This window comes from Enterobacter sp. C6 (genome assembly GCF_008122455.1).
In the GTDB taxonomy this organism is placed as follows: Bacteria; Pseudomonadota; Gammaproteobacteria; order Enterobacterales; family Enterobacteriaceae; genus Enterobacter; species Enterobacter pseudoroggenkampii.
Map to the genome: position 1 here is coordinate 1 of NZ_QPFW01000248.1, position 56,254 is coordinate 56,254.

The window sequence follows — 56,254 nt, forward strand, 5'->3', positions numbered from 1 at the left end:
CGTGGTGACGCCATCGCAGGCATTCTGATCATGGTGATTAACGTGGTCGGCGGCCTGCTGGTGGGGGTACTGCAGCACGGGATGGACATGGGCCACGCGGCGGAAAGCTATACGCTGCTGACCATTGGTGACGGTCTGGTCGCGCAGATCCCGGCGCTGGTTATCTCCACGGCGGCGGGTGTCATCGTGACCCGCGTGAGTACCGATCAGGACGTTGGCGAGCAGATGGTGGGTCAGTTGTTCAGTAACCCGCGCGTCATGCTGCTTGCCGCGGCGGTTCTCGGGTTGCTCGGTCTGGTGCCGGGGATGCCAAACCTCGTCTTCCTGCTGTTTACGGCAGGTCTGCTGGGGCTAGCCTGGTGGATGCGCGGCCGTGAAACCAAACCGGCTGCAGAACCTGTTCCGGTAAAAATGCCGGAGAATACCCAGGCCGTCGAAGCGACATGGAACGACGTTCAGCTGGAAGATTCCCTGGGAATGGAGGTCGGGTATCGCCTGATCCCGATGGTCGATTTCCAGCAGGACGGCGAGCTGCTTGGCCGTATCCGCAGCATCCGTAAAAAATTCGCGCAGGATATGGGCTTCCTGCCGCCGGTTGTTCACATCCGCGACAATATGGACCTGCCGCCCGCGCGCTATCGCATTCTGATGAAAGGCGTTGAAATTGGCAGCGGTGATGCCTATCCGGGCCGCTGGCTGGCGATTAACCCCGGCACCGCCGCAGGCACGCTGCCGGGCGAGCAAACCATCGACCCGGCCTTTGGTCTGGCCGCTATCTGGATTGAAAGTGCCCTGAAAGAGCAGGCGCAGATCCAGGGGTATACGGTTGTTGAAGCCAGTACCGTGGTGGCGACCCACCTTAATCACCTGATTGGGCAATTCTCGGCAGAGCTGTTTGGCCGTCAGGAAGCGCAGCAGCTGCTGGACCGCGTCACGCAGGAGATGCCGAAGCTGACGGAAGATCTGGTCCCGGGCGTGGTGACGCTGACCACGCTGCACAAGGTGCTGCAAAACCTGCTCGAAGAAAAGGTACCGATCCGCGATATGCGCACTATTCTGGAAACGCTGGCAGAGCATGCGCCAATCCAGAGCGATCCGCACGAGCTGACGGCGGTGGTGCGCGTGGCGCTGGGGCGTGCAATCACCCAGCAGTGGTTCCCGGGAACTGGAGAAGTGCAGGTTATTGGCCTCGATACGCCGCTTGAACGCCTGCTGCTTCAGGCCCTGCAGGGCGGGGGCGGGCTGGAGCCGGGCCTGGCGGACCGTCTGCTGGCGCAAACCCAGGAGGCGCTGGCGCGTCAGGAGATGCTGGGCGCGCCGCCGGTGCTGCTGGTGAACCATGCGCTGCGTCCGCTGCTGTCGCGCTTCCTGCGTCGCAGCCTGAATCAGCTGGTCGTACTCTCGAATCTGGAGCTGTCGGACAACCGTCATATCCGCATGACCGCGACGATTGGAGGAAAATAATGCGTAAATGGCTTTGGATTTTACTCTTCCCGCTGGTGGCACAGGCTGGCGGGGAGGGAACCTGGCAGGCAAGCAGCATGGGGGTGACCCTCAGCAACCGGGGCGTCGCCATGTCCTCTAATCCGCTTTCGCCTTCTGAAGGCGTTTCCGGTCAGATGGGCCTTGTGGTCTGGAACTACCGGCTGATTGGCCCTACGCCAGCCGGACTGCGGGTGCGTCTTTGTTCTCAGACGCGCTGCACGGAAATCGACGGCGAAAATGGTACGACGCAGGCGTTCAACGGCGTACCGGCCATTGAGCCTTTGCGTTTCATCTGGGAAGTGCCGGGCGGGGGACGTTTGATCCCGGCGCTGAAGGTGCAGAGTAATTCTGTCATCGTGAACTACCGTTGACGGTTGCGTGAGCAGGACTGCAAAAAATAAAACCCGGCGCTTGCCGGGTTTTTTGTATTACATACGTTCTACGGTTTCGATACCCAGGGTATCCAGACCCAGCTTCAGGGTCTTCGCCGTGAGCTGCGCCAGCTTCAGGCGGCTGTTGCGGACCGATTCGTTTTCCGCAGACAGAATAGGGCAGTGCTCGTAGAAGCCGGAGAACAGACCCGCCAGATCGTACAGGTAAGCACACATCACGTGCGGCGTGCCGTCACGCGCGACCACCGTCAGCGTCTCCTCGAACTGCAGCAGACGTGCCGCCAGCTGCGCTTCACGATCCTCCGTGATGGTCACGGCAGCATTTGCCAGCACGCTTTCGTCGATATTAGCTTTACGGAATACCGACAGCACGCGGGTGTAAGCGTACTGCATGTATGGCGCCGTGTTGCCTTCAAACGCCAGCATGTTATCCCAGTCGAAGATATAGTCGGTGGTACGGTTCTTGGAAAGATCCGCGTATTTCACCGCACCGATACCCACGGCGTTGGCCAGTTTTTCCAGTTCGTCAGCAGGCATGTCCGGGTTCTTCTCGGCCACCAGACGGCGGGCGCGTTCCAGCGCTTCATCCAGCAGGTCAGAAAGCTTCACGGTACCGCCCGCACGGGTTTTGAACGGCTTGCCGTCTTTACCCAGCATCATGCCGAACATGTGGTGTTCCAGCGGAACGCAATCCGGCACGTAACCGGCTTTACGCACGATGGTCCACGCCTGCATCAGGTGCTGGTGCTGACGGGAGTCGATGTAGTACAGCACGCGGTCGGCATGCAGCGTTTCGTAACGGTATTTTGCGCAGGCGATGTCGGTAGTGGTGTAGAGGTAGCCGCCATCCTTTTTCTGGATGATCACGCCCATCGGTTCACCTTCCTTGTTTTTATACTCATCAAGGAACACAACCGTTGCGCCTTCGCTCTCAACCGCCAGATTTTTCGCTTTCAGGTCCGCCACAATGCCGGGCAGCATTGGGTTATACAGGCTTTCACCCATCACGTCGTCACGGGTCAGGGTGACGTTCAGGCGGTTATAGGTAAGCTGGTTCTGAGACATGGTGATGTCAACCAGCTTGCGCCACATCTCGAGGAAGTATTGATCGCCGCCCTGCAGTTTTACCACGTAGCTGCGCGCGCGCTCGGCAAAGGCTTCGTCTTCGTCGTAGTGTTTTTTGGCTTCGCGATAGAACCCTTCCAGGTCCGCCAGCGCCATTTCACCCGCGTTTTCCTGCTGCTGTTTTTCCAGGTAAGCAATCAGCATGCCGAACTGGGTACCCCAGTCGCCCACGTGGTTCGCGCGGATCACCTTGTGACCGAGGAACTCGAGCGTGCGCACTGCGGCATCACCGATGATGGTGGAGCGCAGGTGGCCAACGTGCATCTCTTTCGCCACGTTCGGCGCAGAATAGTCGATCACGACGGTCTGCGCTTCCGGCTGGGACACACCCAGACGATCGGATTTCAGCGCCGCGTCAACGTGGCGGGCCAGGAACGCAGGTTCCAGGAAGATATTGATAAAGCCCGGGCCGGCAATTTCGGTTTTGCTGGCAATGCCGGAAAGATCCAGATGCGTCAGTACCTGCTCAGCGAGTTGTCGCGGCGGCATGCCCAGTTTTTTAGCCACTGCCATCACGCCATTAGCCTGATAGTCGCCAAACTGTACTTTTGCTGACTGACGAACCTGCGGTTCGCAATCCGCAGGCGCACCTGCGGCAATCAGTGCCTGACTGACTTTTTCGGAGAGAAGAGCCTGAATATTCACCTGGATACCTTACGTTTTTGATGCGGGCTTACAACCGCCCGCGCCAGTTAAAGAATTTAGGGCGGGAGTATACTGCAAATGCCTTCTGTCGTCAGCATCGCGGGGCCTGAAGATTGCTCAGAATCCAGGCAGTGAAGGTGTGCATAAACATGCAGTCATAAAAAGCCGGATTCAGCGGTTGGTCAAAACAGGGCAACAGAGTAAATTAGCGGCTTTGCGACACGAAAAGAGAGTGAATTATGGCGAACTGGCAATCCATTGACGAACTGCATGATATTTCCGCAGATTTACCGCGCTTCACCCAGGCGTTCACAGAACTTGCCACCCGTCTGGGTCTGGATATCGCACCGCTTGAGGCCGATCACATCTCTTTGCGCTGTCATCAGAATGCCACCGCAGAGCGCTGGCGTCGCGGTTTCGAACAGTGCGGCGTGTTGCTCTCCGAGAACATCATCAATGGTCGCCCCATTTGCCTGTTTAAACTGCATGAACCGGTGAACGTGGCGCACTGGCAATTCACCGTGATTGAACTGCCGTGGCCGGGTGAGAAGCGTTATCCGCACGAAGGCTGGGAGCATATCGAAATTGTCCTGCCGGGTGAGCCGGAGACGTTGAACGCGCGCGCGCTGGCCCTGCTTTCTGACGACGGCTTAAGCAAGCCGGGGATTTTTGTGAAGACCAGTTCTCCCAAAGGCGAGCGCGAGCGGTTACCTAACCCGACGCTGGCCGTCACGGACGGACAGGTCACGGTGAAGTTTCATCCGTGGACCATTGAGCAGATCGTTGCCAGCGAAGCGTAAGAGATGTGAGTTCACGCCGCGACTGAAAATGGACGGCGTGGCATGATGATTCGTTTAGTGGGATTTCAGGAGGATTAAATGGCGCTGCTGGAGATTTGTTGTTACAGCGTGGAGTGTGCTGTGACCGCACAAAAACACGGGGCTGACCGTATTGAACTGTGCGCGGCACCCAAAGAGGGCGGGCTGACGCCGTCCTTCGGCGTGTTAAAGTCTGCCCGTCAGGCCGTCACCATTCCCGTTCACCCGATTATTCGCCCACGCGGCGGTGATTTTTGTTACACGGCGGGCGAGTTCAGTGCCATGCTTGAAGACATCGCCCTCGTGCGCGACCTGGGGTTCCCCGGGCTGGTCACCGGTCTGCTGGATGAAGACGGCAATATCGATCTCCCGCGCATGCGTCAGGTGATGAGCGCCGCACAGGGGCTGGCCGTCACTTTTCATCGTGCATTTGATATGTGTAAAGATCCGCTTCAGGCCTTTGAAACGCTTGGAGAACTTGGCGTGGCGCGCATTCTGACATCGGGTCAACAGGCGTCAGCTGAAAAAGGACTGCAATTAATTACGGAACTAAAAGCACATTCCGGTGTTCCAATAATAATGGCGGGTGCGGGAGTCCGCGCCAGCAATCTGGAACGGTTTTTAAACGCTGGGGTAGAAGAGCTGCACAGCTCCGCGGGTAAATGGATACCTTCGCCCATGCGTTATCGCAATACAGGGTTGTCAATGTCGACGGATGCTGAAGCAGATGAGTATTCACGCTACGGCGTAGAGGGAGAGTCGGTTGCGGAAATGAAGTCGCTGATTGAGCGCCATCACGTGTAGCAACGTACCGATTTTTACCGCGCATCATGTCGCCCAATATGATGCTTGCTTGTACCAGGCCCCTGCAATTTCAACAGGGGCCTTTTTTTCTCCTGCGCCAGGTGGCGCTTCGCTTACCGGACCTGGAAAATCGGGAGTAGGCCGGGTAAGGCGCAGCCGCCACCTGGCTAACAGGCTACGGCTTGGTCGCAATCAACACCGCACGCATCGGGGCCGGATAGCCTTCGATGGTTTTGCTGTGGTCGGCCGGGTCGAGGAACTGCTCCAGCGATTCGGTAATCATCCAGTCGGTGCGGCGCTGCTCTTCGAGAGAGGTCACGCTGACATCGGCAATCCGCACATCCACAAACCCGCACTTCTCCAGCCAGTTCTTCAGCGCCAGCGCGGAAGGGATGAAGTAAACGTTGCGCATCTGCGCGTAGCGATCGCCCGGCACCAGAACAGCATGTTCATCCCCTTCGATCACCAGCGTTTCCAGCACCAGCTCGCCGCCGCTGACCAACTGATCCTTCAGTTGCCACAGGTGCTCCAGCGGAGAACGACGGTGATACAGCACGCCCATGGAGAACACGGTATCAAACGCTTTCAGGGCAGGGAGCTGTTCAATGCCCAGCGGCAGCAGGTGCGCGCGCTGGTCGTTACCCAGCAGCTTACGTACCGCTTCAAACTGGCACAGGAACAGCTGCATCGGGTCAATACCGACCGCCAGGTGCGCGCCCGCGCCAATCATGCGCCACATGTGGTAACCGCTGCCGCAGCCCACGTCCAGAATGGTACGTCCGGTCAGGTCGGAAAGGTGCGGCAGAACGCGATCCCATTTCCAGTCCGAGCGCCATTCGGTATTGATGTTCACCCCGTACAGCGAGAACGGGCCTTTGCGCCACGGCATCAGATTGCGCATCAGCGTTTCGATGCGGTTGATCTGCCCGGCCGGAAGCGGCTCTTCGCTTTCGGCGGTTACGCTGTGCAGAAGATCCAGACGATGCGGGGTCAGCTCGGGCAGAAACTCCACCGCGTTTGACCACTGCTTTAACAGGCCGTGCTGCTGATCGCGCTGCCAGGCGGCAATCTGCGCGGGCAAGGTTTCCAGCCAGTGGGAGAGCTGGTTTTTGGCAATCAGCTGATAGAAGTTACTGAATTCGATCATGCCGGTTTCCCCGCTTTCAGCGCCACCAGCGAACCAAAGTTAAAGCACTGGAACCACAGTTCGCTGTGCTCAAACCCGGCTTTGCTCAGACGCGCTTTGTGGGTTTCTACGGAATCCGTCAGCATCACGTTTTCGAGCATGCTGCGCTTCTGGCTGATCTCCAGCTCGCTGTAGCCGTTCGCCCGTTTGAAATCGTGGTGCATGTTGAACAGCAGCTCGCCAACCTCGGCATCTTCGAAGCTGAATTTCTCCGAGAGCACCAGCGCGCCGCCAGGATTCAGCCCCTGATAAATTTTGTCCAGCAGCAGCTGGCGGTCTTCCGGCACCAGGAACTGAAGGGTGAAATTCAGCACCACCATCGAGGCGTTATTGATCTCAATCTCGCGGATATCACCTTCCACCACGTCCACCGGAACAGGGGCTTTGTACGCGTCAATATGGCGACGGCAGCGCTCAACCATGGCCGGGGAGTTATCGACGGCAATGATTCGGCAGCCTTCCTGGTGAATATTACGACGAACCGACAGCGTTGCCGCGCCGAGCGAGCAGCCCAGGTCATAGACCTGCGTGCCGGGTTGAACGAAGCGCTCAGCCAGCATGCCGATCATAGAGATAATATTGGAATAACCGGGAACAGAGCGCTGGATCATATCCGGGAAGACTTCAGCTACCCGTTCATCGAAGGTCCAGTCGCCCAGGCTGGCGATAGGCGCGGAAAAAAGCGTGTCGCGATCTGACATAACGTAAAAATCCGGGAAAAATAAAGTGGCGTATTGTGCGCTAATGGAGGGAGAAAACCAACTCCCACGGCATATACCACAGGTTAGCCAGCACCATCAGCAAAAGCGAACACCAGGTCGCACTCATGCCGGAGCGACGCCAGCGGATTAAGCGGTGGTGAAAGCCGTAATAATGCATCAGGCGGCCAGCAATAAGAAGCAGGCCACAGATATGCACCATCCAGGTTTCTGCGCCATTCATCTCCATAAAAAGCAGCAGGATTAAGGCTGCGGGAATGTATTCGACCGCGTTGCCATGAATGCGAATAGCGCTTTGTAGCTCTGAAAATCCGCCGTCACCGTAAGAGACACGGTACAGCGTTCTGAGGCGCACAACATCAAATGAAAACTTAATCAGCAGTAATGCACCTAACACCGCATACAGCGCGCTGACCATACAAACTCCCTGTTTTTGGCAGATGGCACTTCACTATGATAGGGGGGGATATCAGAAAAGAGAAGATTGTTGTGGGATGGAAGGGGCGCTGCCCACGGACGGCACCGCAGTCTGCAAGGCCTGCCACAGAGCATCGACCAGTTCGGGGGCCTGGGCAATATCCGGCGTGTGCAAAAAGAGATACGGCGTGGTGGTGTGTTCCCACGAGGCCAGTTTTTCCAGCCAGACGGCGAACAGCTTCTGGTTTTGCTGCATGTTATCGCTGCCGATAAACCTGACCATCGGGTTCTGCGCAGTCACGATGGCGTGGACCGGCACTTTCGGTTTTTTTCGCTGCGCCTCAATGATGGCCTCACTGTGCGGTATTGCGCTGTGCACCGGACGGCTGTCGAGGATCACCCGGTTGACGGAACGCTCAAGAAGGCCGCGGTTGAGCGCTTTTTCTGCTTCGCCCTTCGCAAAGAAATCCTGGTGTCGGACCTCCACCCCGTAGGTAAACTCCCGGGGCAGGGCGTCCAGAAACGTCCACAGTGCGGGCAGGTCGCGAGGGCCAAAGACTGCGGGAAGCTGCAGCCAGTACTGGCCGATGCGGTTTGCCAGAGGCGCCATCCGGGCAAAGAATTCGTCGGTCAACTCACCGCAGTTTCGCAGCGCGGCCTGGTGAGAAATGGTCGCCGGAAACTTAAAACAGAAACGGAAATCGTCGGTTGTTTGCTCCCGCCAGCGTGCGACAATCTCAGCTTTGGGGAGCGCATACAGGGTGGTGTTGCCCTCGACGCAGTTGAAGTGTCGGGCATACTCTTCAAGGCTGGTGATGCCAAGGCGCACCCATTTCGGGTGCGACCACTGGGGCAGGCCCACATACATCATAGTGCGCGAAGGATCTCATCCGTGCTGCGCACGCGGCCGATGCGCGGGAAGATATGGGTCATGCTGCCCTGATGCTGTTCCGCGGAGGCCGCGCTGCAGGCATCTTCGGCGATCACCAGATTAAAGCCCAGTTCCCAGGCGTTGCGGGCGGTTGACTCCACGCCGATATTGGTGGAAATGCCGCACAGGATGAGGGTGTCAATGCCGCGACGGCGGAGCTGCAGCTCGAGATCGGTACCGTAGAAGGCACCCCACTGGCGTTTGGTCACTTCAATATCGCTGTCGCGTTTGCCGAGTGAGACCGGGTACGTCCACCAGTTTTCCGGCAGGGCTCGGGCGGGTGCCTGCGCATCCACGGGCTGTTTTAACGCTTCGGCGTAATCCGCGGACCAGCCGACGCGCACCATGACCACCTGCGCACCGCTGGCACGGCATTTCTCCGCCAGGCGAGCGGCGCGGCTGACCACATCGTCTGCGGTATGCGGGCCACCGGCAAAGGGCAAAATGCCTTCCTGTAAATCAATCACTACAAGCGCGGTTTTTTTGGCATCAAGGGTTAACATTGTTACTCCCGTTAAATTAATCACTTCTGGACACCATACGACGTGATGGCCTGTTATTGGTCGCATAATTTTGTTAATTTTTGTGAGAATGCGCAATAAGAGTGCAGCAAACGACCGCCTGGCCGTGGTTCGCTCTTATCGTCCGGCGGAATTTCCAGTATAATAGCCGCCTTTTTTCATCCAGTTGTGACATACAGAAAGCTGCGACATAGTAGCCTGCATACCAGGCGACATTTAGCCTGCGGCTAATTAAGGGATATCTCATGCGTACAGAATATTGCGGGCAGCTGCGTCAGTCCCACGTCGGACAGCAGGTCACCCTGTGTGGTTGGGTCAATCGTCGTCGTGATCTTGGTAGCCTTATCTTCATCGATATGCGCGACCGCGAAGGTATCGTTCAGGTGTTCTTCGACCCGGATCGCGCAGATGCGTTGAAGCTGGCCTCTGAGCTGCGTAATGAGTTCTGCATTCAGGTTACTGGCACCGTGCGTGCGCGTGACGAGAAAAACGTCAACGCCGACATGGCGACGGGCGCCATCGAAGTGCTGGCGTCCGATCTGACGATCATCAACCGTGCTGAAGCGCTGCCGCTGGACTCCAACCACGTCAACACTGAAGAAGCGCGTCTGAAATACCGCTACCTGGATCTGCGTCGCCCGGAAATGGCTCAGCGCCTGAAAACCCGTGCAAAAATCACCAGCCTGGTGCGTCGCTTTATGGATGATCACGGTTTCCTCGATATCGAAACCCCGATGCTGACCAAAGCCACGCCGGAAGGCGCGCGCGACTACCTGGTCCCATCCCGCGTTCATAAAGGTAAATTCTACGCGCTGCCGCAGTCTCCGCAGCTGTTCAAACAGCTGCTGATGATGTCCGGCTTCGATCGCTACTATCAGATCGTTAAATGCTTCCGCGACGAAGACCTGCGCGCTGACCGCCAGCCAGAATTTACCCAGATCGACGTGGAAACCTCCTTCATGACCGCCGAGCAGGTGCGTGAAGTGATGGAAGCCCTGGTGCGTAGCCTGTGGAACGACGTAAAAGGCGTTGAACTGGGCGATTTCCCAATTATGACCTTCGCTGAAGCCGAGCGTCGCTACGGCTCCGACAAACCAGACCTGCGTAACCCGATGGAGCTGGTGGACGTTGCAGACCTGGTGAAAGGCGTTGAGTTTGCCGTCTTCGCTGGCCCGGCTAACGATCCTAAAGGCCGCGTGGCGGCCCTGCGCGTGCCGGGCGGTGCAGCACTGAGCCGCAAGCAGATCGACGACTACGGCAACTTCATCAAGATCTACGGCGCGAAAGGTCTGGCCTATATTAAGGTGACCGAGCGTGCGAAAGGTCTGGAAGGTATCACCAGCCCGGTAGCGAAATTCCTGAACGCGGACATCGTGGAAGCGATCCTTGCGCGCACCGGCGCGCAGGACGGCGACATGATCTTCTTCGGCGCAGACAACAAGAAAGTCGTGGCGGATGCGATGGGCGCGCTGCGTCTGAAGCTCGGCAAAGACCTGAGCCTGACCGACGAAAACAAATGGGCGCCGCTGTGGGTTATCGACTTCCCAATGTTTGAAGACGACGGTGAAGGCGGCCTGACGGCGATGCACCACCCGTTCACCTCGCCAAAAGACATGACGGCAGCAGAGCTGAAAGCGGCGCCGGAAGACGCGGTCGCGAACGCTTATGACATGGTTATCAATGGCTACGAAGTGGGCGGCGGTTCCGTGCGTATTCACAGCGGTGAAATGCAGCAGACCGTGTTCAGCATCCTGGGCATCAACGAGCAGGAGCAGCGCGAGAAGTTTGGCTTCCTGCTGGACGCGCTGAAATACGGTACGCCTCCGCACGCGGGTCTGGCCTTCGGTCTTGACCGACTGACCATGCTGCTGACCGGCACCGATAACATTCGTGATGTTATTGCCTTCCCGAAAACCACTGCCGCAGCGTGTCTGATGACCGAAGCGCCAAGCTTTGCTAACCCAGCCTCTCTGGCTGAGCTGGGCATTGAAGTGGTGAAGAAGGAAGAGAAAAACTGATATGGAATATAAGCTTCCCGTTTCGGTTCTGGTGGTCATTTATGCAGAAGACACGAAGCGGGTGCTGATGTTGCAGCGGCGCGATGACCCTGATTTCTGGCAGTCGGTAACCGGCAGTCTGGAAGAGGGAGAAACCGCGCCGCAGGCCGCCGTGCGTGAAGTAAAGGAAGAGGTCGCCATTGACGTTGCCCGCGAGCAACTGACCCTGAAGGACTGTCAGCGCACGGTGGAGTTTGAAATTTTTAGCCATTTACGTCATCGCTACGCGCCGGGTACCAGGCGCAACACGGAGTCGTGGTTCTGTCTCGCGCTCCCCCATGAACGGGAGATCGTGTTTACCGAACACCTGACCTACCGCTGGGTGAATGCGGCGGAGGCCGCCGCACTGACCAAGTCGTGGAGCAACCGGCAGGCGATTGAAGAATTTGTAATTAACGCTGCCTGAAAAGGCGCGCTCTTTGAGGATATTTTTATGGCAGGTCATAGTAAGTGGGCCAACACCAAACACCGCAAAGCGGCACAGGATGCCAAGCGCGGTAAGATCTTTACCAAAATCATTCGCGAGCTGGTGACGGCAGCGCGTCTGGGCGGCGGTGACCCGGCTTCTAACCCGCGTCTGCGCGCGGCGGTTGATAAAGCGCTGTCCAACAACATGACGCGTGACACCCTGAACCGTGCTATCGCACGTGGTGTGGGCGGCGATGAAGACGCGAACATGGAAACCATCATCTATGAAGGTTACGGCCCTGGCGGTACGGCGGTGATGGTTGAGTGCCTGTCCGACAACCGTAACCGTACCGTTGCGGAAGTGCGCCACGCGTTCACCAAAACCGGTGGCAACCTGGGCACTGACGGTTCCGTTGCTTACCTGTTCAGCAAAAAAGGCGTCATCTCCTTCGAGAAAGGCGATGAAGATGCGATCATGGAAGCGGCGCTCGAAGCCGGTGCAGAAGACGTGGTGACCTTCGATGACGGTGCTATCGACGTTTACACCGCATGGGAAGAGATGGGTGCCGTGCGCGACGCGCTGGAAGCGGCTGGCCTGAAAGCGGACAACGCTGAAGTGTCCATGATCCCGTCCACCAAAGCGGACATGGATGCGGAAACCGCACCAAAACTGCTGCGTCTGATCGACATGCTCGAAGACTGCGACGACGTGCAGGAAGTGTACCACAACGGTGAAATCTCTGATGAGGTTGCAGCGACTCTCTAATGAGAGCGTGTAAATCCGTTACAGGAGACGCGTGATGTCGATTATTCTCGGGATTGACCCAGGCTCACGCGTCACCGGTTATGGCGTTATCCGTCAGGTGGGACGCCAGTTAACCTACCTCGGCAGCGGCTGTATTCGCACCAAAGTGGACGATCTGCCGTCGCGCCTGAAGCTCATTTATGCGGGCGTATCGGAGATCATCACCCAGTTTCAGCCGGACTATTTCGCTATCGAGCAGGTCTTTATGGCGAAAAACGCCGATTCGGCGCTAAAGCTCGGTCAGGCGCGCGGAGTGGCCATTGTGGCTGCGGTCAACCAGGATTTGCCGGTATTTGAATACGCGGCACGTCAGGTCAAGCAGACGGTGGTGGGCATTGGTAGCGCGGAGAAAAGTCAGGTGCAGCACATGGTGCGTACCCTGCTGAAGCTGCCAGCGAACCCACAGGCCGACGCCGCGGATGCGCTGGCGATTGCGATTACCCACTGTCACGTCAGCCAGAACGCGATGCAGATGAGCGAGTCGCGGCTTAATCTGGCGCGAGGCAGGTTACGATAATGAGAAATCAGGCTGGATAAACATCCAGCCTTTTTTTATTATGTCGGCAGTTAATTTCTCCCAGAACGCAGGAGCGTCACGTGATAGGCAGACTCAGAGGCATCATCATTGAAAAACAACCCCCGTTAGTGCTGCTGGAAGTGGGTGGCGTGGGCTATGAAGTCCATATGCCGATGACCTGCTTCTATGAGCTGCCGGACGCGGGCAAAGAGGCGATTGTCTTTACTCAGTTTGTGGTGCGTGAAGATGCCCAGCTGCTGTACGGCTTCAATAACAAGCAGGAGCGGACCCTGTTCCGCGAGCTGATTAAAACTAACGGCGTTGGCCCGAAGCTGGCGCTGGCGATTTTATCCGGCATGTCAGCGCCACAGTTTGTGAATGCCGTTGAGCGCGAAGATCCTGCTGCGCTGATTAAGCTTCCGGGCATCGGCAAGAAAACGGCAGAGCGCCTGATTGTCGAGATGAAAGACCGCTTTAAAGGTCTGCATGGCGATCTGTTCACGCCGGCTGCCGATTTGGTACTGACCTCGCCAGGCGGCCCTGCCACGGATGATGATGCCGAGCAGGAAGCGGTTGCCGCGCTGGTGGCGCTGGGCTATAAACCTCAGGAGGCCAGCCGTATGGTGAGCAAAATTGCCAAACCGGACGCCAGCAGTGAAACCCTGATTCGCGAAGCGCTGCGCGCTGCATTGTGAGGTAAAGGATGATTGAAGCAGACCGCCTGGTATCGGCAGGCACTATTCAGGCAGATGACGTGGTGGATCGCGCGATCCGCCCAAAACTGCTTGATGAGTATATCGGCCAGCCGCAGGTTCGTTCCCAGATGGAGATTTTCATCCAGGCGGCAAAGCTGCGCGGCGATGCGCTCGATCACCTGCTGATTTTTGGCCCTCCGGGTTTGGGGAAAACCACGCTGGCGAATATCGTCGCCAATGAAATGGGCGTCAACCTGCGCACCACCTCCGGCCCGGTGCTGGAGAAGGCGGGCGATCTCGCTGCGATGCTGACCAACCTCGAACCGCATGACGTGCTGTTTATCGATGAGATCCACCGCCTGTCGCCGGTGGTGGAGGAAGTGCTCTATCCGGCGATGGAAGATTACCAGCTGGATATCATGATTGGCGAAGGCCCGGCCGCGCGCTCCATCAAAATCGATCTGCCGCCGTTTACCCTGATTGGTGCAACGACGCGGGCCGGGTCGTTGACCTCTCCGCTGCGCGACCGTTTCGGTATCGTGCAGCGTCTTGAGTTTTACCAGGTAGCGGACCTCCAGCATATCGTTGGCCGTAGCGCCCGCTATATGGGGCTGGAAATGAGCGAAGAGGGCGCGTTTGAAGTGGCGAAGCGTTCCCGCGGTACGCCGCGTATCGCCAACCGTCTGCTGCGCCGTGTACGTGACTTTGCCGAAGTGAAGCACGATGGCTCGATTTCCGCCGAGATCGCCGCGCAGGCGCTGGATATGCTGAACGTCGATGCCGAAGGCTTTGACTATATGGACCGGAAACTGCTGCTGGCGGTGCTGGATAAGTTCTTTGGCGGCCCGGTCGGGCTGGATAACCTGGCGGCGGCAATCGGGGAAGAGCGCGAAACCATCGAGGACGTGCTTGAACCGTATCTGATCCAGCAGGGCTTCCTGCAGCGCACCCCGCGTGGACGTATGGCGACGGTGCGGGCGTGGAATCATTTTGGCATTACGCCACCGGCAATGCCGTAATGCATTGTTCCCTCTCCCTGTGGGAGAGGGCCAGGGTGAGGGCATCAGCGCCCTCGATGTTAATTTGCGGTCTTCTTCATCATACTGAAGATAAACAGCACCGCTGCACTCAACACCACAGACGGCCCCGCAGGCGTGTCATAGAACGCCGAGAAGGTGAGTCCACCCGTTACCGCAATCATTCCGACAATCACCGCCACACCGGCCATCTGCTCCGGCGTACGGGCAAAACGACGTGCTGTGGCGGCAGGGATGATCAGCAGCGACGTAATAATCAGCGCGCCGACAAACTTCATCGCCACCCCAATGGTTAACGCCGTTACCAGCATCAGCAGCAGCTTAACGCGCTGCAGCTTCACGCCGTCGACAAACGCCAGGTCCGGGCTGACGGTCATGGCCAGCAGGTTACGCCACTGCCAGAGCAGAATAGCGAGCACCACCACAACGCCAATCGCGATTGCGATGAGATCGTCTGGCGTGACGGCCAGCAGGTCACCGAACAGGTAAGCCATCAGATCCACGCGGATATTCGACATCAGGCTGACCACCACCAGGCCCAGAGACAGGGCACTGTGCGCCATAATGCCAAGCAGCGTATCAATTGCGAGGTGAGGGCGCTTCTCAAGCCAGACCAGACCGGCGGCCAGCAACAGCGTGACCACAATCACCGCGTAAAACGGGTTGACGTTGAGCAGCAGGCCAAAAGCCACACCCAGCAGGGACGCGTGCGCCAGGGTATCGCCAAAATAGGACATTCTGCGCCAGACGACAAACGAGCCGAGCGGACCCGCGGCGCAGGCAAGCATAATCCCGGCCAGCCAGCCGGGCAGTAACAGTTCAATCATGAGTGTCCATTTCCCCGACGCAGTACGATTCGTCCCTGTAAATCATGGCGATGATTATGATGATGGCGATAGATGCCCAGCTGTTCAGCCCCGCGAGGGCCGAACATGGAGATAAATTCCGGGTGCATGGAGACCACTTCTGGCGTGCCGGAGCAGCAGATATGGTGGTTGAGACACAGCACTTCGTCGGTTTTTGCCATCACCAGATGGAGATCGTGAGACACCATCAGCACTGCGCAATCAAGCTCTCGACGTAGCTGGTCGATCAAATCATAAAGCGCAACCTGACCATTCACATCCACACCCTGAGTCGGCTCATCCAGCACCAGCAGCTGCGGGCTGCTCAGCAGCGCACGGGCCAGTAAGACGCGCTGAGTTTCACCGCCGGACAGTTTTTGCAGCGGCGCATCGACAAGATGGCCCGCCTGCACGCGTTTCAGTGCCGGGAGAATATCGGCTTTACGCGTGCCGGGGCGCAGACGCAGGAAGCGGCTGACCGTCAGCGGCAGCGTGGCGTCGAGATGAAGTTTTTGCGGCACATAGCCGATACGCAATTTTTCCTCGCGCTTGATCACGCCTTCATCGGGTGCGACCAGACCCAGCACCACGCGCACCAGGGTGGATTTGCCTGCGCCATTGGGGCCGAGCAGCGTCAGAATTTTGCCGGGCTTCAGATCGAGCGACACGTCAGAGAGGACGCGGCGCTGGCCAAATGAGACCGAAATATTTTCAAGGGAAACCAATGTCGTCATGTCATTTTAAGCTTGAAGAAGTCAACGAATGTTATAATATCACATTCCACGCATTCACTACGATGATTAGTCGCATTATGTTACATAAAAATACGCTTCTTTTCGCAGCATTATCCGCTGCCCTTTGGGGTACAACCGCACAAGATGTTAACGCTGCGGTTGTCGCTTCGCTTAAACCACTCGGATTCATCGCGTCGGCCATTGCAGACGGGGTCACGGAAACCCAGGTTCTGCTCCCTGATGGTGCATCCGAGCATGACTATTCCCTGCGCCCGTCAGATGTAAAACGCTTACAAAACGCGGACTTAGTCGTCTGGATTGGCCCGGAAATGGAAGCGTTCATGCAGAAGTCAGCAAAACAGGTTGCCGGCGAAAAGCAGGTCGCGATTGCAGACCTCCCCGGCGTGAAACCGCTGCTCATGAAAGGGGCGGATGACGACGGTGACGAACATGACCATCACGCTGCAGAGGGTGAAAAAGGTGATGGAGATCACCATCACGGCGAATACAACATGCATCTTTGGTTATCCCCAGAGATAGCGCGGCTTTCAGCGGTTGCAATCCATAACAAATTAGTGGAACTTATGCCGCAAAGTCGAGCCAAACTAGACGCCAACCTGAAGGATTTTGAGGCACAATTAGCCGCAACCGATAAGCAGGTAGGTAATGAGCTCGCACCGTTGAAAGGTAAAGGGTATTTCGTTTTTCATGACGCCTATGGCTATTACGAAAAACACTACGGTTTGACCCCGCTGGGTCATTTTACCGTCAACCCTGAAATTCAGCCTGGTGCGCAGCGTTTACATGAAATCAGAACACAGCTGGTTGAGCAAAAAGCGACATGCGTTTTTGCTGAGCCACAGTTCAGGCCAGCGGTCGTAGAAGCCGTGGCCAGGGGAACATCCGTGCGCATGGGAACCCTTGACCCGCTAGGTACGAATATCCAGTTGAGCAAAGCGAGCTATTCGCAGTTCCTCAGCCAACTGGCGAACCAGTATGCGAGCTGCCTGAAAGGAGATTAACGAGGAAGTGAATACGTGCAACAGATAGCCCGCTCTGTCGCCCTGGCATTTAACAATCTGCCTCGACCCCACCGCGTTATGCTGGGGTCGCTTACAGTACTCACCTTAGCGGTCGCCGTCTGGCGGCCCTATGTTTACCACCCGAGTTCTGCCCCTATCATCAAAACCATTGAGCTTGAAAAGAGCGAAATCCGTTCTTTGCTGCCTGAAGCCAGTGAGCCTATCGACCAGGCGGCTCAGGAAGATGAAGCCATCCCGCAGGATGAGCTGGACGATAAAACCGAGAACGAAGCCGGTATTCACGAATATGTTGTGTCTACCGGGGACACGCTGAGCAGCGTGCTGAACCAGTACGGCATCGACATGGGCAATATCAGCCAGCTGGCGGCTGCGGATAAAGATCTTCGTAACCTGAAAATCGGACAACAGCTCTCCTGGACACTAACGGCGGATGGCGATCTCCAGCGTCTGACCTGGGAAATGTCCCGCCGCGAAACCCGCACCTACGATCGCACTGCAAACGGTTTCAAGATGACCAGCGAAATGCAGAAGGGCGACTGGGTTAACAGCGTTCTGAAAGGCACCGTGGGCGCGAGCTTTGTCTCCAGCGCGCGAGATGCGGGCTTGACCAGCGCTGAAATCAGCTCGGTGATCAAAGCCATGCAGTGGCAGATGGATTTCCGTAAGCTGAAGAAGGGCGATGAGTTCTCCGTTCTGATGTCCCGCGAAATGCTGGACGGCAAGCGCGAGCAAAGCCAGCTGCTGGGCGTACGTCTGCGCTCTGAGGGCAAAGATTACTACGCGATTCGTGCCGAAGACGGTAAGTTCTATGACCGCAGCGGTACGGGCCTTGCGAAAGGCTTCCTGCGTTTCCCGACGGCAAAACAGTTCCGCGTCTCCTCGAACTTTAACCCGCGTCGTCTGAACCCGGTAACCGGGCGCGTCGCGCCGCACCGTGGCGTTGACTTTGCTATGCCGCAGGGCACACCGGTACTGGCGGTAGGGGATGGCGAAGTGGTGGTGGCCAAGCGTAGCGGTGCCGCCGGATATTACGTCGCGGTACGTCATGGTCGTACTTATACGACCCGCTATATGCACCTGCGTAAGCTGCTGGTCAAACCGGGCCAGAAGGTGAAGCGCGGGGACCGTATCGCGATCTCCGGAAATACCGGACGCTCTACCGGCCCGCACCTGCACTATGAAGTGTGGATCAACCAACAAGCAGTGAACCCGCTGACCGCGAAACTGCCGCGCACTGAAGGCCTGACAGGTAAAGATCGTACTGATTATCTGGCGCAGGTGAAAGAGGTGATGCCGCAGCTGAGCTTAAACTAAGTTCTCTGTTTTTGTTAAAAAAGCCGGCGCACACTGACGCCGGCTTTTTCTTTTGTGCGTGGACGACTGCCTCGCTACACTATCTGAATAAAATTTTGCGTCATCAGACCCTGGATCCAGCATGGAAACCCAAAAAAACAATATTGAATACATTCCTGAGTTTGAAAAATCCTTCCGCCATCCGCGCAACTGGGGCGCCTGGCTTGGTGTTTACGCCTTTGCGGGGATGGCAATGCTGCCTGCCTCTGTTCGCGATCCAGTTCTGGGTAAAATAGGCCGTCTGGCCGGGCGTTTAGGCAAGAGCGCCCGCCGCCGCGCGCAGATCAACCTCTATTACTGTTTTCCTGAGAAAAGCGACGCCGAGCGCGAGGCAATCATTGATGAGATGTATACCACCGCGCCGCAGGCCATGGCGATGATGGCGGAGCTGGCGCTGAAAGGGCCGGATAAAATCGTCGATCGCGTTGACTGGAAAGGGCTGGAGATCATCGAGGAGATGCGCCGCAATGACGAGAAAGTCATTTTCCTCGTCCCCCACGGCTGGGGCGTTGATATTCCGGCGATGCTGATGGCCTCTCAGGGCCAGAAGATGGCGGCAATGTTCCACAATCAGGGCAATAAGATTTTCGATTTTGTCTGGAACACGGTGCGTCGTCGTTTTGGCGGACGCCTGCATGCCCGTAACGATGGCATTAAGCCCTTCATTCAGTCGGTACGTCAGGGGTACTGGGGCTACTATCTACCGGATCAGGATCACGGCCCCGAGCACAGCGAGTTTGTCGATTTCTTTGCGACCTATAAAGCGACGCTCCCTGCGATAGGTCGCCTGATGAAAGTCTGTCGTGCCCGCGTGATCCCGCTATTCCCGGTCTATGACGGCAAAACGCATCGTCTGAGTATTGAGGTCCGTCCTCCGATGGATGATCTGCTGACCGCAGACGACCACACCATCGCGCGTCGAATGAACGAAGAGGTAGAGATACTGGTGGGGCCGCATGCCGAACAGTACACGTGGATTCTGAAGCTGCTTAAAACGCGCAAACCGGGCGAAACAGAGCCGTATAAACGCAAAGAGCTGTATCCAACGAAATAAAAAAAGCCCTTTCCATCTGGAGAGGGCTTTTTAACAGAGACGTTATTACTCGACGGTCATAACGCGGGTGGTGTTGGTTGAGCCGATGGTGCTCATTACATCGCCCTGGGTCACAATGACGATATCACCGGACACCAGATAGCCTTTGTCGCGCAGCAGGTTTACGGCATCGTGCGCGGCGGCCACGCCGTCATTGGTGCTGTCGAAGTGAACCGGCGTCACGCCGCGGTACAGCGCCGTCAGGTTCAGCGTACGTTCGTGACGGGACATGGCGAAGATCGGCAGACCCGAGCTGATACGCGAGGTCATCAACGCGGTGCGGCCAGATTCGGTCATGGTGATGATCGCGGTAACGCCCTTCAGATGGTTTGCCGCATACATTGCCGACATCGCAATCGCTTCTTCCACGTTGTCGAACTGCACGTCCAGACGGTGTTTAGAGACGTTGATGCTTGGGATCTTTTCAGCGCCCAGGCAGACGCGCGCCATGGCGGCCACGGTTTCTGCCGGATACTGGCCCGCTGCGGTTTCTGCGGAGAGCATCACCGCATCGGTTCCGTCCAGCACGGCGTTTGCCACGTCCATGACTTCTGCACGGGTTGGCATTGGGTTGGTGATCATCGATTCCATCATCTGAGTGGCGGTGATCACCGCGCGGTTCAGCTGACGTGCGCGACGAATCAGCGCTTTCTGGATACCGACCAGCTCAGGGTCGCCAATTTCCACGCCCAGGTCGCCGCGCGCAACCATCACCACGTCAGACGCGAGGATCACGTCGTCCATGGCATCCTGATCGCAAACGGCTTCCGCACGCTCAACTTTGGCGACGATTTTGGCATCGCAGCCTGCATCGCGTGCCAGGCGACGCGCATAGTTCAGATCTTCGCCGCAGCGCGGGAAGGAGACAGCCAGGTAGTCCACGCCGATCAGCGCAGCCGTCACGATGTCCGCTTTGTCTTTATCGGTAAGCGCTTCTGCAGAGAGGCCGCCACCCAGTTTGTTGATGCCTTTATTGTTGGAGAGCGGGCCGCCGACGGTGACTTCGGTGAACACTTTCATGCCCTGAACTTCCAGCACTTTCAGCTGTACGCGACCGTCGTCAAGCAGCAGGATATCGCCAGGCACCACGTCAGCCGGCAGGCCTTTATAGTCGATACCGACTTTTTCTTTATCGCCTTCGCCTTTGCCCAGGTTGGCATCCAGCAGGAATTTGTCGCCGATATTGAGGAAAACTTTACCTTCTTTAAAGGTTGAGACACGGATTTTGGGACCCTGCAAATCACCGAGGATAGCCACGTGGCGGCCCAGTTTTGCTGCGATTTCACGCACTTTGTCGGCACGTAATTTATGGTCTTCTGGCGTACCGTGAGAGAAGTTCATACGCACCACGTTGGCACCAGCGGCGATAATTTTCTCAAGATTATTATCGCGATCGGTGGCCGGGCCTAAGGTGGTTACGATCTTGGTTCTGCGAAGCCTTCTGGACATGTAATACTCCGTTGACTGAAACAACTTTGGTGTTGCGTGAACATTGAATCGGTCTTCATCTGCTGCAAGGCAGCGGAGAGTGGACCGAATGCCGTAAATCGTTACATCGTAATTATTGGTTACGTCTTCGTTATCAACTATCAGGGAACATCGCTCTTTATAAGCAATTCTTTATCAAAACGCGATTCCTTCAGCGCTTCCTTGACCCGCTTCAAGTTATCCCGGAATTTTGCGCCCCGACGTAAGGTAAAACCGGTCGCCAGCACGTCAATCACGGTGAGCTGCGCCAGTCTGGAAACCATCGGCATATAAATGTCGGTGTCTTCCGGCACGTCGAGGGTGATTGCCAGCGTTGCTTCACGCGCCAGCGGCGTGCCTGCCGTGGTGAGGGCAATCACCATGGCATCGTTTTCACGGGCCAGCTGCGCCAGCTCTACCTGACTCTTGGTGCGGCCGGTATGTGAAATCAGTACCACGACGTCATCCTCACTGCAATTCATACAGCTCATGCGTTGCAGGACAATGTCATCGGAATAAATAACCGGGACGTTAAAGCGGAAAAATTTGTTCATCGCGTCATGCGCCACGGCCGCCGACGAGCCGAGACCGAAGAACGCAATCCTCTTCGCCTGGGTGAGTAAATCCACCGCGCGATTCACGGAACTCATGTCCAGAGACTGTCGGACGTGGTCAAGCGAAGCCATAGCCGATTCAAAAATTTTCGCGGTATAGGCATCAACGCTGTCGTCTTCATCCACATTACGATTAACATAAGGGGTGCCGTTAGCCAGACTTTGTGCCAGATGCAGTTTAAAATCAGGGAAGCCGCGCGTTTCCAGGCTGCGGCAAAAGCGATTGACCGTGGGTTCGCTAACACCCGCTTCCTGTGCCAGAGCGGCGATGCTTGAATGAATCGCCTGAGCGGGAGAGGCGAGAATGACCTCGGCCACTTTTCGCTCGGATTTGCTAAGGTGTTCCAGTTGAAACTGGATTTTTTCCAGCATGTTCATGTTAACAGGATGCTCATGGGTGTAAACGATTTCATAAATTGATGAAATCGTGATTCGATTTAGCCGATATTACCCTCGTGGCTTCCATAAAGGGTAATAATCGACAAGATAATGTTGTTGTTTTTTTTCATTACTTGATCGGTGTCGGGTTTTGCTGTGACCCTGTTGCGCAAAGAAACGACGGTTGTTGCGTCATTAAGCCGTCTTAATCATCCAAAGGGTGAAAAATCGCGGTATCGCACGCGACGATAAGCGCTAATGGTTTCGGGAATGACGTAAAAGCAGTACAGTGCATTGTAATAAAATTACAACGATACCTGGCAGAAGTACCAGGTGATCCAACTGAGGAGAATGACATGGCGGTAACGCAAACAGCCCAGGCATGTGACCTGGTCATTTTCGGCGCTAAAGGCGACCTTGCACGCCGAAAATTGCTGCCTTCCCTGTATCAACTGGAGAAAGCGGGCCAAATTCATCCGGATACCCGTATCCTGGGTGTAGGGCGCGCCGACTGGGACAAGGACGCTTATACCAAAGTCGTCCGCGAGGCACTCGAAACTTTCATGAAGGAAAAGATTGATGAAAGTTTGTGGGATACCCTGAGTGGACGTCTCGATTTCTGCAACCTGGACGTTAATGACGTCAGCGCGTTTACCCGCTTAGGCGCGATGCTGGATCAGAAAAACCGTGTCACCATTAACTATTTCGCCATGCCGCCAAGCACCTTCGGCGCCATCTGCAAAGGCCTGGGCGAAGCCAAACTGAACGCCAAACCGGCGCGCGTCGTGATGGAGAAGCCGCTGGGTACCTCGCTGGCAACCTCGCGCGAAATCAACGACCAGGTGGGCGAGTTCTTTGAAGAGTGCCAGGTCTACCGTATCGACCACTATCTCGGTAAAGAGACGGTACTGAACCTGCTGGCGCTGCGTTTTGCTAACTCCCTGTTTGTAAATAACTGGGACAACCGCACTATCGACCACGTGGAAATCACCGTGGCGGAAGAGGTGGGGATTGAAGGTCGCTGGGGTTACTTTGACCAGGCCGGTCAGATGCGCGACATGATCCAGAACCACCTGCTGCAGATCCTGTGCATGATTGCCATGTCTCCACCGTCTGACCTGACGGCGGACAGCATCCGTGACGCGAAAGTGAAAGTGCTGAAGTCACTGCGCCGCATCGACCGCTCCAACGTGCGTGAGAAGACCGTTCGTGGTCAGTACACCGCCGGGTTTGCGCAGGGCAAAAAAGTGCCGGGCTACCTGGAAGAAGAGGGTGCGAACAAGTCCAGCAACACCGAGACGTTTGTGGCGATCCGCGTGGATATCGACGACTGGCGCTGGGCGGGGGTTCCGTTCTACCTGCGCACCGGTAAACGTCTGCCGGCTAAATGTTCCGAAGTGGTTGTTTACTTCAAAAACCCGGAACTGAACCTGTTCAAAGAGTCCTGGCAGGAGCTGCCGCAGAACAAACTGACCATTCGTCTGCAGCCGGACGAGGGCGTGGATATCCAGATCCTGAACAAAGTGCCGGGCCTGGATCATAAACACAACCTGCAGACCACCAAGCTGGATCTGAGCTACTCTGAAACCTTTAACCAGACGCACCTGGCCGATGCTTACGAGCGTCTGCTGCTGGAAACCATGCGCGGTATCCAGGCGCTGTTCGTGCGCCGCGATGAAGTGGAAGAGGCGTGGAAATGGGTCGACTCCATCACCGAAGCCTGGGCTGCCGACCAGGATGCGCCAAAACCGTATCAGGCGGGCACCTGGGGACCGGTCGCGTCGGTGGCGATGATCACCCGCGATGGCCGCTCCTGGAACGAGTTTGAGTAAGATAATCCGCTAGCCCGAAAGTGTTATTTTACCGGTAACATGATCTAACTCAGCTAGTGGCACAATTTTCAACTTTTAAGCTCCGCGTGGATTCACCCGCGGAGCTTTTTTTATTACACTGCCGGAAGTGATTTTGCCCCTGAGCTCCGGACAGCAAGCGTTTCAGCGTTGTTAACAACTGCCAGCGACTTTGTAAACTCCCGAGCCCGGACAGATAAATTAGAGGAGCTTTTATGAATCCGACATTGTTACGCGTAACACAACGCATTATTGAGCGCTCGAAAGAGACCCGCTCGGCCTACCTCGCCCGGATTGAACAGGCAAAGAGCAACACCGTCCACCGATCTCAGCTGGCCTGCGGGAACCTGGCGCACGGCTTCGCCGCCTGCCAGCCTGATGATAAAGCGTCGCTGAAAAGCATGTTGCGTAACAATATCGCCATCATTACCTCCTATAACGATATGCTCTCCGCGCACCAGCCCTATGAGGTTTACCCGGATATCATCCGTAAAGCGCTGCACAGCGTGAATGCGGTCGGCCAGGTGGCGGGTGGGGTACCCGCCATGTGCGACGGCGTGACGCAGGGCCAGGACGGTATGGAGCTCTCCCTGCTGAGCCGCGAAGTGATTGCTATGTCCGCGGCGGTTGGCCTGTCGCACAACATGTTTGATGGCGCGCTGTATCTCGGCGTGTGCGACAAGATTGTTCCGGGCCTGGTGATGGCTGCGCTGTCGTTTGGTCATCTGCCTGCGATCTTCGTGCCGTCGGGCCCAATGGCAAGCGGCCTGCCGAACAAAGAAAAAGTCCGTATCCGCCAGCTGTACGCGGAAGGGAAAGCAGACCGTCAGGCGCTGTTGGAGGCGGAAGCCGCGTCCTATCATGCGCCGGGGACCTGTACGTTCTACGGTACGGCTAACACGAACCAGATGGTGGTGGAATTTATGGGGATGCAGCTTCCGGGCTCATCCTTTATCCAGCCGGACGCGCCGCTGCGCAAGGCGCTGACCGAGGCCGCGGCCCGTCAGGTTACACGTCTGACCGGCAACGGCAACGAATGGATGCCGATGGGCAAAATGGTTGACGAAAAGGTCATCGTCAACGGGATTGTCGCGCTGCTGGCAACCGGGGGGTCAACCAACCACACCATGCACCTGGTGGCCATGGCGCGTGCGGCGGGCATTCTGATTAACTGGGATGACTTCTCCGAGATCTCTTCCGTGGTGCCGCTGATGGCACGCCTGTACCCGAACGGTCCGGCGGATATTAACCACTTCCAGGCCGCGGGCGGCGTACCGCTGCTGATGCGCGAGCTGCTGAAAGGCGGACTGCTGCATGAAGACGTAAATACCGTGGCAGGCTTTGGCCTTCAGCGCTATACCCAGGAGCCGTGGTTGAACAACGGCGAGCTGGACTGGCGCGAAGGGGCGAGAGCGTCTCTTGATGCGCAGGTGATCGCCACCATCGACAAACCGTTCTCTCCACACGGCGGCACCAAAGTGCTGAGCGGCAACCTCGGTCGTGCGGTAATGAAGACCTCTGCCGTACCGGAAGAGAACCAGATTATCGAAGCGCCGGCGGTGGTGTTTGAAAGCCAGCACGACGTATTACCCGCCTTTGACGCCGGTCTGCTCGACAAAGACTGCGTGGTGGTGGTGCGTCATCAGGGGCCTAAAGCTAACGGGATGCCAGAATTACATAAACTTATGCCACCACTTGGTGTATTATTGGACCGCCGTTTCAAAATTGCGTTAGTCACCGATGGACGCCTCTCCGGGGCATCCGGTAAAGTGCCTTCAGCCATCCACGTGACGCCTGAAGCCTACGACGGTGGGTTGCTGGCGAAAGTGCGCGACGGTGACATGATCCGCGTTAACGGTCAGACAGGCGAGTTAACCCTGCTGGTGGATGACGCCGAGCTGGCGGCACGTCAACCCCATATTCCTGACCTGAGCGCATCGCGCGTGGGGACCGGACGCGAAATGTTCAGCGCGCTGCGTGAGAAGCTCTCCGGTGCGGAGCAGGGCGCAACCTGTATTACGTTTTAAGACGACTTGATTTTAACGATCTGGCGAGAGAAAACTCTGATGAAAAACTGGAAAACAAGTGCAGAAGCAATCCTGACCACTGGCCCTGTCGTGCCGGTTATCGTGGTAAACAAGCTGGAGCACGCTGTACCGATGGCGAAAGCGCTGGTTGCGGGTGGCGTTCGCGTTCTGGAAGTGACCCTGCGTACCGCCTGCGCGATGGATGCCATTCGCGCGATTGCTAAAGAAGTGCCGGACGCCATCATCGGTGCGGGTACCGTGACGAACGTAAAACAGCTGGCTGAAGTGACCGAAGCGGGCGCGCAGTTTGCCATCAGCCCGGGCCTGACCGAGTCGCTGCTGAAAGCCGCGACCGAAGGCACCATTCCGCTGATCCCGGGCATCAGCACCGTCTCTGAACTGATGCTGGGCATGGACTACGGTCTGAAAGAGTTCAAATTCTTCCCGGCTGAAGCGAACGGCGGCACTAAAGCGCTGCAGGCGATTGCGGGTCCCTTCTCTCAGGTACGCTTCTGCCCGACGGGGGGTATCTCTCCTGCCAACTACCGTGACTACCTGGCGCTGAAAAGCGTGCTGTGCATCGGTGGCTCATGGCTGGTTCCGGCGGATGCGCTGGAAGCGGGCGACTGGGATCGCATCACAAAACTGGCTCGCGAAGCGGTGGAAGGTGCGAAGCAGTAAGCCATTCGCCGCATGAAAAACGGGCCTTTCGGCCCGTTTTTTTTATCCCGTTACCTTAACGCTTGCTGCGGCTGCTTTCGCTCTCGCCACGGCGTCGTCAACGTTATCCCCGGTGGCTAATGCCACGCCAAGACGACGGGTACCGTCGATCTCCGGCTTGCCGAACAAACGTACCTGCAACCCGGCACCCACTGCCGCGTCGACGTTATCAAATGTAACGTTCTGGCTGGTTAACTGCGGCAGGATGACCGCCGAGGCGGCCGGGCCGTACTGACGGATACCGCCGACGGGCAGGCCGAGGAAGGCGCGCACGTGCAGGGCGAACTCGGAAAGATCCTGCGAAATCAGCGTGACCATGCCGGTGTCATGCGGGCGAGGGGAGACTTCACTGAAAATCACCTCGTCACCGCACACAAACAGCTCCACGCCGAACAGGCCATAGCCGCCCAGCGCGAGGACGGTTTTACGGGCGATCGCCTGAGCACGCTCCAGCGCCAGGGCGCTCATCTGCTGCGGCTGCCAGGATTCGCGGTAATCGCCATCTTCCTGACGGTGGCCAATCGGATCGCAGAAATGGACGCCGTCAACGGCGCTGACGGTCAGCAGGGTGATCTCGAAATCAAACTTCACGACGCCTTCAACGATGACGCGACCGGCGCCGGCGCGGCCACCCTGTTGGGCGTAATCCCACGCCTTATCGAGCGTGCTGCTGTCGCGAATGAAGCTCTGCCCTTTACCGGAGGAGCTCATCACCGGCTTAACGATACACGGGTAGCCAATCTCCTCTACGGCCTGCAGGAACGCGGCCTTATCGCCCGCAAAACGGTAGCTCGAGGTGGGCAATCCCAGCTCTTCTGCCGCCAGGCGACGAATGCCTTCGCGGTTCATGGTCAGCTTTGCGGCTTTCGCACAGGGCACCACGCGCTGGCCTTCCTGCTCCAGGGCGATCAGCGTATCGGTGGCAATCGCTTCAATTTCCGGTACAACGAAATCGGGCTTCTCGCGCGTAATCAGTTCGCGAAGGGCATCGCCATCCAGCATGTTAATCACATAAGAACGATGGGCGACGTGCATGGCGGGTGCGTCGGCGTAACGGTCTACGGCGATGACTTCCACACCTAAACGTTGGCACTCAATGGCGACCTCTTTTCCCAGCTCGCCCGATCCCAACAGCATCACTCGCGTCGCCGCAGGTCGCAGCGCAGTTCCTAAACGAATCATAACAATCCCCCAAAAAAAGTTGCGCGCAGTATAAACGAAAACGTTTGCGTCTGTCTTGCGCAGGGATAAACGCGAGGGCAGAAATTTGCGCTTCTTTAGCCCGACCAGACATTTCCTGACGCCCGCTCGCTTACGCTGTGGAACATGTTCACCGTTAAGTGAGGGAAACCATGTCTGGCTGGCTAAATCAATTGCAATCCCTGTTAGGGCAGAAAACACCGTCTGGCGAGCGGGACCTGAGCAAACTGCTGGTACCCGGGGCGCTCGGCGGGCTGGCAGGCCTGCTGGTCGCGAATAAATCCTCGCGCAAGCTGCTGGCAAAATATGGCACCGGCGCGCTGCTGGCCGGCGGCGGCGCCATCGCGGGCACCGTGCTGTGGAATAAGTACAAGGACCGGGTACGGACCGCGCACAGCGATGAACCGCATTATGGCGAGCACACCTCGCCGCTGGATCTGCGTACCGAACGGCTCATTCTTGCGCTGGTTTTTGCCGCGAAAAGTGACGGGCATATTGACGACAAAGAACGATCGGCGATCGAGCAGCAGCTGCGCGAAGCCGGCGTTGAAGAGAAGGGCAGAGCGCTGGTGGCGCAGGCCATCGAACAGCCGCTTGAGCCGCAGCGTCTTGCGCAAAGCGTGAAAAATGAGGAAGAGGCGCTGGAGCTCTATTTCCTCAGCTGTGCCGCCATCGATATCGATCACTTTATGGAGCGGAGCTACCTTAACGCCCTGGGCGATGCGTTAAAGATCCCTCAGGACGTGCGCGAGGGCATTGAGCGGGATATCCGCGAACAAAAACAGGCGTTACAGGGATAGCCTCCGCCGTCGCGACGCTGTTTCGCTTGCATCATGCGTGGGTTTTGCCAACCTTATAGGGTGTAAAACTTAAAAGAATGATGACATGCCACCGAAAGCCCGACGTATACCATATGCGATCACCACGCATGGCGATACGCGCATAGACAACTATTACTGGCTGCGGGACGATTCGCGCTCCCGGCCAGAGGTACTCGACTACCTGCACGAGGAAAACGACTATGGCCGCAAGGTCATGTCCAGCCAGCAGACGCTTCAGGACCAACTGCTGAATGAGATGGTGCAGCGTATTCCTCAGCGTGATATCTCCGCGCCCTGGACCAAAAACGGCTATCGCTATCGCCATATTTACGAGCCCGGCAATGAGTATCCCATCTACCAGCGTCAGTCGGTATTAAGCGCCGAATGGGATGAGTGGGATATTTTGCTGGATGCCAACCAGCGCGCCGCCCACAGCGAATTTTATACCCTGGGCGGCATGTCCATTTCGCCGGATAACGCGGTGATGGCGCTGGCGGAGGATTATCTCTCCCGTCGCCAGTACGGCCTGCGTTTTCGCAATCTGGACACCGGCAACTGGTATCCGGAAATGCTGGAAAACGTCTCCCCGGATTTTGTCTGGGCGAATGATTCCGAGACGGTTTACTACGTCAAAAAGCACGCCTCGACGCTGCTGCCTTATCAGGTGTGGCGACACACCGTGGGAACGGACTCCGCTGACGACGAGCTGGTCTATGAAGAGAAAGACGAAACGTTCTATGTCAGCCTGCATAAAACCTCCTCGCGCCACTATGTGATTATCTTCCTGGCCAGCGCGACGACCTCGGAAGTTCTGCTGCTGGATGCCGAACTGCCCGACGCCCAGCCGCTCTGTTTCCTGCCGCGCCGCAAGGATCACGAGTACAGCCTGGATCACTTCCAGCACAGCTTTTATTTGCGCTCTAATCGCGAGGGCAAAAACTTTGGTCTCTATAAAACCAAAGTGCGCGATGAGCGCAAATGGGAGGTGCTTATCCCCGCGCGGGATCAGGTGATGCTTGAAGGGTTCACCCTGTTTACCGACTGGCTGGTGGTGGAAGAGCGTCAGCGAGGGCTGACCAGTATCCGGCAAATCAACCGTAAAACGCGGGAAGTGGTGGGGATCGCGTTCGACGACCCGGCCTATGTGACGTGGATTGGTTTCAACCCTGAACCTGAATCCTCGCGGCTGCGCTACGGCTACTCATCGATGACCACGCCGGACACCTTGTTTGAGCTGGATATGGATACCGGGCAGCGTCAGGTGATTAAACAGACCGAGGTCAAAGGGTTTGAGTCTGAAAACTACCGCAGCGAGCACCTGTGGGTCACCGCCCGGGATGGCGTCGAGGTCCCCGTCTCGCTCGTCTATCACAAAGCCCACTTCCAGAAAGGCAAAAACCCGATCCTGGTGTACGGTTACGGCTCGTATGGCTCAAGCATGGACGCCGATTTCAGCAGCAGTCGGTTAAGCCTGCTCGATCGCGGCTTTGTCTTCGCCATCGCCCATATTCGCGGTGGCGGTGAGCTGGGGCAGCACTGGTATGAAGACGGGAAATTCCTGAAAAAGAAAAACACCTTCAATGACTACCTCGACGTCTGCGATGCGCTGATTGAGCAGGGCTACGGGGATCCGCAGCTTTGCTTTGGGATGGGCGGCAGCGCGGGCGGCATGCTGATGGGGGCGGCGATCAACCAGCGTCCCGACCGCTTTAAGGGGATTGTCGCGCAGGTTCCGTTTGTCGATGTGGTGACGACCATGCTCGATGAATCCATCCCGCTTACGACAGGGGAGTTTGAAGAGTGGGGGAATCCGCAGGATGAGATGTACTACCGCTATATGAAAACGTACAGCCCGTACGATAACGTGGAAGCGAAAGCCTATCCCCACATGTTGGTCACCACCGGTCTGCATGATTCTCAGGTGCAATACTGGGAGCCGGCAAAATGGGTGGCAAAACTGCGGGAGCTGAAAACCGATGACAACCTGCTGCTGTTGTGTACCGATATGGATTCCGGTCACGGCGGGAAATCGGGACGATTTAAATCCTACGAAGGAGTTGCCCTGGAATATGCCTTTTTAATAGGCCTGGCGCAGGACACGCTGCCAGGCCGTGCGGAGCGTTAAGCGTCGCCCAGATAATGTTTCAGCGTTAAGCGCAGTTCCGGGCTCATTCTGTCGAGGTTGTTATACAGCCAGCGCAAATAGCCCGGGTCTTTATCCGCCACCTCGGACACCGGCTTCCCGCGATATTTCCCAAAGGTAAATGTGGTCAGAAGTGCAGGACGGCCGGTGATGGTCGCCATATCATCCGGCGTCCAGCCAGAGATATTCATAATATCTATCAGTAACGCGGCGGTGATATAGCAGTCATACAGGGCCCGGTGATGGTGCAGTCCCTCAGGCGTTCTGACGCTGAGCTTGCGGGACTTGTACAGCGCCATGTTGCTGTATTTAATTCCCGGCCAGAGGCGACGCGCCAGCTTCATGGTACAAATCCATTCCCCCGGCATTTCAGGTAACACCCGGCGGTCAAAACTGGCGTTATGCGCGACGTACCACGGGCTACCGTAGTAGTGCGGAATGATCTCTTCGATCCACGGCTTATCCGCCACCATCGATTCGGTAATGCGATGGATAGCCATCGCCTGAGGGCTGATGGGTCGGTCGGGACGCACCAGATGGCTCATAGGGTTGACGATTTTACCATCAACCACGTCGACAGAAGCCACTTCCACTATTCCGCCCTGAAGATCGCAAGTTTCGGTATCGATGACGCGCAGCATTGAACACTCCTGAGCTTTAAAACGCCTAGCCTAAAGGAATGATATCGCCTTGCCAACCCTCTCCGCCGAGCGTGCCGGTCAACAGCAGCTCGCCTCGATCTGCGCGGACGATCAGCTGGCCTTTTTCATCCCACAGCGCGCTACCGCCGCAGGCGTTCGCCATCAGCACCGCAATGGCATATTTATGCGCGAAGCGCTGCAGGGTACTGATGGACTGCCGCCAGCGGTGATCCTCTACGGACTGACTGCTGGTAAACAGCGACGCTCTGGGATCGAGATTGGGTGAATCGGCATGCGCATCAATAATGCTGAGCTGTTTCTCCCCCGGCACCAGGCTGGCACCGCTACCTTGCGGGTAGCGCAGGATGCGGTGACGGGCGGGCGTGAAGAGCGCGAGGCCTTTCTGGCGCTGACCGTTCCGTTCCAGGGGGAGCCCGGCAATCACGGTAATCCGGTAAAAATGTGCCGCGTCAAGCAGCGGTTCCAGCTGCGCGTCATCGGGTGGGGGAGGTAACGTCGGTGCGCCTGAGCCCGTTAATGAGAGTTCAGGGAAGACCAGCAAATCACATCGCTGCCGTGCTGCTTCGGCGATGAAGCGCAGGTGGTGCGTAACATGGTCATCCACACTCTGGTGCTGACCGCCATACTGAGCTGCCGCTATATTCCAATGTGACATCGTGACTTCCTTATACACTGAGTCGCAGAGATTTAAGAATACACCTAAATTTATCAGGGTTTTCTTATCCTGCCAGATTCCGCGTAAGGAAGTGTAACGGCTCGTTAAGCTTATTTAACTTTAGGTTCGTACGGTAAACGGGAGAGGTTAACCGAGGCGAGACGGTGGGCGATGAGTCTTTCGCGAAACCAGTCGCGCAGATGGGCGGGCTGTTCCCGTTCAACGACTTCAGCCACAACAGGCATGTTGTAACGCTCTTTAAACGCGACGCCAGCGGCAGCGAGATCGACATTTACTTTATCCATCTCGTCCTGTGGAAGGGCGGCCAGATTGATCTTCATTACCTTCTCCTTTTTATGCGGCGGCAACGTTACCGCGATTGCACGACGATGACAAGCGGAGGCAGGATGTTCCTCGACTCGTTTATTATACAGCGTTATTCTTTAGCATACAGACATAACAAAAAGGAATGATTGCGATGGGTTTCTCCGCTTCCCGCGCGGTATGCGCACTGGTTTTTCTGACCTCTACAATGATGACCTCCTCCGCGCTGGCGCATGCGCATCTTAAGCAGCAGATCCCGGCAGCGGACAGCGTGGTGAGCGCTCCGCAGGCACTTACGCTGCATTTTTCAGAAGGCATCGAACCGGGATTTAGCGGTGTGGTGGTGACGGACGCGCAAAAGCAGGTCATCAAAACGGGTACCGCTACGCGAGACGAAAAGAACAAGGCGCTACTCACCGTTCCGCTGGAACAAACGCTGACGTCAGGGACGTACCAGGTAGACTGGCATGTCGTCTCTGTAGACGGTCATAAAACCAAAGGCATCTATCACTTTAGCGTGAAATAGCATGCTGGCGCTGTGTTATATCGGGTTGCGCTTTATCCATTTCGGGGCGCTGATGCTGGTTTTTGGCAACGCGCTTTACAGCGTCTGGTTTGCGCCTTCTTCCCTCCAGCGGCTGATGTCCCGGCGTTTCCAGCTGCAGCAGAAAGTGGCGGCCTTGGTGAGCCTGGCGGCTGCACTCCTGATGTTTATGCTTCAGGGCGGACTGATGGGTAACGGCTGGGGAGATGTGTTTGCTCCGCAGGTCTGGTACGGCGTATTTACGACACAGTTTGGTGGCGTCTGGCTGTGGCAAATGATTCTTGCTGTGATGACGGTCGGTGCGGCATGGCTCGCGCCGCTGAAGGGGTCGCGGCTGCTACTGCTCGCCATGAGCCAGCTTATCCTGCTGGCTGGGGTAGGTCACGCGGCGATGAACGACGGTCCGATGGGGGCGTTGCAGCGGCTTAACTATGCTTTTCACCTGATCTGCGCTGCAGCCTGGCTTGGCGGATTACTGCCCCTGTTATTCTGCATGCGTCTGGCGAAAGGACGCTGGCAGAATGCCGCCATCTATACCATGATGCGCTTCTCGCGCGTGGGCCATTATGCCGTCGCGGGCGTGCTGCTCAGCGGAGCGATCAATACGCTCATGATACTGGGCGTCCATATACCCTGGCAGGCTGGCTACGTGCAGTTTTTGTTGTTCAAATGTGCGCTGGTGGCGTTGATGGTGGTAATTGCGCTGGCAAATCGGTATTTTCTGGTGCCACGGTTTCGTCCGGAGACCGGGCGAGCACAACAGATTTTTATCAGGATGACACAGGCAGAAGTGGTGCTGGGCGCGCTGGTACTGGCAACGGTCAGTCTGTTCGCTACCTGGGAACCCTTCTGACAAGGTTAAATATCATATGAAAAAGACAGTACTTTCTCTCATATTGCTGGCCTGCACGGGGAGCGCGCTTGCCGCACCGCAGGTTATCACCGTCAGCCGTTTTGAAGTCGGTAAGGACAAATGGGCGTTCAATCGCGAAGAGGTGATGCTGACCTGCCGTCCGGGCCATGCGCTGTATGCCATTAACCCGAGCACGCTGGTGCAATACCCGTTAAATGATACCGCAGAGCAGCAGGTAGCCAGCGGCAAGAGTAGCGGCCAGCCGATCAGCATTATTCAGATCGATGACCCGGCGCATCCGGGACAAAAGATGAGTCTGGCGCCGTTTATCGAGCGTGCCGACAAGCTCTGCTAACGTTCAGGTTTCCAATAAAAAACCGCAGATGCTTGCGAAAGCACTGCGGTTTTTCACATTTTATGATGCTCTGGCGCTTTTTTTCCGACCGCTTTAGCTGTGGACTGGAAAACCTGGCGTCGTCATCTATTCTTAAAAGGCAAGGCGACTTAGCCTGCATTAATGCCAACTTTTAGCGCACGGCTCTCTCCCAAGAGCCATTTCCCTGGACCGAATACAGGAATCGTATTCGGTCTCTTTTTATCTGTCTTATATTTCAGTCACTTACGGCGCTCTGTCCGAAAATGTCCCAAAATTGTCCGAACTTCAATATCCGGCAATTCCCGTTATACCACACCGTTTTTTAAATTAACAACCAAACTCATGCAATGCTGGGAATGCTCTGCACAGACGATCTCAGAGTTTTGCAACCATGCGATCTCTCGTTTCAAGGCAAGACTGCTTATAAGGTGCGTTTACCTTAACTCGGCGATTCATGATCCTCACACTTCCAGTTGGGAGAATTGAGAACAGACATCCTTTCGCAAATGCCACAACCCCCATGGTCTGAAAGTCGTTAATGTTAACTACTCCATCATCAATTGTTTCGAAATCAAAAATTTCAGGGTTTGTGGCAAGTAATTGAAGAACATCATTATCTATAGAGTTAAGTACCGAGGCATACGCAGATGCTGTCCCCATGTATGCGTGAGTCTGTTTTTTGCAATCATATGAACTCGAGGAAGGACCCTGCTTACACTGTTGAGCTTGTTAGCAAATGCATAAGAGGCGTAAATCTCAGGATGGTAATTTAAGACCGTAAATGAGAGAAAATGCATTTCGCCAGCCGCCCAGATGATCTGATTATTCCCTCATCGCGCCATATCTCGACCGAAATCGGCCGCACGAAAGCGAAGCTGGCTAATTTTCAGCGTCTGCAGGGGCTGGGGAATGACTGATCTACCGAAATGCCCCAATTGTGGCATGTCCTCTTCACTGAAGGTCCGAAGTCGTGGGTTGAACTGGGGGGGCGCAGAAATTAGGTGCTCTAACGGTTGTTCAAAATGGCGAGTTGGATTCTCTTTTCCGCCAGGAGGGGAGAGGGGGGCTCGAAGAGAGCTTGCAGATAACTGGCATAAGGTTGTGGAGAAAAGTTAACCCACTAATTGTATTATTTGCTTTTATGTATGAAAAAAATTCAACAACACCGACAAAATGGATCGGCTAGCAGATCTGCAATATAATTATTCTATTATTCAATCCACTGACTAAACTCAGAGGGACAAGTTCCAAACACAGGGTAGGTGATATGTCTATGAAGCAAATTAAATCAAGGGATATGACAAACATTGCGGCAAAAAGGATGTATTATATTTTTCTTGTCGGGGTTATACCTTTGCTTCTGATTTTTTTATTATATGCTAACAACCAAGGGAGCGATTTTCTAAATTATTTGTATACTTTATCTGGTAAAGTTCCTGAGCTGATTTCAGCCAGTAACCCATTATTAAGTGGTGTTATGAGTTTTTATGTTAAAATCGCTCCTTTGTTAGGTGTTTTGTTTTTTTTGATTGCGCGGAGAGAGTTAAATTTAAAAACCACTTTTTCTTTCACGAAAGGTATTTTGGCTTTTATGCTATTCACCGTGTTTTATATTGCAATTGTTTATTATTTGTTGGTGTGTAACGTGGAGTTAACTGAATCAGGACGATTTATGAGGCTTTTATCAGGGAACGATTATCTTCTTACCGTTTTTTTTGTAAGCGTATTTTATGTGTGTTATATACTCACCTGCTATTACATCAGCTATGCTTATGCAGTTTTCTTGATTTTAAAGTTAAAAATAAAGCACCGTTGAAAGCTAAGGGGCAGATAACATCTCTGCCCCTTTTAGATTAATGAGCTGGTCTGATTATTTCATTGTTGATTTTATCAACGATTTTATCGTCAATGAATGAAGCCAGATAACTGATACCGATAATTCCTGCAATTGTTAATGCAGTAATAGGAAGCCCGACGACTGTCGCAACAAAAGATGCCAGGGCGCCAAAGATTCCCATAGCCACACCGACAGCAATGCCACTAATAACCCAGGACTCTACCTCTAGCATCAATGGACCCCAGTTTCCTGTTTCATATCCTTCAATACTTTTCTCTCGGATTTTTTCGACTTTGATCACCAGATCTGCAGTCTTAAATGCTTTGCTTAGATTGCCGAGTTTGTTTGCCATGTCACTTGCATTCAGACTTTTCCATGCGTTAACGATCGCAGTTTTATCACCTTGATTAATTTTCATCCCTGGATTGGCAATAATCTTATTCAGAGAGGTCATTGCATCATTGTAGTTACGAATTGTTTTACCTTGGAAGTTTTTAACGTTACTTGCGATGTCCCTTGACACATCTTTATATTTTTGACCCAGGTGACTACCAACTTTTTCCCCCATGTCAGCAATAATTTCGCTGGCTTTTTGTAATGCTTCAATTTGATTATCTTCATCGAGCATCTTCTGGACATTTTCGCGCAAATTACCCCGGGCTGCTTTTGGTATACTTCCATCCCGCACTGCTTGTTCATATAAGTTCTTAAGCGCTTTTCGGGAAACTTTATCACTGGAGCCATAGTACTTTGCCGTCCTATCCCAGGTAGATGGAGCACTCGTAGTGCTATTTCCATTTTGATTCTGGGAGTTATTACTGCCAGACTGTGAACCTGAGTTACCACCATTACCACCGGAGCCTTTACCTGAATGACTGTCTACCCCGGAACTGATAGCAATTGCACCACCGGCAGAAAATACTCCAGCCGCATCACCTCTGTTAGCAGCATTCACCTGTGCACTGTTGTTTGGATCCACAGAAAATCCATTAATATTCTGTGTACGGCCACCATTCCCTCCATTTCCTGATGTACCGGAATGGCTGCCAGAACCAGAGTTACCGATGCCAGGATTTTTGTCACCACTGAACGCATTGTTGTGTGCGTTGTCGCCACCATTACCACTCATAGTTAATTCCTCTTTGACGGTTAAAAGTTAGATAATGCTGTATATAAACACATTGTTATATATACAGTAGTTCGAATCCTACGCCGCTGTTTCTAACGTGTCAATGACAGATTTTGGGGTATGACTGAGAGCGGAAAATCCTGATAAGCTACTGATGGGAATATTGTTTACTGGAAAGGAGATCTTCATGAATAAATCTAACGGATTATTCGTGTGTGCGTTGTTAACATCATCTTTGATGAGCAGCGCATGCACCCCTCAAACAAGTGCAGAACGCCATGCACGCCAGTATGTATATGCTGCAGATGACGGCTTTGACCCGAATGTACGCGTTATAAGAGCCGACAGTATTAAGATGGCGGTGCCATTCTTTAAAACTTTTCATGATCTGGGAGCAAAAGACCGCTTATCAGGCATGTCTTTAGAGGACGCGAACAAGCGTGCAGATAAGTTTCGTAGCGAGGCATTTCTGAACTCCATCCAGAGTGAAACTATTTTTGCGGGCACTCGTTACGTCGACAATAAATCATGGTCGGCTAAACAGCGTAAAGCCATGAGCGATGCTATCTCTGAAGCTTACATTGATGGCTATGAAGGAAGGATGTGAGTGGTAATAACAGAAAATTTCGGTACCCGTTTCTGCATTACATTCACGAACACACCTGGTTGTGGCTCATTAACATCAACGCTTTAATTAAAGATGATTTTGTATGGTTTCTCTTGAATTAGATAATGGTGTTTAGTGCTTTTTTATTAATCGCTTACCCGCTTGTGCGGTTTTTTTGACCCAAATTCTTGACCTTCAGTTTTTAGTTGAGCTCTATAAACATACAGTTAGGTGTTAGGGGGTTATCATGGGTTTTCAATCACCTGCATTAGACCTCGCTGAGGAGATACTCACTATTACCAACCTTTGCGGTCATGAGGACAACTGCCGAACTATCGAAACATCAGCTGAGTACGTGATAATTAATATTGCCAGAAATCCGGAAATAGGTGACACCATCCTGATTGCGCTCTGCGGTAGGCTGGACTTCGCAAAAGTTCAGGGGAAGGCATTAATAACTCAGGATGGCGAGGCTATAGCGGGTGATTCAGAACATTTAAATTAATGGTGTGAAAGGTAAGTTGATTTTTGCGTATAATAAGCAATCTACTCACATTGGCTGAGGCAGAAGAATGGAAAAGTTGCAATTGAAGATTGGGTTAACTGATTTGGTTTATTCAATTACTGTTCATAGCTTTCATATTTTTTTGGATCGGCATTGGGCTTCTGTTGATAGGTGACATTGGGTTGGTGTTCAGTGGTGCATAGTCCAACATACTGACCGTATTAGGTGGCTATATGATTTTTGTAGCTTTGATAATGGAAGGTGTAAAAGCGCTTTTCAATAAGCTGGTCTGGAAGCAGTTTCTCTAAACCCATAGCCTTTAATCTATAAGACTTCTTCAGGAACAGCATAAAATAGATCTATGAGATTAGCATTCCTACATACACATTTGTTGTAGTTCTTTTAGAGTAAAGTGATGACTGGAGTCTGTGTAATGGAAGCATTTACTGAATCTGTTTATTTGGCTATTTTTAGAGAGCATGCAGCGAAGGCGGTTCAGGGTATGGAGAGACATGGCTGTTACTGGTTTACGGGTATCAGGCCATCATATGGGATTGTTGTTGAGTTGCTGGAAGATGCTGGGTATTCAGTGATAACTTTCAACCCGCCGCCTGTATACGAGTTCGCAATATATCTCTCTGATAGTTATCCATCTCAAGTTGAGCTGGAGAGAATCGCAATGTATCGACAGTCACTACGAGACAAGGGCGTATCAGAGGATAAATTACCCGTTTCATTAGCATAGCCCCCTACGGGCGGTTTTTATTGTAATATCGCTAACAAGAAAACGAGATGATAGTAAACACAGCTACGCTATGAAATATCCAGGTGTTATCTCACTATGCCTTCAGGCACTCAACGAGTTAAATCATAAGGTTGAAAATTTACAATCAGGAAGCCGCAACCCGTAGTATGCAGGAACGGGGGCGGCTGGTAAATTTGATATGAATCGATTCGAAATACGTCCGAATTTGTCCGGAATTTTAAGTAACTATATGATTTTTAGTGCCTGAAAACGCATCACCAGATGTATGCTTTTTAATCTGGTTGATGCGTATGTGTTTGATATACCGCAGAAATATAAATTGCAGGTATAAACAGGAATCGCATTCGGTCTGTTTATCCGTATGAAAGTAAACGAGTAATCCCAATAGTTCTTTCTCATACAGCGCGCTCGTCCTGTTCGACTGCTTAAAACATAACGCAACACAGCATGCGGAAGTCCAGCCCTTTTTGCCTGTTTTGTTAAATTTTCGTGTGCAATCAGTAAAAGCCAGAACCGTGTTTAAAAGCGGGATTTAACGGATGCCTCAATTTCATCAAGCAGTTCAAAGCGACGGCGGTATTCGGCACGCTTTTTACTGGCGATCTCCTCAAGGGATTTGCGCTCCATCTGCAATGGCAACTGCCAACTGAAGGTTGAACGTTTTTGACCGTCGATAGAGGCCCAAAACTCATCGTAGCTGGCGTGGAAATGGCGACCTTTACTCAGACGATAACGCAGTGCACGGAAGATATGACCTTCATCGCTGACCGCATAAATGGCTTTGATGCCGGAAAGTGTGGCCAATTGGAAAAGCACTTCCATCAACACGCGTTTCGGGAAGAGACCATGGCAGGCTCGGGTTGCCTGTTTGATCACATCACGGGATACGCTGCGTCGCGGGCCCTGAAGACCGCCAATCACCAGAACATATTCTCCGTTTTCGCGAGCAACGCAAAATGTCACACTGGCAAGCAGGGTATTTTCGTTATCACGCAGCCACAGCGTACATTCGCCCTCACGCTCTGCTTTACTGGCATTCATGGCGTTGACGTTATAGCTCACGCCATCTTTGGCATGAAACTCAACAATGGATTGCTCTTGTGGTCCGGTTAAGGCCTTGACCAGGCCGACGTCTTTCAGAGAGTCAATCCACTGATAATGGCTGACGATGGCATCGGCACGCGCATTGGCGTTCATGCCACGCATCAGATACTGGCGATGTGTTTTGCTCGGCAGGGTGATCTGCGAAGCCAGTAACTGATCAAAATCGTCGCGGCGAGCCAGCGCATCGAGCATGCGATGCGTAGAAGACCAGAACAGCAATGAACGTAACAGAAATTTAAGACGGTACTCGCGTTTTTGCCAGATAGGGCCTGGAACGAGTTTGCCTTTCACCAGTTCGGAAATGATATGGGTACGATGCGATTGTGGCGCATCGTTTTGCAGGCGCGTATTTGACACGGGAAAACCTCAAAGTTTATGCAATGCATATTTTAGGGGGCATGCAAAAGAGTATTAATACTGGTGAAACATTTATTTATCCTTAGTTTACTGTTTGTTTAGCTTCATGAAAAGCGCTCCTGTGCAGCGTCCCTACACATAAGTCAACTGTAACTATACTTCCTATGGGAGGGCTTATGTATCAGCGAATTGAAGGTGGGATGTGGCGTCACGTCTGGGTTGTCAGCGATATACACGGCTGTTATCAGTGGCTTATGGATGAGCTTAAACGCCGTCATTTTAACCCGTATGAGGATTTGCTTATTTCTGTCGGGGATATCATCGATCGTGGCCCTGATAGCGTGAAATGCCTGCAGTTAATACATGAAAAATGGTTTCGTGCCGTGCGGGGCAACCACGAGCAAATGGCGCTCGACAGTCTGGATAATAACGATTTTTCGCTCTGGACGATAAATGGTGGAATGTGGTTTGCGCAACTTGAACGCGACCAGCAACAGCTTGCGCTGTCGTTGCTTGAGGCCTGTCGCGATTTACCGCATATCATCGAGATAACCTGTGCGAATGGTCTGAATGTGATAGCCCATGCGGATTATCCGGCTACGGAATACCAATGGCAAAAACCGGTCAGCGCCCAGCGCGTCTTATGGAACCGCGACAGGTTGATGGGATTTATGGTGGGCAAAGGGCAGGGCATCAGCGGCGCGGATCATTTCTGGTTCGGACATACGCCCCTCGACAGAAGGTATGATTTTAATAATCTCCACTACATTGATACGGGCGCCGTATTTGACGGTTACTTTACGCTGGCGCAGCTGCAGTAATAAATAACCCGCCTTCGGGCGGGTTCTCTTTAGGTCAGGCAAGACGCATGACCCAGGCATCGGTTTTACTATCGTAATGCTCACGGTAAAGGACAGAGTGTTCGCCATCAAGTATTGCCGGGACGCTGGTATCTGCATCCCATGCATCGAGCTGCATGCACAAATCCGGGTCGGATTTGCAGGGAATACTTAACGTTCGATCGCCTTGTGCTTCGCCGCGCAGCTCTGCGTCGTCGATCTCAAAAGCGCCAATACGCACGCTGGTTTTCGTCATAGTGCTCTCCGGTTCTGTTGTCAAAATCTGGTATGACCAGTGCAGTCACCCATTTTTGATCGTAGACAAGGAGAGCAAAATCGCCAGTAAAAAAATGCGCTTTTTTTCAGCCCGTGCGATCGTTACCGGTAAACAGCCGACCATCCCGAACCAACTCGCGCGGATAGCTGTTTTTCAGCCTTGAGCCGACCTTTTTTGCCAGCCCCAGCGGGTATCCCTGATACGTCACTATCACTTCATCGCCTGATGGCGCGCTGTCCGGATAGACATCGCGACCACGATACCACTCTTCGGCTTCCTGATGCGTCAGGGCAAAGGTATTCTCGCGTCCGGCAAGCGCGATAACGGCCTCATGCTGCCAGCGATACCCTTTGTTATGCACTTCCGCCAGGCGGATCCCGATTCGCGAAAAACGGACCTTTCCGATGAGCGGCTCGATCTCAGCCGGGAACAGCCATATCTCTTTATCACGCATCCAGAGATGCAGGCTCTCATCCCAGACCAGCCCAACCTTTTTGGCGGCGGCTTCAAGCTGTGCTGCATCGCGACCTTTAAGAGGGGCAAACGGGAAGTTGCCGACCTTGAATTTAGGTGCGGGCAGGGGAGCAACCGCCTGCGTTTTACGCAGACGCGCCACAAAGAACCCTTCACAGTCGTAAATCTGCGGGAACACGTGAAGGAAACCCTCGGGGGTGACCGCCTCTTGTGCCGAGGCAAACAGATCGTTAAGCCGCAGAAACTCGACTGCATCCGGATAGTTCGTTTTCAACCACAGACAGACGTCTTCGTTTTCATCGCGGTTAAGGGTGCACGTTGAATAGACCAGCGTGCCGCCAGGCCGCAAAGCGTGAAATGCGCTCTCGATCAGCTCTCGCTGTGTGGCGGCGATCTCCAGGTTGCTTTCCACGGACCAGTTCTTTAACGCATCGGGATCTTTGCGCACCACCCCTTCGCCGGAGCAAGGGGCGTCCAGCAGAATGGCATCGAAGGCTTCCGGTAGGGCGGCGCCAAACACGCGTCCGTCGAAGTGCGTCAGTGCAACATTATGAATACCGCAGCGGCTGATGTTGGCATGCAGCACCTTCACGCGGCTGGCGGAAAACTCGTTAGCAAGGATCGCCCCCTGGTTACCCATCCGGGCGGCAATTTGCGTGGTTTTTGAGCCGGGCGCCGCGGCAACATCCATCACGCGCTCAGGCGAATTGCCATCGGTAAACAGGGCGGCAACAGGCAGCATCGAGCTGGCTTCCTGAATATAGAACAGGCCGCTCAGATGTTCAGCGGTGCTGCCCAGCGGGAGTGAGGCTTCGTCATCGCGCTCGATCCAGAACCCCTCAGCACACCACGGTACCGGCGTAAGCTGCCAGCCGTACGGCGAGACCAGTGCCAGAAAATCATCGACGCTGATTTTCAACGTGTTGACGCGAATACTTCGGCGTAACGGACGCTGGCAGGCGGCGATAAAATCGTCTAACGACAGGTGAGAAGGAAGCGCCTCGCGCATCTGCGCCAGGAATTGTTCAGGAAGAAATACGGAGTTTTGAGCCACGGGCACACCACAGGGAAAAGTTCAGGTGCGCAGTGTAACATAAAGGCTCCGGTGCGTTGACACCGGAGCCTTGCTGTTTAACGTGGCAGGGCGGTTCCCCATTCGCGCCACTCTTTCGGTTCGCTTTCGAGCAGCAGGAAGTGTTTACCCGGCTGCGCTTTCGGCGCCAGCGGCGTTCCCGGCGGCGTGGCAAACGCGATACCGCCGCGAATGAACTGGTTGAAGGTGCCGGTTTTCACCACGCCACCCGTCAGGCCGAAGTCCAGCGAGTAGCCTGATGCCAGCCAGAATACCGAGTTATTTCGAACCAGGTGCTGGTAGCGTTCGCTGATGCGTAACGCCACCATCACGCGATCGGAGAGTGTACCAAGCGTCAGGCCCGTGACCGTACCCACTTCAATGCCGCGGAACAGTACCGGCGTGCCGATGTTCAGCGAGCCTGCTTCCGGCACTTCCACCACGATGCTCAGGCCACCAAGGTAGCGTGAGTCGGTGATCGTGGCTTCCTGCAGCTCGAAATCGCGACGGGCATTGCCCTGGCCGGGCTCAACGTTGATGTACGGCTGCAAAATGGTGTCGAGATGCTCCACGCCCGCGGCCGAGATCTGCGGCGTGACCACCGAGAAGCGCGAGCCCGTGCGGGCGAAGGTCTGCACATATTCCGGGTAAAGCACGGCGGTGGCCTGCACCTCGTTACGTGAGGTAATCAGCGTCAGCTTCTGGATCTGCCCGATATCAATACCCAGATAGCGAATTGGCATGCCTTCCGCCAGCTTACCGGCATCAAACGCGTGCAGGGTAATCTGCCCGCCTACTGCACGTGCGGCGGTTTCGGACGGGAAGAGAATACGCTTATCACCTTTGCGCAGATTCGCACCCGCGCCGCTGAGATTATCGAAGCTAATCGCCCCGCGCAGCGCGCGTGAGAGCGGGGAGGCCTGCACGGTCAGCCCGTTACCGTTAAGCTGAACTTTCGCGCCGCCTTCGGCCCAGAAGACGCTGTTTGGCGTCAGCAGCTTGCGGTACTCCGGCTTGATGTGCAGTTCGATATCAAAGGCGTCCGCACGCGGGCGAACGGTGATCACTTCCCCGACTTCAAACTTGCGATACAGCACCACGGATCCCGCCTGTACGTCCGGCAGCGTTTCGGCGCTTAGCGTCAGCGTGGTGGTAGGAAGATCGCTCAGACTGTTTTCAATCGCTTTCTCGAGGTTGGCATACAGCGGATAGCTGTCGCGCACGGGGCCTTTATCGCCAGGCAAAATACGGATGCCGCCGTTAACCCATTCGCTGGCGCTGGCGCCGAGGAACTCCACGCCGTCCAGACCCACCTTCACATCGACGCGACTGTTCACCACGAATTTGCTGTCACCGTGCACCAGGTCGCTGTATTGCGGATCGATGGCGACCGAGAACGTCACGCCATCCGCGGAGAGCTTACGCTCCAGCACCTGACCGACCTGCACGCCGTGTAAAATTAGCGGCTGCCCGGCTTCGATACCGTAACTTTCTGGCGCATTCAGCGTGACGGTTACCACACCCGGTTTTTGCAGCAGGGCTTTATCCGCCGGGGCAATCACGAAGCTATTGCTGGGTTCACCTTCACCGGGGATGAGCTCAAACGTATTGCCGGTCAACAGCGTGCTGAGGCTGGCATCGTTCAGAGAGAGCTTTGGACTGCGCATTTCGATGCGCGTTTTCTCGCGCAGGAGATCGACCACGCTCGGGTCGACCGTCATTTCGCCGGTGACTGAGCCGCCCGGGTTGAGCGTCATTTTGGTGAGCTGACCAACCTGCAATCCCTGATACATCAGCGGCGTTGAGCCCGCTTTTAGCCCTTTAGCATCGGGCAGGGCGAGTTTGACGATCACGCCGCGCTGGCTGTGCGCCAGGTCAGCATACAATCCAAATGAGTCATCAGCGGTGGCAGGGCTTGAGTTTTCCGGGGAGTCAAAGGCAATAGCGCCATTCACCAGCGCGGCCAGACTCTCCAGCTTCACTTTCGCACCGCTCAGGCTGAGATCCGCATCCACGCCGGAGACGTTCCAGAAGCGGCTGCCTTTTTTCACCAGATTGGTGAAGCGACGCTCGATCAGCACGTCGATGGTGACGCCCTGTTTATTCGGGTTAATCGCGTAGTCGTACACGCGGCCAACCGGGATCTTGCGGAAATAGACCAGTGAGCCACTGTTCAGAGAACCGAGATCCGGCGCCTGCAGATGGATCATCAAATCGCCGTTATTGAGGCGGTACTTGGGCTGCGTATCCAGAGCAACAAAGTGATCCTGCGGCTCGCCTTTACCCGGCATCATGCCAATATAGTTACCGCCCACGAGCGCATCCAGCCCGGACACGCCGGCCAGAGAGGCTTTCGGCGTCACCAGCCAGAACTGCGTTTCGCTGCGCAGGGCATCCTGCATGTCAGATTTAATACTGACCCGCACCTGAATCTTGTTCAGCCCTTTTCCAAGGGAGATGTCCTGAACCGTACCCACTTCAACCCCCTGGAAGCGAACGGGCGTTCGCCCGGCGACGATGCCGTCGGCGGTCTGGAAATCAATGGTGACCGTACTCCCGCGATCTTCATAGCTCGTCCAGATAAGCCAGCCTGCAATCATCAGGGCGATGACGGGCAGCAACCAGAATGGCGAAATGCGGCGTTTTGTTTTAATTCTCGCTTCAGTCGGCGAAGCGGGGGTTTCCTGACTCATGTGCATCCCAAAGTAAGCGGCTATCCAGCCATTCCACAGCAAGAATAGTCAATATCACCGCAGAGCCGAAATAAAAAGCCGCGGGTCCCATTGTAAAAGCAAGTAGCTGGTCGCGATTGATGAGCGACATCATCAGCGAAATCACGAACAGATCTAACATTGACCAGCGGCCAATCCAGGTGACGAACCGCAGAAGCAGAATGCGTGTTCGTAAGCCTTGTTCACATTTAACGTGAATGCTGATGAGCAAGGTAAACATCACCACCACTTTGGTAAAGGGAACCAGGATACTGGCAATAAAAACGATCGCCGCCACCCCGACGTTGCTGTGTGCAAGGGAGATAATCCCGGAGAGGATAGTATCCTCCTGACGCCCGCCATTCACGTAAATGATAGAAATCGGCAGCATATTGGCTGGGATCAGAAACACCAGGGAGGCGATCAGCGCGGCCCAGCATTTTTGCAGGCTATTGTTGCGGCGCAGTCTCAGCGGAATGTGGCACCGCGGGCAGCGTCCACGCGCGTCGGGTAAGCCGGTATAGTGGCATCCCAGACAGACGCGCAGATTTTCATCGGGGCGCGTAGCGGGGCGCTGAGGGTAAAACCGTTCCCAGAGCTGCTCAACGTTCAGGTGAATCAGCGTCAGGATGCTTAGCAATACCAGGCAGATGAAAGCAAAGAGCCCGATGCCGGGCTGCAAAAAGGCGTAGTCCTGTACCTTTATTGACGCAACGCCCACGCCCACCAGATAAATATCCAGCATCACCCACTCTTTGAGCTTATCCAGCATCAGTAGCACCGGGCGAAGGTTCATGCCGAGAATATTGCCAAACCAAAGATAGGCAATGGCGGCAACCAGCACCAGCGGCGCGCCAACGGTGCAGAACAGCACCATGGCGGCGGTGATGGGATCGCCCTGACGGGTCATCTGCCAGATACCCTGCAGCACATTGGCGTCAATGCGCACGCCAAGCAGGTAGAGTTTCAGCAGCGGTTCGCTCCAGGCGAAGGGCATCAGCAGCAGCATGGTGACGGCCATGGCGGCGAGACGGGTTAACGACCAGTCTCGGCCATCGCGAATTTTGGCGTCGCAGCGGGGACAGAAGGCACTTTGGTGCGATTTCATCTTCGGCAACATAAAAAGCGTATCGCACTGGGGGCAACGCTGATAATGTGCACGTGGCAAAGCTTCGCTTACCGTATGGACAGTTATCTTTCTTGTCGGCGTAATTTTGGTTGTTTTTAAGGCCATCAGCTGCGCACAAATAAGTATTGTTGAAAGTTATAATAACTCATGAACGGATTCATCTTGAGCATGAGCGCATTTAATGCTTATTTTAATAGGCTATGCGGTAAATTTGTAAGACAACTAAGTGATTGAATAATGAACAAAACAGAATTCTACGCGGACCTGAACCGCGATTTTAAGGCATTGATGGCGGGTGAGACCAGCTTCTTAGCCACTCTGGCAAATACTAGCGCATTGCTGTTTGAACGTCTCTCTGACGTGAACTGGGCCGGCTTTTACCTTCTGGAAGGTGAAACGCTGGTGCTCGGTCCGTTCCAGGGCAAACTGGCCTGCGTGCGTATTCCGGTAGGGCGCGGCGTATGCGGCACGGCGGTGGCCGAGAATCAGGTCCAGCGTGTGGAAGATGTTCATGCATTTGACGGGCACATTGCCTGCGATGCCGCCAGTAATTCTGAAATCGTTCTGCCTCTGGTGGTCAAAAATCAGATTATTGGCGTTCTGGATATCGACAGTACGGTCTTCAGTCGCTTTACAACCGAGGACGAACAGGGGCTGCGCGAGCTGGTGGCTAATCTGGAAAACGTACTCGCGGCAACCGATTATCAAAAATTCTTTGCGAGCGTCGCAGGATAATCAACGGATAACGTAGCATTTACTGATAGCGTCATTATAATGACGCCTGTTCATGCCTGCGCTTGTTGGCAACGTCCGTTGTAATCAGGAAATTTCATGGAAAATCAACCTAAGTTGAATAGCAGTAAAGAAGTTATCGCATTTCTGGCCGAGCGTTTCCCGCAGTGCTTCAGCGCGGAAGGTGAAGCGCGTCCCCTGAAAGTCGGTATTTTTCAGGATCTGGTGGCACGTGTTGAAGGGGAAATGAACCTCAGCAAAACTCAGCTGCGTTCCGCCTTACGTCTTTATACTTCGAGCTGGCGTTACCTGTACGGTATCAAAGCTGGCGCGACCCGCGTGGATCTCGACGGCAACCCGTGTGGTGAGCTGGACGAGCAGCACGTTGAGCACGCGCGCAAGCAGCTCGAAGAAGCCAAAGCACGCGTTCAGGCACAACGTGCAGAACAGCAGGCGAAAAAGCGCGAAGCCGCCGCGGCAAACGGCCAGGAAGAAGCGCCTCGTCGTGAGCGTAAACCACGCCCTGCGCCGCGTCGTAACGATAATAACGATCGCAAACCGCGTGCAGACAAACCAGCAGCAAAAGCCCCGCGTGCCCCTCGTGAAGAGCCGCGCCATACGCCGGTTTCTGACATTAACGCCCTGAGCGTAGGTCAGGCGCTGAAGGTAAAAGCGGGTAACAATGCTATGGACGCCACCGTACTGGAAATCACCAAAGATGGCGTTCGTGTACAGCTGACTTCTGGTATGTCAATGATTGTACGCGCAGAACACTTGTTGTTCTGAAACGGAGGCCAAGCCTGGCATGAACACTTTTTTTAAGCTCACCGCGCTGGCGGGCCTGTTTGCCATAACAGGTCACGCTTTTGCAGTGGACGATATCACGCGTGTTGATCAAATTCCGGTTCTCAAGGAAGAGACGCAGCACGCGACGGTGAGCGAGCGCGTGACCTCACGTTTTACCCGCTCGCACTATCGTCAGTTCGATCTCGATCAGGCCTTTTCGGCCAAAATCTTTGACCGCTATCTGAACTTGCTGGATTACAGCCATAACGTTTTGCTCGCCAGCGATGTCGAGCAGTTCGCTAAGCGCAAATCCGAGGTGGGTGACGAGTTGCGCTCAGGCAAGCTGGATCTGTTCTACGATCTCTACAACCTGTCGCAAAAGCGCCGCTTCGAACGCTATCAGTACGCGCTGAAAGTGCTGGAACGTCCGATGGACTTCACCGGCAACGACACCTTTAATCTGGATCGCAGTAAAGCACCCTGGCCGAAAGATGAAGCCGAATTGAATGCGCTGTGGGACGGTAAAGTTAAATACGATGAACTGAGCCTCAAGCTTACCGGCAAAGACGAAAAAGAGATCCGTGACACGCTGACGCGTCGTTACAAATTCGCCATTCGTCGTCTGGCGCAGACCAACAGTGAGGATGTCTTCTCGCTGGCCATGACGGCCTTTGCTCACGAAATCGATCCGCACACCAACTATCTTTCTCCACGCAACACCGAACAGTTCAATACCGAGATGAGCCTGTCTCTTGAAGGTATCGGCGCGGTGCTGCAGATGGACGATGATTACACGGTGATCAATTCGATGGTCGCAGGCGGCCCGGCATCCAAAAGCAAAGCGATTAGCGTAGGCGATCGTATTGTGGGTGTAGGACAAACCGGACAGAACATGGTCGACGTGATCGGCTGGCGTCTTGATGACGTGGTTGCGCTGATCAAAGGTCCGAAAGGCAGCAAGGTTCGTCTGGAAGTCCTGCCAGCCGGAAAAGGCACCAAAACCCGTATCGTTACCTTGACCCGCGAGCGTATCCGTCTGGAAGACCGCGCGGTGAAAATGTCGGTGAAAACCGTGGGTAAAGAGAAGGTGGGTGTCCTGGATATTCCTGGCTTCTACGTAGGGCTGACTGACGATGTGAAAGTTCAGCTGCAGAAGCTTGAAAAGCAGAACGTCAGCAGCATTATCATCGACCTGCGCAGTAACGGCGGCGGAGCGCTGACGGAAGCGGTTTCACTCTCTGGTCTGTTCATTCCATCGGGTCCCGTGGTGCAGGTGCGCGATAACAACGGTAAAGTGCGTGAAGATGCCGACAACGACGGTGTGGTCTACTACAAAGGCCCGCTGGTGGTCCTGGTTGACCGCTTCAGTGCTTCCGCGTCTGAGATCTTTGCCGCTGCCATGCAGGATTATGGCCGCGCGCTGATCGTCGGTGAGCCAACCTTCGGGAAAGGTACCGTTCAGCAGTATCGTTCTCTTAATCGTATCTACGATCAAATGCTGCGTCCGGAATGGCCTGCACTGGGCTCGGTTCAGTACACCATTCAGAAATTCTACCGCGTGAATGGCGGCAGTACGCAGCGTAAGGGCGTAACGCCGGACATTATGATGCCGACAGGCACGGAAGAGACGGAAACCGGCGAGAAGTTTGAAGATAACGCGTTACCGTGGGACAGCATCAATGCCGCGACCTACGTGAAAGCGGGTGATATGACGCAATTTGGCCCTGAACTGCTGAAAGCGCATAACGACCGCATCGCGAAAGATCCGGAATTCCAGTACATCATGAAGGACATCGCACGCTTCAATGCCCTGAAAGATAAGCGGAATATCGTTTCTCTGAACTACGCACAGCGTGAGAAAGAGAACAACGAAGACGATGCAACCCGCCTGGCGCGTATCAACGATCGCTTCAAGCGTGAAGGCAAGCCTCTGCTCAAAAAACTGGACGATCTGCCAAAAGATTACCAGGAGCCGGATCCGTATCTGGATGAGACGGTGCATATCGCTCTCGACCTGGCGAATCAGGAAAAAGAGAAACCTGCCGTACAGCCCGCTCCGGCAAAATAATCTCCCAACAGGCACAAGAAATTGTGCCTGTTTCTTTTTGTTCTTCATCCTTCCGTCAGCCAGATTTCCAATTGTGTAAAGTTGTGTCTTTCTGGTGACTTACGCCCGCCGGATGCTTGAAAATAACCGGAATACCCATACGATGTGGGTAATCGCATAGTGCGTTTTGTTAAACTGAGGTAAAAAGAAAATTATGATGCGAATCGCGCTCTTCCTGCTCACCAACCTGGCGGTCATGGTGGTTTTCGGGCTCGTGCTAAGCCTGACAGGAATTCAGTCGAGCAGCGTTCAGGGTCTGTTGATTATGGCGCTGCTGTTTGGTTTTGGTGGCTCGTTCATCTCCCTGCTGATGTCGAAGTGGATGGCACTGAAATCGGTGGGTGGTGAGGTTATTGAACAGCCGCGTAACGATATGGAACAGTGGCTGATGAATACGGTGGCTCAGCAATCCCGTCAGGCCGGCATCGCCATGCCGCAGGTGGCGATTTACCATGCCCCGGACATCAACGCGTTTGCCACGGGCGCCCGTCGCGATGCGTCACTGGTTGCCGTCAGCACCGGTCTGCTGCAGAACATGAGCCGTGACGAAGCTGAAGCGGTTATCGCCCACGAAATCAGCCATATCGCCAACGGTGACATGGTGACCATGACCCTGATTCAGGGTGTGGTGAACACCTTCGTGATCTTCATCTCCCGTATCCTGGCGCAGATTGCGGCTGGCTTTATGGGCGGCAACCGCGACGAAGGTGAAGAGAGCAACGGCAACCCGCTGATCTACTTCGCCGTGTCGATGGTTCTGGAACTGGTATTCGGTATTCTGGCCAGCATCATCACCATGTGGTTCTCTCGTCACCGTGAATTCCACGCGGATGCCGGCTCTGCGAAGCTGGTTGGTCGTGAGAAGATGATTGCCGCGCTGCAGCGTCTGAAAACCAGCTACGAGCCGCAGGAAGCGAACAGCATGATGGCCTTCTGCATTAACGGTAAATCCAAATCGCTGAGCGAGCTGTTTATGTCTCACCCGCCACTGGATAAACGTATTGAAGCGCTGCGCAGTGGGGAATACCTGAAGTAACGCCAGGAACCCTAATAAGCCGGGCAGGAGAACACTCTGCCCGGCTTTTTTTATGCCTGAACCCTGGGCTGTGTCACCCGCAGGCCGCTGACGACCGCCGCGAGGGAAGCAAGGGCACCTGCGGTGAGAAGCGCAATGTGGTTACCGTTTTGTCCGGCAAGGTTAAACATCAGGGCGACCAGTGCCGCACCGCTGCTTTGGCCCAGCAGACGCGCGGTCCCCAGCATACCGCTGGCTCCTCCGCTGCGATGACGCGGCGCGGAGGTGATAATGGTGTGGTTGTTAGGGGACTGGAACAGACCAAACCCCGCGCCGCACAGGATCATGCGCCAGATGATGTCCAGATCGGTTGGCGATGACGGTAGCAATGCCAGCGCGAAAAGGCCTGTCGCCATCACCGCCAGCCCCAAAGCACCCAATAAACCGGCATGGACGCGTTCAATTAAATAACCTGCCAGCGGTGCCATCACCATGGTCGCCAGCGGCCAGGGGGTGAGCAGCAGGCCGGTCTCCACCTCTGAACGTCCAACCACGCTTTGCAGAAAGAAGGGTAGGGAGACCAGTGCCAGCATCTGGGCGCAGAACGAGCAGACAGACGTGCAAATGGAGAGGGAAAAGAGGGGAATACGCAGCAGATCAACAGGCAGTAGAGGCACAGGGAGAGTGAGCTGGCGGCGAACAAAGAAGAAGCCGATCGCCAGCAGGGCGATAAGCTCCGCGCCGGTAAGCATCAGAGACTGTCCCTGCGCAAATCCGCTCAGCGCCGTAATCAACAGGCCAAAGGTCAGGGCATTCATCACCGCACTCGCCACATCGAAGCGCGGCATGGTGCTTTTGGGACCGTTAGCGGGAAGAAAGCGCAGGGCAAAGAAGATGGCGACAATACCCAGCGGCACGTTGATGGCGAACAGCCACTGCCATGACGCAACGGAAAGGATCGCCGCCGCAATCGTTGGCCCGGCGGCAGAAGAGACGGCGACAATAAACGAGTTTATCCCCATTCCTCGCCCCAGATGACGCTGCGGATAAATTAAGCGGATCAGCGCCGTGTTTACGCTCATGAGCGCCGCGCCGCCAAAACCCTGCGCAATGCGGGCAAGCGTCAGGGTATGCAGTGAATCTGAAAGAGCACAGAACAAAGACGTAAAGGTGAAAACCACCAGACCGCACTGATACACCCGACGGTAACCGAACATATCGCCCAGGAAAGAGAACGAGAGCAGGGAAACCACGATCGCAATCTGATAGGCGTTAACAATCCATATCGAACTGGCGGGAGAGGCGTGCAGGTCGCTGGCGATGGTTGGCAGGGCAACGTTTGCGATTGCGCCGTCAAGGACCGCCATTGATATACCGATAATGATGGTCGCTATCGCGCCATACCGCTGGGGTAAAGGCAGGCCATCGGAAAGGGTCTTTTCCATTAGGGTTAAAAAAGCTCAGCGTGAAATTATTCTCAGGGTAACTATTTTAGCATTGTTACAGCCGCGATATGTCGCAGATTTGTAACGAAGTAAACGGGGATTGATTGCAGGTGACATGACGGGAACTTATAATAAAAACCGGTTCTGATTTTTATAAAACACTCGCTATGAGGTGGTAAATGGCTATTGCGGATTTGGATAAACAGCCAGATTCTGTTTCTTCCGTGCTGAAGGTGTTTGGCATCTTACAGGCGCTGGGAGAGGAGCGTGAAATAGGTATTACAGAGTTGTCACAGCGCGTGATGATGTCAAAAAGCACCGTATATCGCTTTTTGCAGACCATGAAATCGCTGGGTTACGTTGCCCAGGAAGGCGAATCTGAAAAATACTCCCTGACGCTGAAGCTGTTTGAGCTGGGTGCCCGCGCGCTACAAAATGTTGACCTGATCCGCAGCGCCGATATTCAGATGCGTGAAATCTCTCGCCTCACTAAAGAGACCATCCATCTCGGCGCGCTGGATGAAGACAGCATTGTTTACATCCATAAAATCGACTCCATGTACAATCTGCGCATGTATTCGCGCATTGGTCGTCGCAACCCGCTCTACAGTACCGCCATTGGTAAAGTTCTGCTGGCGTGGCGCGATCGTGAGGAAGTGAAGCAGATCCTCGAAGGCGTGGAATACAAGCAAAGTACCTCACGAACCATTACCAGCACGGACGCGCTGCTAACGGTGCTCGATCGCGTACGCGAGCAGGGGTATGGCGAAGATAACGAGGAGCAGGAAGAGGGACTGCGCTGCATCGGCGTTCCGGTATTTGACCGTTTTGGCGTGGTGATCGCGGGCTTAAGTATCTCTTTCCCAACCTTACGTTTCTCCGAAGAGCGTCTGCATGAGTATGTGGCTATTCTCCACACTGCCGCACGTAAGATTTCTGAACAGATGGGGTATCACGACTACCCGTTCTAATCTCTGTTCACATAAAAAACGCCGCATCTGTTGCGGCGTTTTTTGTCGGTCATTTACCCGGCTGACTAGCCATTATCAATCACGACGGAAGTCTTACGCAGGACCGGACAGTGGGTTAAGCCAACAATCCCGCTGTCAGTATGCAGATATTGCGCAGTGCTCATTCCTTGTGCTGTTAAGTATTTACACTGAATGCCTAACCCGGCAGCATTTTCGGTGCTTCCCACAAGTACGCCATAACCCGTTAGCAGAAGGCCAATCCAGACAATGGCCAGTGCAATAATTGTTCGAATGATTAAGCGCATCATTACCTCTTTTATCGTTGTTATCATAATGCTAGCGTAAACGGTTTACGAAACGAAACAAGTGCAGGATTCTGAAAAAAGCGCGATGGCGGCATAGTTAGCCCTTGTTTAAGATAAGCGTGATAACCTCGTTACATCAGGTCATTAGACGGAGTGTGGAGTGAAAAAAATACGCTGGGTAATTCTGATTATCGTGCTGATAGCGTGCGTGGTGTTATGGACGCAGACGATCAATGTGATGTGCGATCAGGATGTACAGTTTTTTAGCGGCGTTTGCGCAATCAATAAATTTATTCCGTGGTAACACGCATTTTTTCTCAAGGTGATTTCCTTCCTTCGCGCCAGTGGTAAAATAGACGTTTTTATTGAGGTGGTGAAATGGGTGAGTTACTGAATTCAGGGCTGCTGAATATAGCATCCCTGATGATTTCTTTGGTTGTTCTGCTTGTCGGGCTGGTCATTTGGTTTTTCGTGAATCGCGCCAGTTCCCGTACTAACGAGCAGATTGAACTGCTGGAAGCGCTGCTCGATCAGCAAAAACGTCAGAATGCGCTGCTACGCCGTCTGTGTGAGGCTAACGAACCGGAAGAGAAAGACGCGCCGAAAGACGCAGTCGCTGAAGATAACAAAGACGAAGACGACTTTATCCGCCTGGTGGCTGAGCGTTAATTTTTTTGTCCTGGGAGGTGGCTGTGGTCTGGAAAAACCCCTGGTATGACCCCTCCCTGAAACATCACACCCCGAACGGTTTTCGTAATACCGATCCTGCTGGACATCAACCCGGCGACCTTGACCGCTGGCGTAAAGCGCGTAAAGAGGCCGGTTTACCGAAGCCGCCCGCGCTGGGTTATAAAGACTTTATCCAGCAGTGGTGGCAACCGGTTGAGCTTACGCAGACTCATGAAGATGGGGTGTGGTGGCTCGGACACGCGAGCGTGTTGCTGCGGCTGGACGGCAATATCATCCTTACCGACCCGGTGTTTTCACGGCGCGCTTCTCCGCTCCCTTTCCTGGGACCACAGCGCAAAACGCCTCCCGCGCTGTCAGTCGATCAGCTTCATCAGCTTGATGCGGTCGTCATTTCCCATAATCATTACGATCATCTTGATGACGCGACCATTCGCCGAATCCTCAAACGCTTTCCCGACGTCAGTATTTTTGTTCCGTTGGGCCTCGCCGACTGGTTTCGTCGCCGGGGAGCAAAACGCGTGGTCGAACTCGACTGGTGGCAGAGTTTCACCTGGCAGGGGATGACGCTGACCGCCGTACCGGCACAGCACTGGAGCATGCGCACGCCATGGAACCGCAATCGCTCATTGTGGTGCGGCTGGGTGATGGAAGGACGGCATCACCGTTTCTGGTTTAGCGGTGATACCGGTTATTCACCTGAGCTGCTGTTAATTCCTGAACGCCTGGGCCAGATAGATGCCGCCGCGTTACCGATTGGTGCCTATGCCCCACGATGGTTCATGGCTGTCCATCATATGGATCCGCAATCTGCGGTGGCATTGTGGCAGCAGCTGGGCTCACCTCTGGCGTTCCCTATTCACTGGGGCGTGTTTGAACTGGCAGATGAATCCTTAGATGAACCTGTGCAGGAGTTAACTCACGCACTCGATAATTTAGCACCAGTTAACCATTCTTTCAGGATACTGAAGATTGGTGAATATTTATCCTTATAAACGAAGCGATAAATTGTTGCATATATTGTTGATGTAAAGGCGCGCAGGAATGTTTTATTTTTATCGAAACGTTTTGCTTGCCTTCTTTTGATGCAGAGTCATAAAAATTTCATTATTTTGGTGCATAACGCTGTTTATTC

57 protein-coding genes are annotated in these 56,254 nt (G+C 54.6%); 35 read left to right on the forward strand and 22 right to left on the reverse strand.

Annotated elements, in window-relative coordinates; translation table 11 throughout:
- Positions 1-1,464: flagellar biosynthesis protein FlhA (locus tag DOU50_RS20525; protein ID WP_148770081.1), on the forward strand; the 1,464-nt coding region annotated here is incomplete at its 5' end.
- On the forward strand, positions 1,464-1,856 hold the full coding sequence (gene flhE / locus DOU50_RS20530; RefSeq protein WP_024909681.1) for a flagellar protein FlhE: 393 nt from the start codon (positions 1,464-1,466) through the stop codon (positions 1,854-1,856). The genes DOU50_RS20525 and flhE, both read left to right, overlap by 1 nt.
- 57 nt (positions 1,857-1,913) lie before the next feature.
- On the opposite strand, the gene argS is transcribed toward flhE, so the two are convergent.
- Positions 1,914-3,647, reverse strand: a complete 1,734-nt coding sequence (gene argS, locus DOU50_RS20535; protein ID WP_024909682.1) for an arginine--tRNA ligase — start codon at positions 3,645-3,647, stop codon at positions 1,914-1,916.
- Positions 3,648-3,886: 239 nt separating this feature from the next.
- On the opposite strand from argS, the gene DOU50_RS20540 reads away from it, so the two are divergent.
- Both DOU50_RS20540 and cutC read left to right on the forward strand, forming a co-directional pair.
- A complete protein-coding gene (locus DOU50_RS20540) occupies positions 3,887-4,447 on the forward strand; it encodes a VOC family protein (RefSeq protein WP_148770083.1) in 561 nt (186 codons plus the stop codon).
- A gap of 78 nt (positions 4,448-4,525) precedes the next feature.
- The gene (cutC, locus tag DOU50_RS20545) at positions 4,526-5,269 is read left to right on the forward strand and encodes a copper homeostasis protein CutC (RefSeq protein ID WP_032647799.1); all 744 of its coding nucleotides are present in this window, start codon (positions 4,526-4,528) and stop codon (positions 5,267-5,269) included.
- 175 nt (positions 5,270-5,444) lie between these two features.
- Here cutC and cmoB read toward each other — a convergent pair whose 3' ends face one another.
- From cmoB to DOU50_RS20570, 5 genes are read right to left on the reverse strand one after another with little or no spacing between them, the layout of a single operon-like run.
- A complete protein-coding gene (cmoB, locus tag DOU50_RS20550; protein WP_024909685.1) occupies positions 5,445-6,416 on the reverse strand; it encodes a tRNA 5-methoxyuridine(34)/uridine 5-oxyacetic acid(34) synthase CmoB in 972 nt (323 codons plus the stop codon).
- Positions 6,413-7,156 (reverse strand): carboxy-S-adenosyl-L-methionine synthase CmoA, encoded by a 744-nt coding sequence (cmoA, locus tag DOU50_RS20555; RefSeq protein ID WP_048992239.1) that lies wholly within the window; start codon positions 7,154-7,156, stop codon positions 6,413-6,415. The genes cmoB and cmoA overlap by 4 nt, the downstream gene beginning before the upstream one ends.
- Before the next feature lie 40 nt (positions 7,157-7,196).
- Complete coding sequence (locus DOU50_RS20560; RefSeq protein WP_021240443.1) at positions 7,197-7,592, reverse strand: MAPEG family protein; 396 nt, start codon at positions 7,590-7,592, stop codon at positions 7,197-7,199.
- Between the two features lie 51 nt (positions 7,593-7,643).
- Positions 7,644-8,462 (reverse strand): DUF72 domain-containing protein, encoded by an 819-nt coding sequence (locus DOU50_RS20565; protein ID WP_148770085.1) that lies wholly within the window; start codon positions 8,460-8,462, stop codon positions 7,644-7,646.
- A complete protein-coding gene (locus tag DOU50_RS20570) occupies positions 8,459-9,025 on the reverse strand; it encodes a hydrolase (protein WP_024909689.1) in 567 nt (188 codons plus the stop codon). The genes DOU50_RS20565 and DOU50_RS20570 overlap by 4 nt, the downstream gene beginning before the upstream one ends.
- Before the next feature lie 263 nt (positions 9,026-9,288).
- On the opposite strand from DOU50_RS20570, the gene aspS reads away from it, so the two are divergent.
- The 6 genes from aspS to ruvB all read left to right on the forward strand — a co-directional run bounded on the left by aspS (position 9,289) and on the right by ruvB (position 14,544).
- Positions 9,289-11,061 carry an aspartate--tRNA ligase gene (gene aspS / locus DOU50_RS20575; protein WP_148770087.1) on the forward strand — a complete coding sequence of 591 codons (1,773 nt, stop codon included), beginning with the start codon at positions 9,289-9,291 and terminating at the stop codon, positions 11,059-11,061.
- Between the two features lies 1 nt (position 11,062).
- Positions 11,063-11,506: a dihydroneopterin triphosphate diphosphatase gene (gene nudB, locus DOU50_RS20580; RefSeq protein ID WP_148770089.1), complete on the forward strand. Its 444-nt coding sequence runs from the start codon at positions 11,063-11,065 to the stop codon at positions 11,504-11,506.
- Between the two features lie 27 nt (positions 11,507-11,533).
- Entirely contained in the window at positions 11,534-12,274 is a 741-nt protein-coding gene (locus DOU50_RS20585; RefSeq protein WP_008500447.1) for a YebC/PmpR family DNA-binding transcriptional regulator, read from the forward strand.
- A 34-nt stretch (positions 12,275-12,308) separates the two neighbouring features.
- A complete protein-coding gene (gene ruvC / locus DOU50_RS20590; protein WP_003859749.1) occupies positions 12,309-12,830 on the forward strand; it encodes a crossover junction endodeoxyribonuclease RuvC in 522 nt (173 codons plus the stop codon).
- An 80-nt stretch (positions 12,831-12,910) separates the two neighbouring features.
- Positions 12,911-13,525 (forward strand): Holliday junction branch migration protein RuvA, encoded by a 615-nt coding sequence (gene ruvA, locus DOU50_RS20595; protein ID WP_023312236.1) that lies wholly within the window; start codon positions 12,911-12,913, stop codon positions 13,523-13,525.
- 8 nt (positions 13,526-13,533) lie between these two features.
- Positions 13,534-14,544: a Holliday junction branch migration DNA helicase RuvB gene (gene ruvB / locus DOU50_RS20600; RefSeq protein ID WP_023312235.1), complete on the forward strand. Its 1,011-nt coding sequence runs from the start codon at positions 13,534-13,536 to the stop codon at positions 14,542-14,544.
- Positions 14,545-14,603: 59 nt separating this feature from the next.
- On the opposite strand, the gene znuB is transcribed toward ruvB, so the two are convergent.
- Positions 14,604-15,389, reverse strand: a complete 786-nt coding sequence (znuB, locus tag DOU50_RS20605) for a zinc ABC transporter permease subunit ZnuB (RefSeq protein ID WP_024909692.1) — start codon at positions 15,387-15,389, stop codon at positions 14,604-14,606.
- Positions 15,386-16,141 carry a zinc ABC transporter ATP-binding protein ZnuC gene (znuC, locus tag DOU50_RS20610; protein WP_023312233.1) on the reverse strand — a complete coding sequence of 252 codons (756 nt, stop codon included), beginning with the start codon at positions 16,139-16,141 and terminating at the stop codon, positions 15,386-15,388. The genes znuB and znuC overlap by 4 nt, the downstream gene beginning before the upstream one ends.
- A gap of 77 nt (positions 16,142-16,218) precedes the next feature.
- Here znuC and znuA point away from each other — a divergent pair, with 77 nt between their 5' ends.
- The 3 genes from znuA (at position 16,219) to lpxM (ending at position 19,591) form a co-directional block, all read left to right on the forward strand.
- Positions 16,219-17,163 carry a zinc ABC transporter substrate-binding protein ZnuA gene (znuA, locus tag DOU50_RS20615; RefSeq protein ID WP_148770151.1) on the forward strand — a complete coding sequence of 315 codons (945 nt, stop codon included), beginning with the start codon at positions 16,219-16,221 and terminating at the stop codon, positions 17,161-17,163.
- 15 nt (positions 17,164-17,178) lie between these two features.
- Positions 17,179-18,498 (forward strand): murein DD-endopeptidase MepM, encoded by a 1,320-nt coding sequence (gene mepM / locus DOU50_RS20620; protein ID WP_024909694.1) that lies wholly within the window; start codon positions 17,179-17,181, stop codon positions 18,496-18,498.
- A 121-nt stretch (positions 18,499-18,619) separates the two neighbouring features.
- Positions 18,620-19,591: a lauroyl-Kdo(2)-lipid IV(A) myristoyltransferase gene (gene lpxM, locus DOU50_RS20625; RefSeq protein WP_061714872.1), complete on the forward strand. Its 972-nt coding sequence runs from the start codon at positions 18,620-18,622 to the stop codon at positions 19,589-19,591.
- Between the two features lie 45 nt (positions 19,592-19,636).
- Here lpxM and pyk read toward each other — a convergent pair whose 3' ends face one another.
- Together pyk and DOU50_RS20635 are read right to left on the reverse strand one after the other, a co-directional pair.
- Positions 19,637-21,079: a pyruvate kinase gene (pyk, locus tag DOU50_RS20630; RefSeq protein WP_008500455.1), complete on the reverse strand. Its 1,443-nt coding sequence runs from the start codon at positions 21,077-21,079 to the stop codon at positions 19,637-19,639.
- A 140-nt stretch (positions 21,080-21,219) separates the two neighbouring features.
- Positions 21,220-22,089: a MurR/RpiR family transcriptional regulator gene (locus DOU50_RS20635; protein ID WP_023312229.1), complete on the reverse strand. Its 870-nt coding sequence runs from the start codon at positions 22,087-22,089 to the stop codon at positions 21,220-21,222.
- A 356-nt stretch (positions 22,090-22,445) separates the two neighbouring features.
- Here DOU50_RS20635 and zwf point away from each other — a divergent pair, with 356 nt between their 5' ends.
- From zwf to kdgA, 3 genes are all read left to right on the forward strand, one after another.
- A complete protein-coding gene (zwf, locus tag DOU50_RS20640) occupies positions 22,446-23,921 on the forward strand; it encodes a glucose-6-phosphate dehydrogenase (RefSeq protein WP_023312228.1) in 1,476 nt (491 codons plus the stop codon).
- 233 nt (positions 23,922-24,154) lie between these two features.
- On the forward strand, positions 24,155-25,966 hold the full coding sequence (gene edd / locus DOU50_RS20645) for a phosphogluconate dehydratase (RefSeq protein ID WP_148770091.1): 1,812 nt from the start codon (positions 24,155-24,157) through the stop codon (positions 25,964-25,966).
- Between the two features lie 39 nt (positions 25,967-26,005).
- A complete protein-coding gene (kdgA, locus tag DOU50_RS20650) occupies positions 26,006-26,647 on the forward strand; it encodes a bifunctional 4-hydroxy-2-oxoglutarate aldolase/2-dehydro-3-deoxy-phosphogluconate aldolase (protein ID WP_024909698.1) in 642 nt (213 codons plus the stop codon).
- A gap of 42 nt (positions 26,648-26,689) precedes the next feature.
- Here the strand turns inward: kdgA and purT are convergent, their stop codons facing one another.
- Positions 26,690-27,868 (reverse strand): formate-dependent phosphoribosylglycinamide formyltransferase, encoded by a 1,179-nt coding sequence (purT, locus tag DOU50_RS20655; RefSeq protein ID WP_148770093.1) that lies wholly within the window; start codon positions 27,866-27,868, stop codon positions 26,690-26,692.
- A gap of 170 nt (positions 27,869-28,038) precedes the next feature.
- Here purT and DOU50_RS20660 point away from each other — a divergent pair, with 170 nt between their 5' ends.
- Positions 28,039-28,686 carry a tellurite resistance TerB family protein gene (locus DOU50_RS20660; protein ID WP_148770095.1) on the forward strand — a complete coding sequence of 216 codons (648 nt, stop codon included), beginning with the start codon at positions 28,039-28,041 and terminating at the stop codon, positions 28,684-28,686.
- An 85-nt stretch (positions 28,687-28,771) separates the two neighbouring features.
- Complete coding sequence (gene ptrB / locus DOU50_RS20665) at positions 28,772-30,832, forward strand: oligopeptidase B (RefSeq protein WP_148770097.1); 2,061 nt, start codon at positions 28,772-28,774, stop codon at positions 30,830-30,832.
- Here the strand turns inward: ptrB and exoX are convergent.
- From exoX to DOU50_RS20680, 3 genes are all read right to left on the reverse strand, one after another.
- Complete coding sequence (gene exoX, locus DOU50_RS20670) at positions 30,829-31,491, reverse strand: exodeoxyribonuclease X (RefSeq protein WP_010432611.1); 663 nt, start codon at positions 31,489-31,491, stop codon at positions 30,829-30,831. The genes ptrB and exoX overlap by 4 nt on opposite strands.
- Before the next feature lie 25 nt (positions 31,492-31,516).
- Complete coding sequence (locus tag DOU50_RS20675) at positions 31,517-32,167, reverse strand: carbon-nitrogen hydrolase family protein (protein WP_024909702.1); 651 nt, start codon at positions 32,165-32,167, stop codon at positions 31,517-31,519.
- A gap of 110 nt (positions 32,168-32,277) precedes the next feature.
- Positions 32,278-32,508 (reverse strand): DNA polymerase III subunit theta, encoded by a 231-nt coding sequence (locus DOU50_RS20680; protein ID WP_008500465.1) that lies wholly within the window; start codon positions 32,506-32,508, stop codon positions 32,278-32,280.
- 137 nt (positions 32,509-32,645) lie between these two features.
- Between DOU50_RS20680 and yobA the strand changes: the two genes are divergently transcribed.
- The 5 genes from yobA (at position 32,646) to cui (ending at position 36,080) form a co-directional block, all read left to right on the forward strand.
- The gene (gene yobA, locus DOU50_RS20685; protein WP_148770099.1) at positions 32,646-33,017 is read left to right on the forward strand and encodes a CopC domain-containing protein YobA; all 372 of its coding nucleotides are present in this window, start codon (positions 32,646-32,648) and stop codon (positions 33,015-33,017) included.
- A 1-nt stretch (position 33,018) separates the two neighbouring features.
- Entirely contained in the window at positions 33,019-33,888 is an 870-nt protein-coding gene (copD, locus tag DOU50_RS20690; protein ID WP_148770101.1) for a copper homeostasis membrane protein CopD, read from the forward strand.
- 16 nt (positions 33,889-33,904) lie between these two features.
- A complete protein-coding gene (locus DOU50_RS20695; RefSeq protein ID WP_024909705.1) occupies positions 33,905-34,243 on the forward strand; it encodes a YebY family protein in 339 nt (112 codons plus the stop codon).
- Between the two features lie 812 nt (positions 34,244-35,055).
- Complete coding sequence (locus DOU50_RS23965; protein WP_265589657.1) at positions 35,056-35,181, forward strand: hypothetical protein; 126 nt, start codon at positions 35,056-35,058, stop codon at positions 35,179-35,181.
- 350 nt (positions 35,182-35,531) lie between these two features.
- Complete coding sequence (gene cui, locus DOU50_RS20705; RefSeq protein WP_148770103.1) at positions 35,532-36,080, forward strand: colicin immunity protein Cui; 549 nt, start codon at positions 35,532-35,534, stop codon at positions 36,078-36,080.
- Positions 36,081-36,117: 37 nt separating this feature from the next.
- On the opposite strand, the gene DOU50_RS23990 is transcribed toward cui, so the two are convergent.
- The gene (locus DOU50_RS23990) at positions 36,118-37,230 is read right to left on the reverse strand and encodes a colicin-like pore-forming protein (RefSeq protein WP_148770105.1); all 1,113 of its coding nucleotides are present in this window, start codon (positions 37,228-37,230) and stop codon (positions 36,118-36,120) included.
- Positions 37,231-37,417: 187 nt separating this feature from the next.
- Between DOU50_RS23990 and DOU50_RS20715 the strand changes: the two genes are divergently transcribed.
- The 3 genes from DOU50_RS20715 to DOU50_RS20725 all read left to right on the forward strand — a co-directional run bounded on the left by DOU50_RS20715 (position 37,418) and on the right by DOU50_RS20725 (position 39,087).
- The gene (locus DOU50_RS20715; protein WP_148770107.1) at positions 37,418-37,837 is read left to right on the forward strand and encodes an Exc2 family lipoprotein; all 420 of its coding nucleotides are present in this window, start codon (positions 37,418-37,420) and stop codon (positions 37,835-37,837) included.
- 247 nt (positions 37,838-38,084) lie between these two features.
- The gene (locus tag DOU50_RS20720; RefSeq protein ID WP_148770109.1) at positions 38,085-38,342 is read left to right on the forward strand and encodes a hypothetical protein; all 258 of its coding nucleotides are present in this window, start codon (positions 38,085-38,087) and stop codon (positions 38,340-38,342) included.
- A gap of 433 nt (positions 38,343-38,775) precedes the next feature.
- Positions 38,776-39,087, forward strand: a complete 312-nt coding sequence (locus DOU50_RS20725; RefSeq protein WP_024909712.1) for a hypothetical protein — start codon at positions 38,776-38,778, stop codon at positions 39,085-39,087.
- 540 nt (positions 39,088-39,627) lie between these two features.
- Here the strand turns inward: DOU50_RS20725 and DOU50_RS20730 are convergent.
- The gene (locus DOU50_RS20730; RefSeq protein WP_061714879.1) at positions 39,628-40,569 is read right to left on the reverse strand and encodes a VirK/YbjX family protein; all 942 of its coding nucleotides are present in this window, start codon (positions 40,567-40,569) and stop codon (positions 39,628-39,630) included.
- Between the two features lie 176 nt (positions 40,570-40,745).
- On the opposite strand from DOU50_RS20730, the gene pphA reads away from it, so the two are divergent.
- Positions 40,746-41,390 (forward strand): protein-serine/threonine phosphatase, encoded by a 645-nt coding sequence (gene pphA / locus DOU50_RS20735; protein ID WP_148770111.1) that lies wholly within the window; start codon positions 40,746-40,748, stop codon positions 41,388-41,390.
- A 34-nt stretch (positions 41,391-41,424) separates the two neighbouring features.
- On the opposite strand, the gene DOU50_RS20740 is transcribed toward pphA, so the two are convergent.
- The 4 genes from DOU50_RS20740 to yebS form a co-directional block, all read right to left on the reverse strand.
- A complete protein-coding gene (locus DOU50_RS20740) occupies positions 41,425-41,664 on the reverse strand; it encodes a YebV family protein (RefSeq protein WP_008500472.1) in 240 nt (79 codons plus the stop codon).
- Positions 41,665-41,770: 106 nt separating this feature from the next.
- Complete coding sequence (gene rsmF / locus DOU50_RS20745; RefSeq protein WP_148770113.1) at positions 41,771-43,213, reverse strand: 16S rRNA (cytosine(1407)-C(5))-methyltransferase RsmF; 1,443 nt, start codon at positions 43,211-43,213, stop codon at positions 41,771-41,773.
- Positions 43,214-43,290: 77 nt separating this feature from the next.
- Positions 43,291-45,924, reverse strand: coding sequence for a PqiB family protein (locus tag DOU50_RS20750; RefSeq protein ID WP_153257554.1), 2,634 nt, complete (start codon positions 45,922-45,924; stop codon positions 43,291-43,293).
- Positions 45,893-47,176: a membrane integrity lipid transport subunit YebS gene (gene yebS / locus DOU50_RS20755; protein ID WP_148770115.1), complete on the reverse strand. Its 1,284-nt coding sequence runs from the start codon at positions 47,174-47,176 to the stop codon at positions 45,893-45,895. Before yebS ends, DOU50_RS20750 begins: the two co-directional genes overlap by 32 nt.
- A gap of 132 nt (positions 47,177-47,308) precedes the next feature.
- Here yebS and DOU50_RS20760 point away from each other — a divergent pair, with 132 nt between their 5' ends.
- From DOU50_RS20760 to htpX, 4 genes are all read left to right on the forward strand, one after another.
- The gene (locus tag DOU50_RS20760; protein ID WP_008500476.1) at positions 47,309-47,806 is read left to right on the forward strand and encodes a GAF domain-containing protein; all 498 of its coding nucleotides are present in this window, start codon (positions 47,309-47,311) and stop codon (positions 47,804-47,806) included.
- A 96-nt stretch (positions 47,807-47,902) separates the two neighbouring features.
- The gene (gene proQ / locus DOU50_RS20765) at positions 47,903-48,589 is read left to right on the forward strand and encodes an RNA chaperone ProQ (protein WP_014170612.1); all 687 of its coding nucleotides are present in this window, start codon (positions 47,903-47,905) and stop codon (positions 48,587-48,589) included.
- A gap of 19 nt (positions 48,590-48,608) precedes the next feature.
- Positions 48,609-50,657: a carboxy terminal-processing peptidase gene (prc, locus tag DOU50_RS20770; protein ID WP_024909720.1), complete on the forward strand. Its 2,049-nt coding sequence runs from the start codon at positions 48,609-48,611 to the stop codon at positions 50,655-50,657.
- A 193-nt stretch (positions 50,658-50,850) separates the two neighbouring features.
- Entirely contained in the window at positions 50,851-51,732 is an 882-nt protein-coding gene (gene htpX / locus DOU50_RS20775) for a protease HtpX (protein ID WP_014884290.1), read from the forward strand.
- Between the two features lie 50 nt (positions 51,733-51,782).
- Here the strand turns inward: htpX and DOU50_RS20780 are convergent, their stop codons facing one another.
- Complete coding sequence (locus DOU50_RS20780; RefSeq protein ID WP_024909721.1) at positions 51,783-53,156, reverse strand: MFS transporter; 1,374 nt, start codon at positions 53,154-53,156, stop codon at positions 51,783-51,785.
- Between the two features lie 179 nt (positions 53,157-53,335).
- Between DOU50_RS20780 and kdgR the strand changes: the two genes are divergently transcribed.
- Entirely contained in the window at positions 53,336-54,127 is a 792-nt protein-coding gene (gene kdgR / locus DOU50_RS20785) for a DNA-binding transcriptional regulator KdgR (RefSeq protein WP_023312208.1), read from the forward strand.
- A 65-nt stretch (positions 54,128-54,192) separates the two neighbouring features.
- Here kdgR and DOU50_RS20790 read toward each other — a convergent pair whose 3' ends face one another.
- A complete protein-coding gene (locus DOU50_RS20790; protein ID WP_090419798.1) occupies positions 54,193-54,432 on the reverse strand; it encodes a YobH family protein in 240 nt (79 codons plus the stop codon).
- 160 nt (positions 54,433-54,592) lie between these two features.
- On the opposite strand from DOU50_RS20790, the gene mgrB reads away from it, so the two are divergent.
- From mgrB to DOU50_RS20805, 3 genes are all read left to right on the forward strand, one after another.
- Complete coding sequence (gene mgrB / locus DOU50_RS20795; protein WP_006175995.1) at positions 54,593-54,736, forward strand: PhoP/PhoQ regulator MgrB; 144 nt, start codon at positions 54,593-54,595, stop codon at positions 54,734-54,736.
- 74 nt (positions 54,737-54,810) lie between these two features.
- Positions 54,811-55,101 (forward strand): YebO family protein, encoded by a 291-nt coding sequence (locus tag DOU50_RS20800; protein WP_024909723.1) that lies wholly within the window; start codon positions 54,811-54,813, stop codon positions 55,099-55,101.
- A 23-nt stretch (positions 55,102-55,124) separates the two neighbouring features.
- Positions 55,125-56,114, forward strand: coding sequence for an MBL fold metallo-hydrolase (locus DOU50_RS20805; RefSeq protein WP_148770117.1), 990 nt, complete (start codon positions 55,125-55,127; stop codon positions 56,112-56,114).
- Positions 56,115-56,254 lie beyond the last annotated feature (140 nt).

Bases quoted from the DNA above. Each gene is read 5' to 3' on its own strand.
- pyk (WP_008500455.1), bottom strand. From the start codon at position 21,079: ATGTCCAGAAGGCTTCGCAGAACCAAGATCGTAACCACCTTAGGCCCG.
- nudB (WP_148770089.1), top strand. From the start codon at position 11,063: ATGGAATATAAGCTTCCCGTTTCGGTTCTGGTGGTCATTTATGCAGAA.
- edd (WP_148770091.1), top strand. From the start codon at position 24,155: ATGAATCCGACATTGTTACGCGTAACACAACGCATTATTGAGCGCTCG.
- DOU50_RS20780 (WP_024909721.1), bottom strand. From the start codon at position 53,156: ATGGAAAAGACCCTTTCCGATGGCCTGCCTTTACCCCAGCGGTATGGC.
- DOU50_RS23990 (WP_148770105.1), bottom strand. From the start codon at position 37,230: ATGAGTGGTAATGGTGGCGACAACGCACACAACAATGCGTTCAGTGGT.
- DOU50_RS20740 (WP_008500472.1), bottom strand. From the start codon at position 41,664: ATGACGAAAACCAGCGTGCGTATTGGCGCTTTTGAGATCGACGACGCA.
- yebS (WP_148770115.1), bottom strand. From the start codon at position 47,176: ATGGCCTTAAAAACAACCAAAATTACGCCGACAAGAAAGATAACTGTC.
- DOU50_RS23965 (WP_265589657.1), top strand. From the start codon at position 35,056: ATGCATTTCGCCAGCCGCCCAGATGATCTGATTATTCCCTCATCGCGC.
- znuA (WP_148770151.1), top strand. From the start codon at position 16,219: ATGTTACATAAAAATACGCTTCTTTTCGCAGCATTATCCGCTGCCCTT.
- cmoA (WP_048992239.1), bottom strand. From the start codon at position 7,156: ATGTCAGATCGCGACACGCTTTTTTCCGCGCCTATCGCCAGCCTGGGC.
- znuC (WP_023312233.1), bottom strand. From the start codon at position 16,141: ATGACGACATTGGTTTCCCTTGAAAATATTTCGGTCTCATTTGGCCAG.
- ptrB (WP_148770097.1), top strand. From the start codon at position 28,772: ATGCCACCGAAAGCCCGACGTATACCATATGCGATCACCACGCATGGC.
- DOU50_RS20800 (WP_024909723.1), top strand. From the start codon at position 54,811: ATGGGTGAGTTACTGAATTCAGGGCTGCTGAATATAGCATCCCTGATG.
- exoX (WP_010432611.1), bottom strand. From the start codon at position 31,491: ATGCTGCGCGTCATCGATACCGAAACTTGCGATCTTCAGGGCGGAATA.
- DOU50_RS20675 (WP_024909702.1), bottom strand. From the start codon at position 32,167: ATGTCACATTGGAATATAGCGGCAGCTCAGTATGGCGGTCAGCACCAG.
- DOU50_RS20660 (WP_148770095.1), top strand. From the start codon at position 28,039: ATGTCTGGCTGGCTAAATCAATTGCAATCCCTGTTAGGGCAGAAAACA.
- DOU50_RS20720 (WP_148770109.1), top strand. From the start codon at position 38,085: ATGGGTTTTCAATCACCTGCATTAGACCTCGCTGAGGAGATACTCACT.
- DOU50_RS20560 (WP_021240443.1), bottom strand. From the start codon at position 7,592: ATGGTCAGCGCGCTGTATGCGGTGTTAGGTGCATTACTGCTGATTAAG.
- DOU50_RS20680 (WP_008500465.1), bottom strand. From the start codon at position 32,508: ATGAAGATCAATCTGGCCGCCCTTCCACAGGACGAGATGGATAAAGTA.
- znuB (WP_024909692.1), bottom strand. From the start codon at position 15,389: ATGATTGAACTGTTACTGCCCGGCTGGCTGGCCGGGATTATGCTTGCC.
- kdgA (WP_024909698.1), top strand. From the start codon at position 26,006: ATGAAAAACTGGAAAACAAGTGCAGAAGCAATCCTGACCACTGGCCCT.
- cmoB (WP_024909685.1), bottom strand. From the start codon at position 6,416: ATGATCGAATTCAGTAACTTCTATCAGCTGATTGCCAAAAACCAGCTC.
- purT (WP_148770093.1), bottom strand. From the start codon at position 27,868: ATGATTCGTTTAGGAACTGCGCTGCGACCTGCGGCGACGCGAGTGATG.
- flhE (WP_024909681.1), top strand. From the start codon at position 1,464: ATGCGTAAATGGCTTTGGATTTTACTCTTCCCGCTGGTGGCACAGGCT.
- cui (WP_148770103.1), top strand. From the start codon at position 35,532: ATGTCTATGAAGCAAATTAAATCAAGGGATATGACAAACATTGCGGCA.
- DOU50_RS20570 (WP_024909689.1), bottom strand. From the start codon at position 9,025: ATGTTAACCCTTGATGCCAAAAAAACCGCGCTTGTAGTGATTGATTTA.
- ruvB (WP_023312235.1), top strand. From the start codon at position 13,534: ATGATTGAAGCAGACCGCCTGGTATCGGCAGGCACTATTCAGGCAGAT.
- prc (WP_024909720.1), top strand. From the start codon at position 48,609: ATGAACACTTTTTTTAAGCTCACCGCGCTGGCGGGCCTGTTTGCCATA.
- lpxM (WP_061714872.1), top strand. From the start codon at position 18,620: ATGGAAACCCAAAAAAACAATATTGAATACATTCCTGAGTTTGAAAAA.
- DOU50_RS20725 (WP_024909712.1), top strand. From the start codon at position 38,776: ATGGAAGCATTTACTGAATCTGTTTATTTGGCTATTTTTAGAGAGCAT.
- ruvC (WP_003859749.1), top strand. From the start codon at position 12,309: ATGTCGATTATTCTCGGGATTGACCCAGGCTCACGCGTCACCGGTTAT.
- DOU50_RS20585 (WP_008500447.1), top strand. From the start codon at position 11,534: ATGGCAGGTCATAGTAAGTGGGCCAACACCAAACACCGCAAAGCGGCA.
- aspS (WP_148770087.1), top strand. From the start codon at position 9,289: ATGCGTACAGAATATTGCGGGCAGCTGCGTCAGTCCCACGTCGGACAG.
- zwf (WP_023312228.1), top strand. From the start codon at position 22,446: ATGGCGGTAACGCAAACAGCCCAGGCATGTGACCTGGTCATTTTCGGC.
- kdgR (WP_023312208.1), top strand. From the start codon at position 53,336: ATGGCTATTGCGGATTTGGATAAACAGCCAGATTCTGTTTCTTCCGTG.
- copD (WP_148770101.1), top strand. From the start codon at position 33,019: ATGCTGGCGCTGTGTTATATCGGGTTGCGCTTTATCCATTTCGGGGCG.
- DOU50_RS20760 (WP_008500476.1), top strand. From the start codon at position 47,309: ATGAACAAAACAGAATTCTACGCGGACCTGAACCGCGATTTTAAGGCA.
- DOU50_RS20540 (WP_148770083.1), top strand. From the start codon at position 3,887: ATGGCGAACTGGCAATCCATTGACGAACTGCATGATATTTCCGCAGAT.
- DOU50_RS20695 (WP_024909705.1), top strand. From the start codon at position 33,905: ATGAAAAAGACAGTACTTTCTCTCATATTGCTGGCCTGCACGGGGAGC.
- yobA (WP_148770099.1), top strand. From the start codon at position 32,646: ATGGGTTTCTCCGCTTCCCGCGCGGTATGCGCACTGGTTTTTCTGACC.
- htpX (WP_014884290.1), top strand. From the start codon at position 50,851: ATGATGCGAATCGCGCTCTTCCTGCTCACCAACCTGGCGGTCATGGTG.
- DOU50_RS20565 (WP_148770085.1), bottom strand. From the start codon at position 8,462: ATGATGTATGTGGGCCTGCCCCAGTGGTCGCACCCGAAATGGGTGCGC.
- cutC (WP_032647799.1), top strand. From the start codon at position 4,526: ATGGCGCTGCTGGAGATTTGTTGTTACAGCGTGGAGTGTGCTGTGACC.
- DOU50_RS20750 (WP_153257554.1), bottom strand. From the start codon at position 45,924: ATGAGTCAGGAAACCCCCGCTTCGCCGACTGAAGCGAGAATTAAAACA.
- DOU50_RS20715 (WP_148770107.1), top strand. From the start codon at position 37,418: ATGAATAAATCTAACGGATTATTCGTGTGTGCGTTGTTAACATCATCT.
- proQ (WP_014170612.1), top strand. From the start codon at position 47,903: ATGGAAAATCAACCTAAGTTGAATAGCAGTAAAGAAGTTATCGCATTT.
- DOU50_RS20790 (WP_090419798.1), bottom strand. From the start codon at position 54,432: ATGCGCTTAATCATTCGAACAATTATTGCACTGGCCATTGTCTGGATT.
- pphA (WP_148770111.1), top strand. From the start codon at position 40,746: ATGTATCAGCGAATTGAAGGTGGGATGTGGCGTCACGTCTGGGTTGTC.
- DOU50_RS20635 (WP_023312229.1), bottom strand. From the start codon at position 22,089: ATGAACATGCTGGAAAAAATCCAGTTTCAACTGGAACACCTTAGCAAA.